General features: G+C 70.4%; 44 protein-coding genes and 1 pseudogene (2 of these 45 only partly in view). 24 read left to right on the top strand and 21 right to left on the bottom strand.

Annotated features, from left to right (window positions below):
• Both FCG67_RS06025 and FCG67_RS06020 read left to right on the top strand, forming a co-directional pair.
• Positions 1-591: the 3' portion of an acyl-CoA dehydrogenase gene (locus tag FCG67_RS06025; RefSeq protein ID WP_136907983.1), read on the top strand. It extends 1,245 nt beyond the left edge of the window; only the last 591 of its 1,836 coding nucleotides appear in the window; its start codon lies off the left edge, out of view; the stop codon is at positions 589-591.
• Between the two features lie 215 nt (positions 592-806).
• Positions 807-2,039 carry an oxygenase MpaB family protein gene (locus FCG67_RS06020; RefSeq protein ID WP_246044882.1) on the top strand — a complete coding sequence of 411 codons (1,233 nt, stop codon included), beginning with the start codon at positions 807-809 and terminating at the stop codon, positions 2,037-2,039.
• Between the two features lie 17 nt (positions 2,040-2,056).
• Here FCG67_RS06020 and FCG67_RS06015 read toward each other — a convergent pair whose 3' ends face one another.
• From FCG67_RS06015 to FCG67_RS06000, 4 genes are all read right to left on the bottom strand, one after another.
• A complete protein-coding gene (locus tag FCG67_RS06015) occupies positions 2,057-4,126 on the bottom strand; it encodes a VanW family protein (RefSeq protein WP_425467800.1) in 2,070 nt (689 codons plus the stop codon).
• Between the two features lie 615 nt (positions 4,127-4,741).
• Entirely contained in the window at positions 4,742-5,533 is a 792-nt protein-coding gene (locus tag FCG67_RS06010) for a glycoside hydrolase family 19 protein (RefSeq protein ID WP_136907981.1), read from the bottom strand.
• A gap of 613 nt (positions 5,534-6,146) precedes the next feature.
• The gene (locus tag FCG67_RS06005; protein WP_136907978.1) at positions 6,147-7,142 is read right to left on the bottom strand and encodes an aldo/keto reductase; all 996 of its coding nucleotides are present in this window, start codon (positions 7,140-7,142) and stop codon (positions 6,147-6,149) included.
• 108 nt (positions 7,143-7,250) lie between these two features.
• Positions 7,251-8,603, bottom strand: coding sequence for an acetyl-CoA C-acetyltransferase (locus tag FCG67_RS06000; RefSeq protein ID WP_136907976.1), 1,353 nt, complete (start codon positions 8,601-8,603; stop codon positions 7,251-7,253).
• Positions 8,604-8,719: 116 nt separating this feature from the next.
• Between FCG67_RS06000 and FCG67_RS05995 the strand changes: the two genes are divergently transcribed.
• Positions 8,720-10,066, top strand: a complete 1,347-nt coding sequence (locus tag FCG67_RS05995; protein WP_077040208.1) for a 3-oxoacyl-ACP reductase — start codon at positions 8,720-8,722, stop codon at positions 10,064-10,066.
• Entirely contained in the window at positions 10,066-10,953 is an 888-nt protein-coding gene (locus FCG67_RS05990; protein ID WP_136907974.1) for a MaoC/PaaZ C-terminal domain-containing protein, read from the top strand. The genes FCG67_RS05995 and FCG67_RS05990 overlap by 1 nt, the downstream gene beginning before the upstream one ends.
• Before the next feature lie 72 nt (positions 10,954-11,025).
• On the opposite strand, the gene FCG67_RS05985 is transcribed toward FCG67_RS05990, so the two are convergent.
• Both FCG67_RS05985 and FCG67_RS05980 read right to left on the bottom strand, forming a co-directional pair.
• Positions 11,026-11,619, bottom strand: a complete 594-nt coding sequence (locus FCG67_RS05985; protein ID WP_077040206.1) for a TetR/AcrR family transcriptional regulator — start codon at positions 11,617-11,619, stop codon at positions 11,026-11,028.
• A gap of 126 nt (positions 11,620-11,745) precedes the next feature.
• Positions 11,746-12,876, bottom strand: coding sequence for a glycoside hydrolase family 3 N-terminal domain-containing protein (locus tag FCG67_RS05980; RefSeq protein ID WP_136908153.1), 1,131 nt, complete (start codon positions 12,874-12,876; stop codon positions 11,746-11,748).
• 139 nt (positions 12,877-13,015) lie between these two features.
• On the opposite strand from FCG67_RS05980, the gene FCG67_RS05975 reads away from it, so the two are divergent.
• The 4 genes from FCG67_RS05975 to FCG67_RS05960 all read left to right on the top strand — a co-directional run bounded on the left by FCG67_RS05975 (position 13,016) and on the right by FCG67_RS05960 (position 19,403).
• Positions 13,016-13,483 carry a universal stress protein gene (locus FCG67_RS05975; protein ID WP_077043410.1) on the top strand — a complete coding sequence of 156 codons (468 nt, stop codon included), beginning with the start codon at positions 13,016-13,018 and terminating at the stop codon, positions 13,481-13,483.
• Between the two features lie 67 nt (positions 13,484-13,550).
• A complete protein-coding gene (locus tag FCG67_RS05970) occupies positions 13,551-14,657 on the top strand; it encodes an isochorismate synthase (protein WP_136907972.1) in 1,107 nt (368 codons plus the stop codon).
• 83 nt (positions 14,658-14,740) lie between these two features.
• Complete coding sequence (locus FCG67_RS05965; RefSeq protein WP_077040203.1) at positions 14,741-14,911, top strand: DUF2613 domain-containing protein; 171 nt, start codon at positions 14,741-14,743, stop codon at positions 14,909-14,911.
• Between the two features lie 37 nt (positions 14,912-14,948).
• The gene (locus FCG67_RS05960; RefSeq protein WP_136907970.1) at positions 14,949-19,403 is read left to right on the top strand and encodes an alpha-(1->3)-arabinofuranosyltransferase; all 4,455 of its coding nucleotides are present in this window, start codon (positions 14,949-14,951) and stop codon (positions 19,401-19,403) included.
• 23 nt (positions 19,404-19,426) lie between these two features.
• Here FCG67_RS05960 and FCG67_RS05955 read toward each other — a convergent pair.
• Positions 19,427-20,476, bottom strand: a pseudogene (locus FCG67_RS05955) (acyltransferase family protein); the annotation flags it as partial.
• Positions 20,477-20,678: 202 nt separating this feature from the next.
• Here FCG67_RS05955 and pgfA point away from each other — a divergent pair.
• Together pgfA and FCG67_RS05945 are read left to right on the top strand one after the other, a co-directional pair.
• Positions 20,679-21,854 (top strand): cell envelope lipid trafficking protein PgfA, encoded by a 1,176-nt coding sequence (gene pgfA / locus FCG67_RS05950; RefSeq protein ID WP_136907968.1) that lies wholly within the window; start codon positions 20,679-20,681, stop codon positions 21,852-21,854.
• A gap of 101 nt (positions 21,855-21,955) precedes the next feature.
• Positions 21,956-22,711, top strand: a complete 756-nt coding sequence (locus FCG67_RS05945) for a Mut7-C RNAse domain-containing protein (protein WP_136907966.1) — start codon at positions 21,956-21,958, stop codon at positions 22,709-22,711.
• Here the strand turns inward: FCG67_RS05945 and FCG67_RS05940 are convergent.
• The gene (locus tag FCG67_RS05940) at positions 22,708-23,910 is read right to left on the bottom strand and encodes a polysaccharide biosynthesis protein (RefSeq protein ID WP_136907964.1); all 1,203 of its coding nucleotides are present in this window, start codon (positions 23,908-23,910) and stop codon (positions 22,708-22,710) included. The genes FCG67_RS05945 and FCG67_RS05940 overlap by 4 nt on opposite strands.
• A gap of 6 nt (positions 23,911-23,916) precedes the next feature.
• Between FCG67_RS05940 and FCG67_RS05935 the strand changes: the two genes are divergently transcribed.
• Positions 23,917-25,740, top strand: a complete 1,824-nt coding sequence (locus tag FCG67_RS05935) for an MmpA family trehalose lipid delivery protein (protein ID WP_425467796.1) — start codon at positions 23,917-23,919, stop codon at positions 25,738-25,740.
• Here the strand turns inward: FCG67_RS05935 and FCG67_RS05930 are convergent.
• Positions 25,663-26,901, bottom strand: a complete 1,239-nt coding sequence (locus tag FCG67_RS05930; RefSeq protein WP_136907962.1) for a glycosyltransferase family 4 protein — start codon at positions 26,899-26,901, stop codon at positions 25,663-25,665. The two genes, FCG67_RS05935 and FCG67_RS05930, sit on opposite strands and share 78 nt — an antisense overlap.
• A 155-nt stretch (positions 26,902-27,056) precedes the next feature.
• Here FCG67_RS05930 and FCG67_RS05925 point away from each other — a divergent pair, with 155 nt between their 5' ends.
• The 4 genes from FCG67_RS05925 (at position 27,057) to FCG67_RS05910 (ending at position 31,637) form a co-directional block, all read left to right on the top strand.
• Positions 27,057-27,812 (top strand): class I SAM-dependent methyltransferase, encoded by a 756-nt coding sequence (locus tag FCG67_RS05925; RefSeq protein WP_136908149.1) that lies wholly within the window; start codon positions 27,057-27,059, stop codon positions 27,810-27,812.
• An 84-nt stretch (positions 27,813-27,896) separates the two neighbouring features.
• Positions 27,897-28,808 (top strand): ROK family protein, encoded by a 912-nt coding sequence (locus FCG67_RS05920; RefSeq protein WP_136907960.1) that lies wholly within the window; start codon positions 27,897-27,899, stop codon positions 28,806-28,808.
• Positions 28,809-28,897: 89 nt separating this feature from the next.
• Positions 28,898-30,100 carry a phosphotransferase family protein gene (locus tag FCG67_RS05915; RefSeq protein WP_136907958.1) on the top strand — a complete coding sequence of 401 codons (1,203 nt, stop codon included), beginning with the start codon at positions 28,898-28,900 and terminating at the stop codon, positions 30,098-30,100.
• An 88-nt stretch (positions 30,101-30,188) separates the two neighbouring features.
• Positions 30,189-31,637, top strand: coding sequence for an aldehyde dehydrogenase (locus tag FCG67_RS05910; RefSeq protein WP_136907956.1), 1,449 nt, complete (start codon positions 30,189-30,191; stop codon positions 31,635-31,637).
• A 67-nt stretch (positions 31,638-31,704) separates the two neighbouring features.
• On the opposite strand, the gene FCG67_RS05905 is transcribed toward FCG67_RS05910, so the two are convergent.
• The gene (locus FCG67_RS05905) at positions 31,705-32,217 is read right to left on the bottom strand and encodes a hypothetical protein (protein WP_136907954.1); all 513 of its coding nucleotides are present in this window, start codon (positions 32,215-32,217) and stop codon (positions 31,705-31,707) included.
• Between the two features lie 141 nt (positions 32,218-32,358).
• Between FCG67_RS05905 and FCG67_RS05900 the strand changes: the two genes are divergently transcribed.
• Both FCG67_RS05900 and eccA read left to right on the top strand, forming a co-directional pair.
• A complete protein-coding gene (locus FCG67_RS05900) occupies positions 32,359-33,336 on the top strand; it encodes a cation diffusion facilitator family transporter (protein WP_136907952.1) in 978 nt (325 codons plus the stop codon).
• Between the two features lie 48 nt (positions 33,337-33,384).
• Complete coding sequence (gene eccA, locus FCG67_RS05895) at positions 33,385-35,205, top strand: type VII secretion AAA-ATPase EccA (RefSeq protein ID WP_136907950.1); 1,821 nt, start codon at positions 33,385-33,387, stop codon at positions 35,203-35,205.
• A gap of 67 nt (positions 35,206-35,272) precedes the next feature.
• On the opposite strand, the gene FCG67_RS05890 is transcribed toward eccA, so the two are convergent.
• The 5 genes from FCG67_RS05890 to FCG67_RS05870 all read right to left on the bottom strand — a co-directional run bounded on the left by FCG67_RS05890 (position 35,273) and on the right by FCG67_RS05870 (position 40,919).
• Positions 35,273-37,102 carry a phosphoenolpyruvate carboxykinase (GTP) gene (locus FCG67_RS05890; RefSeq protein WP_136907948.1) on the bottom strand — a complete coding sequence of 610 codons (1,830 nt, stop codon included), beginning with the start codon at positions 37,100-37,102 and terminating at the stop codon, positions 35,273-35,275.
• A 402-nt stretch (positions 37,103-37,504) separates the two neighbouring features.
• Positions 37,505-38,221 (bottom strand): hypothetical protein, encoded by a 717-nt coding sequence (locus tag FCG67_RS05885; RefSeq protein ID WP_246044875.1) that lies wholly within the window; start codon positions 38,219-38,221, stop codon positions 37,505-37,507.
• 220 nt (positions 38,222-38,441) lie between these two features.
• On the bottom strand, positions 38,442-38,741 hold the full coding sequence (locus FCG67_RS05880; protein ID WP_246044873.1) for a DUF6802 family protein: 300 nt from the start codon (positions 38,739-38,741) through the stop codon (positions 38,442-38,444).
• A 73-nt stretch (positions 38,742-38,814) separates the two neighbouring features.
• On the bottom strand, positions 38,815-40,242 hold the full coding sequence (locus FCG67_RS05875) for a hypothetical protein (RefSeq protein ID WP_136907947.1): 1,428 nt from the start codon (positions 40,240-40,242) through the stop codon (positions 38,815-38,817).
• Positions 40,239-40,919 carry a hypothetical protein gene (locus FCG67_RS05870; RefSeq protein WP_136907945.1) on the bottom strand — a complete coding sequence of 227 codons (681 nt, stop codon included), beginning with the start codon at positions 40,917-40,919 and terminating at the stop codon, positions 40,239-40,241. The genes FCG67_RS05875 and FCG67_RS05870 overlap by 4 nt, the downstream gene beginning before the upstream one ends.
• Positions 40,920-41,273: 354 nt before the next feature.
• On the opposite strand from FCG67_RS05870, the gene trmB reads away from it, so the two are divergent.
• From trmB to FCG67_RS05855, 3 genes are read left to right on the top strand one after another with little or no spacing between them, the layout of a single operon-like run.
• Positions 41,274-42,035, top strand: a complete 762-nt coding sequence (trmB, locus tag FCG67_RS05865) for a tRNA (guanosine(46)-N7)-methyltransferase TrmB (protein WP_136907943.1) — start codon at positions 41,274-41,276, stop codon at positions 42,033-42,035.
• Positions 42,032-42,751, top strand: a complete 720-nt coding sequence (locus tag FCG67_RS05860) for an NYN domain-containing protein (protein WP_136907941.1) — start codon at positions 42,032-42,034, stop codon at positions 42,749-42,751. Before trmB ends, FCG67_RS05860 begins: the two co-directional genes overlap by 4 nt.
• Complete coding sequence (locus tag FCG67_RS05855; protein ID WP_136907939.1) at positions 42,751-45,384, top strand: MMPL family transporter; 2,634 nt, start codon at positions 42,751-42,753, stop codon at positions 45,382-45,384. The genes FCG67_RS05860 and FCG67_RS05855 overlap by 1 nt, the downstream gene beginning before the upstream one ends.
• A gap of 25 nt (positions 45,385-45,409) precedes the next feature.
• On the opposite strand, the gene FCG67_RS05850 is transcribed toward FCG67_RS05855, so the two are convergent.
• From FCG67_RS05850 to FCG67_RS05830, 5 genes are all read right to left on the bottom strand, one after another.
• Positions 45,410-47,326, bottom strand: a complete 1,917-nt coding sequence (locus tag FCG67_RS05850) for a DUF2339 domain-containing protein (RefSeq protein WP_136907937.1) — start codon at positions 47,324-47,326, stop codon at positions 45,410-45,412.
• 96 nt (positions 47,327-47,422) lie between these two features.
• Positions 47,423-48,094 (bottom strand): DUF1707 SHOCT-like domain-containing protein, encoded by a 672-nt coding sequence (locus FCG67_RS05845; RefSeq protein ID WP_136907935.1) that lies wholly within the window; start codon positions 48,092-48,094, stop codon positions 47,423-47,425.
• Between the two features lie 42 nt (positions 48,095-48,136).
• Positions 48,137-48,784 (bottom strand): response regulator, encoded by a 648-nt coding sequence (locus FCG67_RS05840; protein WP_097213828.1) that lies wholly within the window; start codon positions 48,782-48,784, stop codon positions 48,137-48,139.
• On the bottom strand, positions 48,784-49,977 hold the full coding sequence (macS, locus tag FCG67_RS05835; RefSeq protein ID WP_136908143.1) for a MacS family sensor histidine kinase: 1,194 nt from the start codon (positions 49,975-49,977) through the stop codon (positions 48,784-48,786). The genes FCG67_RS05840 and macS overlap by 1 nt, the downstream gene beginning before the upstream one ends.
• A 20-nt stretch (positions 49,978-49,997) precedes the next feature.
• Entirely contained in the window at positions 49,998-51,158 is a 1,161-nt protein-coding gene (locus FCG67_RS05830; RefSeq protein ID WP_246044871.1) for an AI-2E family transporter, read from the bottom strand.
• Between the two features lie 195 nt (positions 51,159-51,353).
• Here FCG67_RS05830 and FCG67_RS05825 point away from each other — a divergent pair, with 195 nt between their 5' ends.
• The 4 genes from FCG67_RS05825 (at position 51,354) to FCG67_RS05810 (ending at position 56,641) form a co-directional block, all read left to right on the top strand.
• Complete coding sequence (locus FCG67_RS05825; RefSeq protein WP_136908139.1) at positions 51,354-52,808, top strand: adenylate/guanylate cyclase domain-containing protein; 1,455 nt, start codon at positions 51,354-51,356, stop codon at positions 52,806-52,808.
• Between the two features lie 30 nt (positions 52,809-52,838).
• Complete coding sequence (locus FCG67_RS05820) at positions 52,839-54,020, top strand: lysylphosphatidylglycerol synthase transmembrane domain-containing protein (RefSeq protein WP_246044869.1); 1,182 nt, start codon at positions 52,839-52,841, stop codon at positions 54,018-54,020.
• 209 nt (positions 54,021-54,229) lie between these two features.
• On the top strand, positions 54,230-55,927 hold the full coding sequence (locus FCG67_RS05815; RefSeq protein ID WP_136907931.1) for a 2-isopropylmalate synthase: 1,698 nt from the start codon (positions 54,230-54,232) through the stop codon (positions 55,925-55,927).
• Between the two features lie 162 nt (positions 55,928-56,089).
• Complete coding sequence (locus tag FCG67_RS05810; RefSeq protein WP_136907929.1) at positions 56,090-56,641, top strand: YceI family protein; 552 nt, start codon at positions 56,090-56,092, stop codon at positions 56,639-56,641.
• A gap of 70 nt (positions 56,642-56,711) precedes the next feature.
• Here the strand turns inward: FCG67_RS05810 and FCG67_RS05805 are convergent, their stop codons facing one another.
• A protein-coding gene (locus FCG67_RS05805; protein WP_136907927.1) for an FAD-binding protein crosses the window boundary here: on the bottom strand, positions 56,712-57,671 show its 3' portion. It continues 585 nt past the right edge of the window; the window shows 960 of its 1,545 coding nt (coding positions 586-1,545); its start codon lies off the right edge, out of view — the gene reads right to left on this strand; its stop codon occupies positions 56,712-56,714.

Genomic DNA, 57,671 nt, shown 5'->3' with positions numbered 1-57,671 from the left:
ACGGAGAGCCTGCAGACCCTCGGCGGCTCGGGCTTCCTGCAGGACTACCCGATCGAGCAGTACATCCGCGACGCGAAGATCGACTCGCTGTACGAGGGCACCACCGCGATCCAGGCGCAGGACTTCTTCTTCCGCAAGATCGCTCGCGACCGTGGTGTCGCCCTTGCCCACGTGGCGGGCGAGGTCAAGAAGTTCATCGAGCGCGAGGATGCCGACAACCGCCTCAAGTCGGAGCGTGCCCTGCTCGCCACCGCGCTCGAGGACGTCCAGACGATGGCCGCGACCCTGACCGGCTTCCTGATGGGCGCCCAGGAGCAGACCACCGAGCTGTACAAGGTCGGCCTCGGTTCGGTGCGCTTCCTGATGTCGGTCGGCGACCTGCTCATCGGCTGGCGTCTGCTGGAGCAGGCCGAGATCGCCATCAAGGCGCTCGACGCCGGTGCCGCCGACAAGGACAAGTCGTTCTACGAGGGCAAGGTCGCCACCGCGTCCTTCTTCGCGAAGAACGTGCTGCCCGAGCTGACCGCGAACCGCGCCATCATCGCGAACACCGACAACGACATCATGGAGCTCGACGAAGCCGCGTTCTAAACGGCACGAGCTCGACCGGGCCCGCGGGCCCGATCCGGATCAACGGCGATGCCGCACACCGACACGGTGTGCGGCATCGCCGTTTCCGTACCGGATGGATCGCGGGCGCCGGGGCCAGGACCAGGTATTGACAACATGCGTTGTCATCCTGCATGTTGACCATAGGCCCGCACGCAGATCCGCGGGCACCGGATCCCCCGAGCGAAGGGCGCACCGTGACCAAGAGCCTGTCGGATACGACCGGAGCAAGCGCGCCGCAGCGGTTCATGCGGGATCCGATCGCCGCGCGCCGGGTCGCGGCACCCCTGCGCCTGCTCGTCGGCGCGGCGCCGAACCCCACCGGCGACGAACGCGACCGGCTCGGCCGGGCGCTGATGGAACGCGACGAAGCGGGCGACGCCCTGGTCCGAGCCATCCGCGAGGACCACATCGTGTCCATGCCGATGTTCCGTCAGGCCCTCGAACACGGCATCGACTCGATCCCCGATCCGCCGGACCCGCTGCGGGAGTTCTTCGGGGAGCTGGCCCGGACCCCCGACTGGGTGGACGAGGCGAAATTGGCGCACGGCGCACGGGTGCTGCGCCGGGTGGGCATGGACGCCTCCCTGGTCCTCGGCTACGGCTCACTTCTCGGCGGCTACAACAATTCCGGGCCGTTGCCGGTGCTGATGGCCTCGGGCAAGCTCACCGGCGAGCAGACGCTGCGCCGGGTCTCCGAGACCAGCGTGTGGTGGCGCGCGGTCACCGCGCCGGGCGGACTCGAGCGCTTCGGCGAGGGCTGGAAACTCACGGTGCACGTGCGGGCGATGCACGCGTTCCTCAACTACCAGCACGAACACGACCCCGCCTGGCACAGCGACGTGCGCGGGCTGCCGATCAACCAGTTCGACCAGGCGGGCACCCTCGGACTGTTCTCGACCACCTTCCTGATCCACACCCGGGTCCTCGGCCTGCGCTACACCAGAGCGGACGCCGACGCCGCGATGCACCTGTGGTGCTACGTCGGCTGGCTGATGGGTGTGGACGAGCACTGGCTGCCGTTCACCGAGGCCGCCGGACGGCGGATGATCTACCACATCGGGACCGCGTCACCGGCGGCGGACGCGAACAGCCTCGCCCTGGCGAAGTCGCTGATCGAATCGCCGAAGCTGATCCACCACAAGAACTTCCAGCGGATCCGCCGCACCTACGACTACGAGCGCGGGCTGAGCCTGGCCACCACGCTGCTCGGTCCCGCGGGAGTGCGTGCGCTCCGGGTGCCGATGCGGCCGCCGTGGTACCCGGTGTGGCGGGCCGCCGCGAACACCGTCAAGCATCGCGTCATCGCCCGACTGCCCGGCGGGCAGCGCTGGGTCGATGCCCGCGCGGAACGACAGCTGGACGACGCCCACCGCCGCCTGCTCGGCGGCGAGCGACCCCCGATCGGACAGATCACCCACTCGGGCTGAGCCCGCTCCCGCGGCCGTTACTCACACTTGACGATGGGCACCGGGTCGTACTTGACCGTGCGGGTGTCGCGCGAGATCTCCTGCCCGGTGGCGTGATCGGTGATCACCCTGGTGTCACTGGTGGTGAAGCCCTTCGCGCCGCTGGAGGCGATGCAGCCCGGACCCTTGGGAAGGGTCACGGTGTTCGGGTCGGTTGGCGCGTACCGCTCCCCCGGGATGGACTCGACGTCCACCGTCTTGGTTCCCCAGAGCCGCACCGTCACATCGGATCCGGTTCCGACGGCCTGGATCAGCACACCGGTCGGCGAGTCGTTTTTGAACTTCAGGTCGATCGCACCCTCGAACACGGTCGCCTCCCTGGCCGCGGGGTACCGGGAGATGTAGTAGCTGTGCTCGGTGTGGCCCGCGTCTTCCATGCCCGCGAAGTAGGCGGCGTTGTAGAGCGTGGTGGCGAGCTGGCTGATGCCACCGCCGACCGCCTTCGCCGGGCGGCCGTTGTTGATCACCCCGGACTCGACGTAGCCCTCCGCCGATCCACGCGGACCGGTGTGTCCGTTGAGCGAGAACGTCTCCCCCGGCTTGACGACGGCGCCGTTGATCTCGCTGGCCGCCAGACGGATGTTGACCCCCGAGGCCGCCTCGAATCCGCCGCTGGTGAACTCGCCGATGACCTGCCGGATGCCGAGCTTGTCCGCGGCGGCCGTGGTCAACGCGGGCTGCTTCTGCTCGTAGACCGCGGCCGTGGTGCGCGGTCCCGTCAGCGCCATCAGCGTCGGCAGCTGCTCGAGGGTCTTGCGCCACTCGATCATGTCGCCGGTCACCGCGGGCACCACCGTTGGCGCGCCCCCGGACAGGCTGAACGTCGCGTCCTTGGGCTGGACCTCGGTGGCGGCGAGTTGCGGCGCGAGCACTCCGATCGCCGCGTCGACGTTGTACTGCGGGGTGAGTCCACCGTTCCCGTCTGGCACAAAGGTGAGAACGCCGCCGACCTGGTCCCGGCGCAACACCGCGGACTTGTTGTCCCGGCCGGTCACCACGAGATCCGTCGCCACGGCGGGGACCGCGACCTCGTTCATCGCCCGGTCCACGCCGTCCTGCCCCACCGAGACGGGTACCACGCTCACGGGCAGGTCCACGCTCTCCCCGTTCGCCCAGTTCTCGGCGAAGGCGGTCTCCGCGGCCTGTCCGTCGAGATTCTGGCCCTGCCGGGGCGTGACGGCGATCGGCGTCGCCCCCTCGAACACGACGTTGCCCTCGAGCGGTGCGCGGTCGGTCTGCAGCCGGATCCCGTCGATCGCCTCGGTCAGCTTCACCGGGTCCGTGGTGGTGACGACGCCGATCTCGCGCTCGGAGAACAGCGACGTCAGCCGCGTGACGGGGTTCAACGGCTGGGAGCCGGCCCGGTCAAGCGTGGCCGACCAGTCGACGGCGAGGCCCGCCTCGCTCGGCACGATCTCGGTCTGCACCTCACCGGCCTGCACCGGGACGGGCTGGTCGGCCCTCGGCCCGATCTGTGCGCGCAGCTTCGCCTCCGCATCGGCGGTACTCAACCCACCGACGTCGACACCGGCCACCGTGACGCCCCGCGGGACCGAATCGCCGGACAGGACGTAGTCCGCCCCGTAGGCGACGAGCCCCACCGCGGCCAGCGCGGCGGCGCCGATCGCGATCTTGGCGAGCGGGGATCGGCCCGACGACCCGGGCTGCGGCGACCCGGGGCCGTCCTGCGGGCCCATCGGCGGGCCGACCGGAGGGACGGGCGGAGGTCCGGATGCGGCGGGTTCCGGCCGTGGTTCGGCGGGCGGGCCGGACCGTGGCGCGGCGCCCTCTCCGGCCATGAGCACGGTGTCGGGGTCGGCCGGATCCGACGGTCCGGCGGCCGCCCCCGGTATGTCGCTGTATGCCTGCACAGGCGCCTGGAAGGCCTCGGACGGCGCATCAGCCTGCCGATCGGGGCGCACGACCGGGATGATCGTTGTCTCGGCCTCATCCGGCGTGGCCTCGTCACCCTGGTCTAGCTGCGGCTGCTCCGGGCGCTCGATCCGCGCGGTCGGGGCCTCTGCCTCCTGGTCTTGATCGAGGACGATGCGAACCGTCTTGGCGCCGTCGGCGTCGCCGACGGAATGGCCGGGCACCTTCCCGCCATCCTCGGTCGGGGGTGCGACATGCCCGTTCGCATGCCTACCGCTCCCGCCGTTACCGTCCGTCACCCTGGCCCCTCCTACCGAATTGCCGCTGGGCCAACCGCCTGTTTTCCGAGGTCCAGCGTAACGCGACGCTCATGGGGCTGCAGATTCGTAGCGTCGCCAGACCGGGGAACCGTCGGATTCCATCTCTGGTCACCGCCGGACAGCGAGGCGGCGTCATCACGAATGACTCAGCCCCTCCGGAACTTTGGCGAAGAATGTTGGTCGGGCGTCCAGTCAGGCGGACGCCAACACGCGGATATGGGTAGTCCCGCATTGCAACCGGGTCGGGGGTCAGGCTGCAACGCGGGACTACACGGGTATCGACCGACGTCGAGATCCCGTTACACACCGGGATCAGAATCCTTCTCGGCCGTCCCAGAACTCGGGATGAAGCCGCGTCACCTGCGCAAACACTCGCGAGACTGTGCCACCCGCCACACAGGAGCAGATCGGGACGGCCGGATCCCTTCTCCGCGAACATCTTTGCCGACGAAACTGCCCGGCCGCCGGGAACTACGGGCGGATCAGCACGTCCAGACCACGCTGGAAGTCCGCCACCCGCCGCTCGAGAGCGTGGTGACCACCGTTGACGAGCTCGGACACCCGGACGATTCCCGCGGAATCGGCAACCTGGTTGAGGTCCCTCGACTGCCAGTACCAGACCGCGGTGGTGAACGCGTTCTCCGGCGCTTCGACGAGCTCGGGGTGCGCGACGAAGTCGACGCCCGTGAACTGGCTCAGACTCTCGTAGTTGTGGCGGCCGGTGATCTGGATGGCGCCGCGACCCTTGTAACGCTCACCGTCGCCCGCCTGGGTGTTCCCGAGGTCAGCCCGCCCCTCGTAGGCGCGGCCGGATGCGTACTCCTCGAAGGTCCGGAACGAGTCGGATTCGACGGCGAGCTGCGCGATGAACGCCGCCTGGCGGACGGGGTTGTCGATTCCGCCGCGCTCCATAGCCGCGTTCAGGGGAGCGACATACTCTGCGATCTTCTCCGCGGGCATACCGGGCACGATGCGTGCCAGCTCGTCGGGGGTGACGCCTGCCGGCGCCGGTGCGGGCGGCTGAGGCGCGGGCTCGGCCGCGGCAGCCGGCTCGGCAGGAGCCGGATCCACGGGAGCCTGCTCGGCCGCACGAAGCGTCTCGACCCGAGGGGGCGCGGAGGCGTCGAGGGGACCGTAGAACCCGGCGGGCACTGCGTTGGCGGCGTTGGCGACACCACCGGGTCCGATGACTGCCGCCCCGGTGGCGATCAGGGTGGCTGCGGCGAGGGCTACACCGAAATGACGCGAGCGTGAAACATTCAAGGGTCGGGCTCCAAGATTCGACCGAATGATGTCTCGGCCTCCGAACGGTGCCGCGGGCGCTTGGTCGAGGATGTCGCCATCCCTGTCAAGTCACCGTCAAGCAGCAATTAGGTCACAACCAGGTAACGTCGCCGGCGACCCAGATTTCAACCAATTGCGATGAGCGTCACAAATAGTGCTTTGGCGTGTCGGGTTGACATTCGGTTCCCAGAGGGAGTGGTCGGCCTGCCCAGCGCGGCAGTCCTCCACCACGGCCACCACGGCAGGACTCGCCCCCGAACGGACGGGCCGATGCGCCACCGGTTACCAGTGACGTTGTACTCCAACGAGATTCACCCGCCGCATCGCGATGAACCGGCACGGCGGGGCCGGGTCGGTATCGCGATCGGCGACGTCGTTTCCGGAGCGCTCCGGTGACCGGCAGGCATCGCCTCACGACCTCGCAAGCCAAACAGGGCGGTCGGTTGGTGTCCTACGCAACACCCGCAACGGGCCTGGTCGGACCTCGATTCAACACAGAACGGAGCACTCGAGCCCTCACCGTGACATATCCGAGACCGGACTCCGGACGGGCGGCTCGCGCCATCGAGCGGGCTCCCTCGGCGGGGTGGTCCTACTCCCGGCCGAAGGACACCCAGGTCGGATCAGCCGACCGCGCCCCGACCGTGATCGCGGCCAGCTCGTCGAGCCGGGCGATCAGGTCGGCGGGCAGCTCGAGCGCCGCCGCCTCCGCGTTCTCGGTGACCCGCGCGGCGAAACGCGTCCCCGGGATCGGCACCACCGGCAACGAGAACTCGCGACCCTTGGCGTACAGCCAGGCCAGCGCGACCTGGGCCGCCGTCGCATCGGACTCGCGAGCGACCCCTTCGATCACCTCGATCACCTTCGCGTTGCCGGGCAGCGACTCGGCATCGAACCGGGGGAACCGGCGGCGCAGATCGGACTCGCCGAGCGCGGCCGGGTCGTAGGTGCCGGTGAGGAAACCCCGACCGACCGGCGAGTACGGCACGAAACCGACACCGAGCTCGGCGGCGGTGGGGACGACGCTGCGCTCGACGTCGCGGCTCCACACGCTCCACTCGCTCTGGATCGCGGCGATCGGGTGGACCGCGTTGGCACGGCGCAGCTCGTCGCCGGTGGCCTCGGAAAGCCCGAGGTGTCGCACCTTCCCCGCGGTCACCAGCTCGGCCATCGCGCCGACCGTCTCCTCGATCGGGACGTTCGGATCGACCCGGTGCAGGTAGTAGAGGTCGACGCTGTCGACGCCGAGGCGGCCGAGCGACGCCTCCAGAAAGCCCGCGACATGCTCGGGTCGGCCGTCGATGCCCCGCTGTCCCGCGGCGATGTTGCCGACGAGACCGAACTTGGTGGCCAGCTGCACCTCGCCGCGTCGGGTGCGCAGCACCTCGCCGACGGCCTTCTCACTGTCGCCGTTCCCGTACACGTTGGCCGTGTCGAGGAAGGTGACGCCGATGTCGATCGAGTGGTGCAGGGTGGCGAGGGCCTCGGCCGGGTCGACCGGTCCGTAGACGGGGGCCACCGACATGGCCCCGTACCCCAGGGCACTGACGTCGAGTCCTTCGGCGAGCGCAACGGTGCGAACAGTCATGGCTCGTATCCTCACGCACCACAAAGAGAAACGCACGGTCTGGGATCATCGTGATTCCAGACCGTGCGTCGACAGCAGCGACAGGCTCGGCGGCCTGCCCGTTCGGTTTTACCGCTCGATGATCGCCGTGACGCCCTGGCCGCCCGCCGCACAGATGGAGATCAGGCCGCGTCCGGATCCCTTCTCCGCGAGCATCTTTGCCAACGAGGCCACGATGCGGCCGCCGGTCGCCGCGAACGGATGCCCGGCCGCGAGCGAGGAACCGTTGACGTTGAGCTTGCTGCGGTCGATGGAGCCGAGCGCGCCGTCGAGGCCGAGCCGCTCCTTGCAGTACTCGTCCGACTCGAAGGCCTGCAACGTCGCGAGGACCACCGAGGCGAACGCCTCGTGGATCTCGTAGTAGTCGAAGTCCTGCAGGGTGAGCCCGTTGCGGGCCAGCAGGCGCGGGATCGCGTAGGTCGGCGCCATCAGCAGCCCGTCTGCGCTATGCCCGCTGGGCGCATGCACGTAGCTGACCGCCGCGGTCTCCGAGTCGACCAGGTGCGCGAGCACCGGCAGGTTCCGCTCGGCCGCCCACTCGTCGGTGGACAGCAGCGCCGCCGAGGCACCGTCGGTGAGCGGGGTGGAGTTGCCCGCGGTCATCGTCGCGTCGCCGAGCTTGGTGCCGAACACCGGCTTGAGGGTGGCCAGCTTCTCCACCGTCGAGCCGGGCCGAAGGTTGTCGTCGCGGGTCAGCCCGAGGAACGGGGTGACCAGGTCGTCGAAGAACCCGCGGTCGTAGGCCGCCGCCATGTTCTTGTGGCTGGCCGCGGCGAGCTCGTCCTGGTCCTCCCGGCGGACGCCGAACTCCTTGGCGGTGATCGCCGCGTGGTCGCCCATCGACATCCCGGTGCGGGGCTCGCCGTTGCGCGGGATCTCGAGGCCCAGCATGGAGGGGCGCACGTTGCCGAGCAGCTTGATCCGGTCACCGGTGGTCTTGGCCCGGTTGATCGAGAGCAGGAACTCGCGCAGCGCGTCGTTGACGCCGATCGGGGCGTCGGAGGTGGTGTCGACGCCGCCGCCGATGCCGGCCTCGATCCGGCCGGAGGCGATCGCATCGCCGACCGCGATGATCGACTGCAGGCCGGTGCCGCAGGCCTGCTGCAGGTCGTAGGCCGGGGTGTACGGGCTCAGCGCGCTGCCGAGGACGCTCTCGCGCATCAGGTTGAAGTCGCGGCTGTGCTTGAGCACAGCGCCGCCGACCACCATGCCGAGCTGCTCACCCTGCAGATTGAAGCGGCTCACCAGGCCGTCCAGCGTCGAGGTGAACATGTCCTGGTTCGATGCCTGCGCGTACGCCTTGTCGGAGCGCGCGAAGGGGATGCGGTTGCCGCCGACGATGGCGACGGGGCGAAGCTGCTTGCCGCCCGCGCTCGGGGCTGCTGCGGCCGGCTTCTTGGCGGTTCGGGCTCTGGTGGTCACGTCGGTCTCCATGTATGTGGGATCCTGCCTCGACATCGAACTTACTCCAGAGTAAGTTCAATGTCGACACCGCACCCGAAATCCGGGTGCCCCGATTGCGACAAAGAAGGTGGACCGTGGCAGCCAGCAAGGGCGCTCCCGACCTCTACTCCCAGTTCCTCTCCTCCGCGCCGGGCGCGTTCATCGCCAAGCAGGCCGGACTGCCGCAGCCCGAGAAGCTACGCCGGTACAAGGCAGGCGAGCCTGCGCTGGCAGGCCCAGTGCTGATCGGCGGCAAGGGCCGCCTGGTCGAGCCGCTGCGGAACCTGCTCTCCGACTACCCCGCCGCCGCACCCCACGACGACCGCCTCGGCGCGCTCGTCTTCGACGCCACCGGCATCGGCCAGGTCAGCGAGCTGGTCCAGCTCTTCGAGTTCTTCCAGCCGGTGATCCGCAACCTCGCGCCCAGCGCCCGGGTCGTGGTCCTCGGCACCACCCCCGAGGAGACCTCGGGCGTCGACGAGCAGATCGCCCAGCGTGCGCTCGAGGGCTTCACCCGCAGCGTCGGCAAGGAGGTCAAGCGCGGCGCGACGGCGCAGCTGGTCTACGTCTCGCCGAACGCCTCGACCGGGCTGTCCGGCGTCGAGTCCACCCTGCGTTTCCTGCTCTCCGCCAAGTCCGCGTTCGTCGACGGCCAGGTCATCCGCGTCGGCGCCGCCGACTCCGTGGCCCCGGCCTCCTGGGACCGCCCGCTCGAGGGCAAGGTCGCCGTGGTGACCGGTGCCGCCCGCGGCATCGGCGCGACCATCGCCGAGGTGCTCTCGCGCGACGGCGCGAAGGTCATCTGCGCCGACATCCCGGCCGCGGGCGAGGCGCTGTCGGAGACGGCGAACAAGGTCGGCGGCACCGCGCTTGCCCTCGATGTCACCGCCGACGACGCGGGCGAGAAGCTGGCCGAGCACCTGCTCGAGCGCCACGGCGGCGCCGACATCATCGTGCACAACGCCGGCATCACCCGCGACAAGACGCTCGCGAACATGGACGACGCCCGCTGGAACATGGTGATCGCCGTGAACCTGGCTGCCCCGCAGCGGATCACCGACACCCTGCTCGCCAAGGGCGCGCTCCGCAGCGGTGGCCGCGTGGTGGACGTGTCCTCCATCGCCGGCATCGCGGGCAACCGCGGCCAGACCAACTACGGCACCTCCAAGGCAGGCGTCATCGGCCTGGTCCAGGCCACCGCCCCGGTGCTGGCCGAGAAGGACATCACCATCAACGCCGTCGCGCCCGGCTTCATCGAGACCGCGATGACCGCGGCCATCCCGTTCGCCACCCGCGAGGCCGGCCGTCGGATGAGCTCGCTGTTGCAGGGCGGCCAGACCGTCGACGTCGCGGAGCTGGTCTCGTACTTCGCCAGCCCCGCGTCCAATGCCGTGACCGGCCAGGTCGTCCGGGTGTGTGGCCAGTCCCTGATCGGCGCCTGATGTCCGCGCGCAAGGGCGATCTCGTGCAGCTCACGGAACAGCCCAAGACACTCGAGATCTACGCCCGCGCGGCGCTCGGCGCGCTGCCCGTGGTCGGCAAGTCGGGCACCAGGCGCAGCCTGCCGAAGCAGACCATCGCCCTCGAGGGGCTGCGGGTGAACCCGGACAACCTCGCCGCGTACGCACGGGTGTGCGGGCTGCGGTTCGGCGACACCCTGCCGATCACCTACCCCTTCACCCTGGTCTTCCCGACCGTGATGAAGCTGATGGTCTCGGCCGAGTTCCCGTTCCCGGCAATCGGTTCCGTCCACACGGACAACGTGATCGAGCAGCTGCGCCCGATCTCCGTCAGCGAGCCGCTGGACCTGAAGGTGCACGCGGAGAACATCCGCAGGCACCCCAAGGGCACCCAGGTGGACCTCGTCAGCGAGGTGTCCGTCGGCCGCGAGCTGGTCTGGCGGCAGGTCAGCAGCTTCCTGAAGATGCACCCGACCGGCGAGCCGAAGGAACCGAAGCAGGTGCACGCGGACGAGGTGCCGCCGCGCCCGATGCGGACGCTGCGGGTCGATCAGTCGACCATCAGCCGCTACGCCGCGGTGTCCGGGGACCGGAACCCGATCCACGTCTCCTCCCTCGGCGCCAAGGCGTTCGGGTTCCCGCGCACCATCGCGCACGGGATGTGGAGCGCGGCCGCGGTGCTCGGCGCGGTCGAGGGCCGGATCCCGGACCGGGCCACCTACAGCGTCAAGTTCGGCAAGCCGATCGTGCTGCCCGCCACGGTGAACGTCTACGCCGATCAGGTGCCCGGACCGGACGGCACCGGCTGGGACCTGGCGCTGCGCCACCCGAAGAAGGGCTATCCGCACCTGACCGCGACCCTGCGGTAAGGCGGCTCCGCCGCCTGTGCGCGGTTGACGAGTCCAGGGACTCGTCAACCGCGCACGGGCGCGCAGCGCCTACTACTTCTTCTTGCCCGACAGACCGCGCCAGGCCAGCCGCTCGAGCAGGTCGGCCGCGGCGTCCACGGCGATCTCCCCGCCCGCGATCCGGTCCGCGACGGCCTCGCCCGCGCCGACCAGCGCGACGGCCATGATGGAGAAGTCGGTCCCCTCATCAGGATCCTTGGTGCTCGATTCGAGGAGCTTGGCGGTGAGCTCGATCAGCCGGTCGCGGGAGCCGCGCACCTGGCCTGCGAACGCCTGCTGCCCGATCGCCTGCCGATAGAGCACCATCCAGGACGAGCGATTCTGATCGACGAAGCCGAGGAACCCGACCAGGGCGGCCCGCAGCTGCTCGCGTGGGGACAGGCTCGGGTCGCCCGCGGGCGTGATCGCCTCGACGAACCGCAGGCCCTCGCGGTGGATGCAGGCCGCGAACAGCTCCTCCTTGGAGCCGTAGTACAGGTAGAGCATCGGCTTGGAGATCTGCGCGGCAGCGGCGATGGCGTCCATCGACGTGTCGTGAAACCCGTTGACGGAAAACACCTCGACCGCGGCGTCGAGCATCTGCTGCTCGCGAACCGCCCGAGGTAGGCGTTTGGTCCCGCCAGCCATGTGCCCTCCAGAGGTAAGACCCTTTATCTTACTCTAGAGTAAGTAGATCGATTGACGTCCTACATTCTGCCGGATCCGCCCGTTGCGCCCGCACGCGGCCGGTTTGTGCGCCGGAAAAAGCCGCCGCTAGCAGGTGACGACGCCCTTGGCCCGCGCCACCCGCAACACGGAATCGTCCACCTGCTGCTGGCTGAGCTTGCCGGAGGCCACCAGCGCCTCGAGGTGGTCGAGGACCTCGGGCACCTCGTCGGTGGTCAGCCACAGCGCGACATCGGCGCCCGCCGTCAGGGCCGCCGCCACCGCCTGCGGGGTGTCGAGCTTGTCGGTGATCGCACGCATGCCGCTGAGGTCGTCGGTGAAGATCGGTCCGTCGAAGGCGGGCGCGCCGTACCCGGTCCCCGTCCGCAGCAGGGTCATCGCGGCGGGACTGATGCTCGCGGGCACGCCTGGCGCGGTCAGCCCGGGGACCTCCAGATGCCCGACCATCACCCCGACGCCGGTGTCCACCAGCTCTCGGAACGGCACCAGGTCGCGGGACTGCAGCTGGTCCAGCGGCGGCGTGGTGACGGCACCGGTGTGCGAATCACCCGACGCCGCACCATGTCCCGGGAAATGCTTGATCACCGGCAGCACACCCGCGTCGCGCAGGCCGCGGGCGTACTCCCCGGCGTACTCGGTGACGACGTCCGGGTCGTCGCTGAACGAACGGTCCCCGATCACCGAGTTCGCGGGCTGGCTGCTGACGTCCACGACGGGGGCGTAGTTGACGGTGATGCCGAGACCCCGCAGGCCCCGCCCGCGTTCCAGCGCCATCTCGTAGGTCTGCTCGGGCGTCATCGTCTCGGCAACGGTGCGCGGCGGCGGATCCTCACCGAGCAGGTCCGCGACCCGCGACACCCGGCCGCCCTCCTCGTCGATGGTGACCATCAGCGGCACCTTCGCCACCGCCTCGACCTGCGGCACCTGTTTGCCCGCCAGCATCGACTCGTCGGTCCAGCTGCCGATGAAGATGCCGCCGATCTGCTCCTTCCGCACCACGTCCACCGCGTCGGCGGTCCCGGTCACACCCACGTTGAGCAGCTGCGCCAGCTTCTGCCGGCCCGTCAGGGAGGCGAGGAAGTCCGCACCGCAGTGCGCAGGCAGCGTCTGGTCCCTGGCGCCGGTGACGAGGTCGTGCTCGGGCACCGCCGAGGGGGAAGGCGAGGCGGGGGGCGACGGCGTGGTGTCGGTCGCGTTGTTGCCGCAGGACACGAGCATCCCGAGACCGAGGACGAGGGCAACGGCGCGGGGCACTCGAGTGATCTTCACAGTTCGAGGGTAGGACAGATCGCCCGGCCGCCACACCCTCCAACGGGTAGCGTGAGATGTGGATCGCCCCCGAAACGAGGAGGTCTCGATGCCTGCAGATCTGATGCTCATCGCCTACGACGGCTCCGACAATGCCAAGCGCGCAATCGAATACGCCGGCCGCTTTCTCAGCGCCGAACGGGCAGTGGTGATGACCGCCTGGGAGCCGATGGTCCGCCAGGCCGCCCGGATGTCCGGGCTGTCCGGCGTGATGCAGCCGGAATGGGTTCCGGACGAGGAGTCCGAGGACATCGCGCTGACCGACGCCAAGGCCATCAACATCGAGGGCCTGGATCTGGCGCGGGACGCGGGCCTCAACGCCGAGGGCCGGACCGTGGAGTGCGTCACCACCATCTGGACCACCATCGTCGAAGCCGCAGACGAACTGAACGCGGACATCATCGTCACCGGCACCCGCGGCACCACCGGGCTGCGGTCCCTGCTGCAGTCCTCGGTCGCCGACCACGTCCTGCGGCACAGTCACCGCCCCGTACTGATCGTCCCGCCGGGCGCATAGGCCACCGGGCACCGAGCCACCGGCCGGGCAGGCCGCCGCGCGGGCGCGGGACTATCGTCGTGAACCGATGGACGGTTTCCTGCTCTCCCGCGCCGACCGGACCCTGCGCACCTCCGGGAGCCGGGAACGGTTCCACGAGATCGACGCCGCCGCCGAGGCTCTCGCGCGGCGTGACGTACCGCTGGTGGTCGGCGCGCTGCCGTTCGACCCCGCCGAGCCCGCCGCGCTGACCGCGCCGGAGACCGCGCGTTTCACCGACGGCCCGTGGCGGCCGGAATCGCTGCCCGCCCTGCCCACCGTGCGCTTGACCGAGGAACTGCCCGCGCCCGCGGAGCACCTGCGCCGGGTGGCCCGCCTGATCGACCGGCTCCGCGACGGCGACCTGCAGAAGGTGGTCGCGGCGCGCTCGGTGGTGCTCTCGGCCGCCGCGCCCATCGACCCGTGGTCGCTGCTGGCCCGGCTGGTGTCGCGGGACCACGCGGGCAACGGCTTCGGCGTCGACCTGTCGCCCGCGGGCGACGGCTACGCCGGGCACGCTCTCGTCGGGGCCAGCCCCGAGCTGCTGCTGCGCCGCACCGGCCGCGAGGTCGAGTGCTTCCCGCTGGCAGGCACCGCCCCGCGACACCCCGACCCCGACGAGGACCGCGCCGAGGGACAGCGGCTGCTGGCCTCGGCGAAGAACCTGTCCGAACACGCCTTCGTGACCGAATGGATCCGCTCCGTCCTCGCCCCGGTCTGCACCGAACTGACGGTGCCGCAGTCGCCCCGACTGATCGGCACCCCCGCGGTGTGGCACCTCGGCACCCCGATCGCGGGTGTGCTGCGCGACCCGGGTCCGTCGGCGCTGGAGCTGGCCCGCCTGCTGCACCCGACGCCGGCCGTCGGCGGCACCCCCACCGACGGTGCGATCGTCGCGATCCGCGAGTGCGAGGAGCCGCGCCGGTTCTACGGCGGCGCGGCGGGCTGGTGCGACCACGACGGGGACGGCGAGTGGGTGGTGGCCATCCGGTGCGCCGAGATCGACGCGGACGGGCTGCGCGCGCGGGCGTGGGCGGGCGGGGGCATCGTGGCCGCCTCCGACCCCGATTCCGAGCTGGCGGAGACGTCCGCGAAGCTCCGCACGCTGCTCGGGGCGCTCGGCGTCGACCCCGAGCCGGTCGGCCGCGGCGCGTAACCGGTAAGCGAACCCGACCGTCGGGTCCCAGGTGATACCTTGACGCGAGACGTTTCCGGTCAGTAGCAAATGGGAGATCCGAGATGAAGTTCCTTGTCCCCGGTGTGGCAAGCGCAGTGATCGGTGCGGTGCTCGGTCTGGGCGCCGTCTTCGGGGTTACTGCGGCCGCGTCGGACAACACTCGTCCGGACATCGATCGCAGCGGCAACGCCGATTCCTCCCTGCTGAACCAGGTTGAGTACGGCAGCCGTTAAGAACGCTGGAAGCGCGAGTTCCCGCACTCCTTCTGTCTTGGCGTCCGAGGCGCCGAACAACGCCCCACTGACCCGTCGGTGGCTGTTCGGCGCCTCCGCCATAGCGTTTCTTCTGGCGTTCCTGCAGGCCCCCGGCCAGCTGGTCGCCGACACCAAGTTCGACCTCACCCAGAACCCGCTCGGGTTCCTCGAGCGCGCGTCGCACCAGTGGAGTAGCCAGGCACCTCTGGGCCAGGTGCAGAACCAGGCCTACGGCTACTTCTTCCCGCACGGCGCCTTCTTCAGCCTCGGCGAACTCGCGCACATCCCGCCGTGGATCACCCAGCGCATCTGGTGGGCGCTGCTACTCATCGCCGGGTTCTGGGGCATCATCCGGGTCGCCGAGGCCCTCGGCATCGGCAGTCGCAGCTCCCGGATCATCGCGGCCGTGGCGTTCGCGCTGTCGCCGCGGGTCCTGACCACCCTCGGGTCGATCTCCTCCGAGACCCTGCCGATGATGCTGGCGCCCTGGGTGCTGCTGCCGGTCATCCTGGCGACGTCGTCGCTCGTGAGTACGTCCGGCCCCCAGGGGGACCAGAAGTACTCACCGGCGCGGCTCGCCGCCCAGTCGGCGCTCGCGGTCGCGCTGATGGGCTCGGTGAACGCCGTCGCCACCGCGGCCGCGTGCCTGGTCGCCGCCCTGTGGTGGGCCGCGCACCGCCCGAACCGGCGCTGGTGGATCTTCACCGCGTGGTGGATCCCGCTCTGCCTGGTCGCGACGGCGTGGTGGATGGTGCCGCTGCTGCTGCTCGGCAAGGTCAGTCCCCCGTTCCTTGACTACATCGAGTCGTCCGGGGTCACCACCCAGTGGACGAACCTGGCGGAGGTGCTGCGCGGCACCGACAGCTGGACGCCGTTCGTCTCGCCCGAGCGGATCGCGGGCGCGGTGCTGGTCACCCAGCCCGCCGCGGTCCTCGCGACCGGACTGATCGCCGCCGCAGGCATGGCCGGGCTGGCGATGCGCTCGATGCCTGCCAAGGGCAGGCTGGCGCTGATCCTGTTCGTCGGGCTGGCGGGCCTGGCCGCGGGCTACGTCGGCGACCTCGGCTCCCCCATCGCCGAGCAGGTCCGGGTGTTCCTCGACTCCGGCGGCGCCCCGCTGCGCAATGTGCACAAGCTCGAGCCGCTGGTCCGGCTGCCGCTGGTCCTCGGTCTCGCGCACCTGCTCGGGAAGGTCCCGCTGCCGGGGTCGGTCCCCCGCGCCCGCTGGCGGACCGCGCTCGCGCACCCCGAACGCGAGCCGATGGTCGCCCTCACCAGCCTGATCCTGGTCGCGCTCACTTTGGCGACCTCGCTGGCCTGGACCGGCAAGCTCGCGCCCCGCGGCGCCTATCCGGAGGTGCCGGCGTACTGGCACGAGGCCGCGGACTGGCTCGGCGAGCACGCGGCGGGCACCTCCCCCGACGGATCCGACGCGCAGCGCGCGCTGGTGGTGCCCGGCGCCCCGTTCGCCACCCAGTTCTGGGGGCTGACCCGCGACGAGCCGATGCAGGCACTGGCGGACACCCCATGGGCGGTGCGCGACGCGGTGCCGCTCGTGCCGCCAGGCGCCATCCGCGCCCTGGATTCCGTTCAGCGCCTCATCGCGGACGGCAGCCCGTCGGCCGGTCTGGCGGAAACCCTGCTGGGACAGGGCATCGGCTACGTCGTGGTGCGCAACGACCTGGACCCGGAGACGTCCCGCTCGACCCGTCCGGCGCTGGTCCACCAGGCCATCGACGGGTCGCCCGGGCTGGAGAAGGTCGCGCAGTTCGGTGAGGACATCGGCGCGGGCGAGGCCGACGGGCTGGTCACCGACAGCGACCTGCGGCCCAGGTACCCGGCCGTCGAGATCTACCGGGTCACCGTCCCCCGCGAGCGGGAGGTACCCCCACCAACCCTGCCCGGCGCCGCAGGCTCCGGCCCGTACACCGTGGACCTGAACGGGGCTCCGAGGGTGCAGGGCGGACCGGAATCGTTGCAGCGCTTGGCCGCACGGCGCGACCTGGGCGACGCCGGCCTGGACCTGCCCGCCGGCCCGGTGCTGCTGGCCGCCGACGCCGAGCGCGCCGGACTGCCGGTGGACTCGGTGGTCGTGACGGACACCCCGACCGACCGCGAGACCGACTACGGCCAGGTCGACAACCACAGCTCGGCGCTGCGCACCCCCGACGACCCGCGGCGCACCCACAACCTGGTGCCGGACTACCCGGTGTCGGGAGCGCCGCTCGTCACCGGCGAATGGGACGGCGCGCGGATCACGGTGTCCAGCTCGGCCTCCGACGCCACCCAGCTCGGCGGCACCTCGCCCGGCAGCGGTCCGGCGGCAACCGTGGACGGCGACCCGGCGACCGGCTGGTTCAGCAACGGCCTGGAAAGCGCTCTCGGACAGTGGATCCGATTGGACTTCGATGCGCCCGTGACCAGCGGCCTGCTGAAACTGCGGACCAGTCCCGGGTCGCTCGGTGTGCCCGTCAAGCAGCTCGAGGTGACCACACCCAACGGCAGCACCGCCGTCCGCGTCGGCAAGCCGGGCGAGGTGATCACGGTGTCCCTGCCGACCGGTAAGACGGACTGGCTCAAGATCACCGCGACCAAGACCGAGGACGGCTCGGTGGGCACCCAGTTCGGTGTCAGCGAGATCTCCGTCGAGGACTTCTCCGATCGCGACGCCCCGGTACCGGTGCCGATCCGGTTCCGCACCGTGCTGCCGCCCACCCCGGCGGACGCGACCGTCGCCGGCTGGGACCTCGGCCAGGAACTGCCCGGCCGGACCGGCTGCGTCGAGGCCCCGGACCGGGTGCGGTGCAGCCGGGGACTCGGCCTCGCCCCGGAGGAGCCGGGTACCTTCCAGCGCACCCTGTCCGCACCTGCCGCCACCGCGGTGACACCGCAGCTGGTCCTCCGCTCCCGGCAGGGCCCGGCGCTCGACGCACTGCTCGCCGAGCCCGGCCGCGCGCAGGCCGTCGGGCAGGCCGCCGTGGGCGACCTGCGCGGGTCCGCCTTCGCCGCCACCGATGGTGACCCCCGCACGGCATGGACCGCATCCGAGGACACCACCAGCGGCAAGGATGCGAAACCGACTCTGACGGTGAATCTTCCGGAGCCGACACTGGTGACGGGACTGAACCTGACACCGAGCCTCGGCGCCCTCCCCGCGGCCCCGACCACCGTCGCGGTCGACCTCGGCACCGGACCCCAGGTCCGGGATCTGACCGGTGACGAACCGATCCGCCTCGAACCCGCCGTCACCGACCGCATCGTGCTCAGCCTGGTCGACTGGGAGGATGTCCTCGACCAGACCGCCCTCGGCTTCGCGAAGGTGCAGCCGGCCGGGCTCGCGGAGATCGGCGTCCTCACCACCACCGAGGACGGAACCGACCTGGTGGTGGCAGGCACCGGGGTGGAGGAACAGCCCACCGACCGGACCGTCACCGTCGGTTGCGCCGACGGGCCGACGCTCTCGCTCGCCGGGCGGACGCTGCGCGCCTCCGTCACCGCGACCGTGGGGCAGTTGCGATCCGGCGCGCCGGTGCCCGCAACCGTGTGCGCGGGCGACACCGCCGGCGTCGACGAAACCGAGAGCACCGCAGTCGATCCCGATGTGCTCGCGGCAACCGCGATCTCGCTGCCCGCCGGACGTCAGGACGTCACCGTCGCGCCCGGCGCCGCATTCTTCGTCGACGGACTGCAGCTCGCCGCCACCCCCTCGGCCGGAACCACCGCTGCGACGGCGGCGCAGGACGCCGTCCGCGTGGCCACCGACGGATGGACCCCCAACCAGCGGGCACTGCGGGTGGCCGCCCCCGACGGCGACCGGCTGCTGGTGGTGCCGGAGTCCCACAACATCGGCTGGGTCGCCACGGCACCCGACGGCGCCGAGCTGACGCCGGTCGTCGTCAACGGCTGGCAGCAGGGCTGGATCGTGCCCGCGGGCACCGACGGCACCGTCGTCCTCGAGTTCCCGACCGACCGCTGGTACCGGCTCGGCATCTTCGGCGGCCTCCTGCTGCTGATCCCGCTGCTGCTGCTCGCGGTTCTCCCCGCCCGTCGATGCGTGGCCGCGGGCCCGGCGCCGCGGACCTGGCACGCCGTCACCGTCGGCTACCTCGGGCTACTCGCGCTCGCGACGGTGATCGCCGGACTGCCGGGCACGATCGTCGCGGCGCTGGTCACCGGCCTGGCACTGGCGCTTCGCGTCCGACGCGGGCCTGCGAGCGCCGCGCGCATCCTGGTCGGAATCGCCGGGGCGGGCAGCATGCTCAGCGCCGCCCTGCTGTCCACCGGTCCGTGGCGGGCGCTCGACGGCTACGTCGGCCACTCGGTGCTCGTTCAGCTCCCGGCGCTGATCGCGGTGGTCGCGGTGGGGCTGGCCGCGTTGCCGCTGGCTTCCTCGGCCCGCGCCGCCCGGGCCTTGCGGTGTCTCTCCCAGTTATTCACCGCGAGGCGGGTCGGCTCCTCGACCAGCGCGTAGCTCGCGGAGGCGACGGCCAGGCTCAGGCAGGTCGTCACCACGAGCACGAACACGAAACTCCCGCTGAACGGCACGATGCCGAACACCGGGAAGATGATCGACAGCACCGCGAGGTGCCAGATGAACAGCCCGTAGGACCAGCGCCCGATCGTCAGCGAGAGCGGGCTCGCCAGGATCCGGTGCTTCTCGGTGTCGCCGAGCACCAGCGGCGCCAACAGCGCGAACGCGAGCACCGCGCCCAACGCGATCTTCACCGAGTACTGCCACGGCTCGGCGCGCGTGAGCCCTTCCGGCCCAGCGAGATCCGTGCACGAGAGCGCGAACGCGGCCACCGCGATCGCCGCCATCAGCACGCGCCTCCGCGCCAGCCGGTGCACCGGGCTGTCGACCTGCAGCGCGAGTTCGGCCAGCACCATGCCCGCCGCGAACCACGGCAGGTATCCGGGCAGCCAGTTGTCGGAGTGGATGGCGTCCGGGGTCGGCACCGGCAGGAACACCCAGCCCAGGCTGAGCGCCGCCGCGCCGAGCAGCACCGGGACCCGCAGTCGCGCGGTCACACCGCGCAGGCCGACGAACGCCAGCGCGATCAGCGGGAGCAGCGCGTAGAACGCCACCTCCACCGACAGGCTCCACATCTGGGTCAGTCCGCCGGTCAGCGTCAGCGGTACGAACACCTGGGCAAGGCCGAGGTTCGCCAGCCACACCTGCAGCCCGCCGCCGGCCTCCGGGAGGAACAGCAGGATCAGCACGACCGCCACCCAGTAGGCGGGCAGGATGCGGGCGGCGCGGTGCAGCAGGTACCGCCCGACCGGCGGGGACGTGCCCAGTCCGCGGGCAGCCGCCGCGTGCGGGCGCCACAGCAGGAACCCGGACAGCGCGAAGAACAACGCCACCGCCATGTCGAATCGGCCCCAGATGCGGCCGAGCACCGGATCACCCGTCGCGCCTGTCTGAAATGCGACGTGGGTGACCAGCACACCGAGCGCGGCGAATCCCCGCATGCCCTCCAACGCGGGGATGAACCCGCGCGGTGCTGACACGACCTGCTGCGGGTGGAAAGCCTCGGTACTCATTTGCCGACCAGTCTGCCCCAGCCTCGGCGTGTCCGAGGAGGACACCCGGATGCCATGACACGGAAATACGGCGTGCCAGCGCAATCGGACACTGGACACTGTTACTGTCTGGCTCACTGAGTGTCGCAACCCGGACGCTCTGCGATCGGTGCCGCCCACGGCAGCACCTCGGGCTGACAATGATTGACGAAGGAGATTCAGCATGGCGGGACGCTCAGGGCCGAGCAGGACACTTGCCTGCATCCTGGTGGGGCTCGGCGCTTTCCTATTGGCGGCCGCTCTCCTCATCCCGACGTACACCGTCGGCAAGCTGAAGAAGACACCGCTCGATCTCGAGGTCACCACGGTGGCCGAGGGCATCGGCGACGTCCTCGACTCGAAGTCCCTCACCGCGGGCAAGGCCGTCGTCAACAACAACGTGCCGCTGGTCGCCCAGCGTTACGTCACCGTCGTCGACCCGTCCGACGCCGAGAAGATCACCGTCCAGGCCGGCCAGACGCTGCGCCGCACCGACAAGCAGGGCGACACCGGCCTGCTGACCGCGAGCGTCGACACCGTCACCCTTGACCGGGTCAGCTCGATGCCGATCCAGGATCCGATCGGGTCGATCCAGACGCAGCCCGACAAGCCGGCCGAGGAGGTCGAGCACACCGGCCTGCAGTACAAGTGGCCGTTCGACGCCGAGCAGCAGGCGTACCCGTACTTCGACCTGAACGCCCGTTCCACCCAGGACATCAACTTCGTCGAGGAGACGGAGATCAACGGGATGAAGGTGTACCACTACAACCAGACGGTGGAGCCGGTCGACCTGTCCAAGGTCGTCGCATCGCCGACGAACAAGCTGACCCTGCCCGCCGCCGTCTGGGGCGTCGAGGGCGGCGACGCGCCGGTCACCATGACCCGCTGGTACGCCAACGAGCGCGACATCTGGGCCGACCCGGTCACCGGCGTCGTCGTCAAGGGCCAGGAGAAGCTGTACCAGTACTACGCCCGCACGGCCGACAAGCCCGAGGTCACGGTCATCAAGGCCACGCTGCCGTTCAACGAGGACACCATCGAGTACCAGATCGGCCAGGCCAAGGACGGCGCGGACAAGCTGTCCATGTTCGGCCGCACCCTGCCGATCATCCTGGGCATCCTCGGCCTGATCTCCCTGATCGCGGGCATCTTCCTCGGAGTCCGCGGAGGCAGCGGACCGAAGACCCCCGCCACCGCGAACGGCGCGGACACCACCCCGAGCGGCCCCGCGCACGAGTCGTACGACTCCGGCAACGCGGAGACCGAGCAGTTCCCGCGTCACGACTGGACCTCGGACAAGACGGAGGAGTTCCCGGCCGTCGACACCCGCGACCAGGAACCGCCGACCACCCGCCTGTAGGCACCACGCCTCAGCACGCAACGCGAAGGGCCCGCACTCATCTCGAGTGCGGGCCCTTCGCGTTGCCGGGCGTAGGTTGGGCGGTAGTCGAGAGCGCGCACATGAGTCCGTCCCGTCACCGCTGCGAGTTCCGCTTCTACGAGGAGCTGAACGACTTCCTGCCGCCCGCGCTGCGCAAGGCCGACGTCCCGCACGACTTCGACGGCACCCCGACGGTGAAGGACCGGATCGAGTCGCTGGGGGTGCCGCACACCGAGGTCGACCTGATCCTGGTCGACGGCGACTCCGTCGGATTCGGGCACCGGCTGCGCGGCGGCGAACGGGTCGCGGTCTACCCCGTGTTCGAGCGCTTCGCTCTCGACGGCCTCACCCGACTGCGCCCGCTGCCGCTGCGGGAGCCGCTGTTCGCGGCCGATGTGCACCTGGGCCGGCTCGCCTCCTACCTCCGCCTGCTCGGCTTCGACTGCCTGTACCGCAACGACTTCGCGGACGAGGAGTTGCTCGCGCTCTCGCTGAGTGAGCACCGGACGGTACTGACCCGCGACATCGGTCTGCTCAAACGCGCGGCCCTGCGCCGCGGCGCCTTCCTGCACGAGACCGACCCGCGTCGGCAGCTCCGAGAGGTGCTGGACCGGTTCCAGCTGGATGCGCGGATCGCGCCGCTGACCCGGTGCGCCCGCTGCAACGGGCCCATCGCCCCGGTGCCGAGACGGTTCGCGGCGGGACTGGTACCGGCAGGCGTCGCCCGCGAACAGCGCGAGTTCAGCCGCTGCGGTTCCTGCGGCCGGATGTACTGGCCGGGCAGTCACCTGGTGCGGCTGCGTCGGCGCCTGGCCGCGGTCGGGGTGCGGCTCTAGCTCTCCGCGGCGCGGTCGGCGCCGCGCAGGGCCGCGACGCTCACCACCGCCGCCGCCAGCGCGGCCGTGCCCACCGCGATGGTGATCAACTGCTCGATCGTCGATGCGAAGCCCAGGATCAGGACGACCTCCACCGCCAGCGCCGCCCATGCGGCCAGCGCCAGCCGGGTGCGCTCGCGGGCGATTGCCGACAGGAGCGCCCCCTGCAGCACCGCGAGGCACGCCCCGTCGAGCGCGAACAACCACAGCAGGCCCTGCACCGGGGCGTAGGCCTGCCCGACCAGCAGCGGCGCCAGCGGCGCGACCAGTGCGACGCCCGCGACCGTGACCGCGCCGAGCCCCACCAGCACGCCGAGCGCCGAGCGCACCGCCCGCGCCGAGTGCGTCGGGCTGGCCATCCGCGGGTACAGCACCACCCCGACCGCGGCGGGCAGCCAGAATGCCGCCTTCGTCGCCACCGCGCCAAGCGCGTACTGCCCGGCCTGCGACTCGTCGAGCACCACCCGGGTCAGCAGCAGGTCCGCCGAGGACAGTGCGATCAGCGCCAGCTGGACCTGAGAGGCGCGCAGCACCGCCGCGACCCCGACCGGGACGGCCCGCTCGGCACCGGCGATCGCGCCCTCGCGGCCGACCAGCACCCGGGCGCCCGCCGCCACCGCGCCGGTCCCGATCGCCGCCACCGTCAGCGCCGCGCCCGCCCCCCAGCCGATCGCCAGGGCCGCGACCGCGGGCACCACCTTCGCGATGCCCGTGGCGGCCAGGATCACGCTCAGCTCACCGAAGCGGCCGCGCCCCTGCAGGATTCCCTGTTCGGTGGCCAGCAGGACCAGCAGCGGCGCCGTGAGCAGCGCGGCGGCCGTCGCACCGACCCCGGTGTCCAGCACCGCCGCCACCGGGACCACCAGCGCAGCAGCGATCACTGCGACGATCACCGCGCACCGGCGGCCGAGTCCGCGCAGGGCGGCATCGCCGTCGCCGAGCACCACCTCGCGAGCGACCACCGTCTGCAGGGCCAGCGCGGGCACCGCGAGGACCAACTGGGCGGCGAGCAGGCTCGCGAACTCGCTGTAGCCGGCCGGCCCCAGCCAGCGGCTGGCGAGCAGGGCCAGCACGTACGAGGCCAGATTCGCGGTCATCGAGCCGACGGTCACCATCGTCATCCCGGCCACCGCGGAGGTGGCGGCGGGGCGAGGTGTCATCCGCCCATGATCGCACCCGTTATCGTCGGGACCATGATCGCGCGGCCCGCGGGGCTCACCCGGGCCGTTCCCGCGCTGTATTCGCTGGCGCTCGCGGCGCTCATCCTCGGGCCGCTGCTCGGCCCTGGTTACCTGTTGCTGCGCGACGCGGTGAGCACCCCGCGCTCGTACCTGACCGATTCGGCGTTGGGGCTGACGGACGCCGCCGCGCGCGCGGTCCCGCAGGACGCCTTGATCGCCGCGCTGACGTCGGTCGTGGACGGCGGCCTGGTGGTGAAGGCGATCCTGCTGTCGGCGCTGTGGCTCGCGGGGTGGGGTGCCGCCCGGATGGTCGCCGCGCTGCTCCCGACGACCGGACTCGGTCCGCAGCTGCTGGCCTCGACGGTGTTGCTATGGAACCCGTACGTGGCCGAGCGGCTGCTGCAGGGGCACTGGAGCCTGCTGACCGGGTACGCGGCGCTGCCGTGGACGGTGCTCGCCGCGCTGCGCCTGCGGCGCTCGCCCGTCCCGTGGTCGCCGCGGTCGTGGTGCCCGCTCGGGCTCACACTGGCGGCCGCCGGGCTCACCCCGACCGGCGCGCTGCTGGCCACCACGCTGGCCGCGGTGTTGCTGGCCCTTCCTGGCGGCGCGGGCGCGCGGTGGTCGCGGCTGGCGGTGACCGCCGCGCTGGCGGTGGCGGCGTCGGCGCCGTGGCTGACCGCGACGGCGCTCTCCGGCGCAGGCGCACAGGGATCGGACCCGGCCGGGGTGGCGGCGTTCGCCGCGCGCGCTGAGCCGGGACTGGGGACGCTCGGCAGCCTGGCCGGGCTCGGCGGGATCTGGAACTCCACGGCGGTCCCGGCGACCAGGACCGGGATCTTCGCCCTTGTCGGGACGGCGGTGCTGCTGGCGGTGGTCGCGTGCGGGCTGCCCGCGCTGTGGCGGCGCCGCGGCAACCCGGTGATCGTGGCGCTGGCCGTGGTCGCGGCCGCGGCGGTCCTGCTGCCCGCGCTGGCCGCCACCGGCTGGGGCCTGACCGCGGGCGAATGGGCGGCGACCCGGGTGCCCGGCGCCGGGCTGCTCCGCGACGCCCAGAAGTGGGTGGCGCTGGCGGTGCCGTTCTACGCTCTGGCCGCGGCGGCCGGGGCCGGCGCGCTGGCCCGGCTCGGCGGCCGGGTGTTCGGCACGGCGACAGCAGGACGGAATCGAACGGGGGCCGCCGCCGCGGTCGGGATCGTCGCGGTGCTGATCGCACTGCCCGACCTGGCCTGGGGGGTGGGCGGGGCGCTGCGGCCGGTGCACTATCCGGCGTCCTGGGAGCGCGTCGCCTCGCAGCTGCGGACCGCCGACGAGAGCGGCGACGTCGCGGTGCTGCCCGCCGGGATGTTCCGGCTCTTCCCCTACAGCGGCGACGCCCCTGTCCTCGACCCGGCGCCGCGGATGCTGCCCGAGGACGTGCTGCAGACCGGCGAACTGATCGTCGCGGAGGGCACCGTCGAGGGCGAGGGCAGCAGGGCCCGCGACGTCGAACGACTGCTGCTCGCAGGCGAAGACGCGGATGGCCTGGCGAACCTGGGGGTGCGGTGGGTGCTGCTCGAGCACAGCACCCCCGGCCCGCTGGGGCAGTCGCGCCGCACGCTCGATCAGCTCGACGAGGTGTACGCCGACGAGGAGTTGTCGCTGTACCGGATGGCCGGGCCCGTCGAGGTCACCGCCGCCGACCCCGTGCGCCGCGCGGCCTCCGTCGCGGCCCACCTGGTGTGGGCGGCGCTGCTAGCCGGCAGCGCGCTGGGACTTCTGGCCCACCGGGCCCGCGACCGCCGCGGCCGGGGCCGCGCCGATCAGGCCTGAAACGGACCGTCCGGCGGCCGACGCCGACAGCACGGTGCGCACCCCGGACGCGGTCTGCGCCCAGGAGAACTCCGCGGCCCGCGCGCGGGCCTTCTCACCGAGCTCGGCGCGTTGCTCGGCGTCCACCAGAAGGGATTCCACCGCCTCGGTCAGGTCCGCGACGTCGCTGTCCGCGACCTCGTCGCCGCCGACCAGCGACCCGGTGACCCCGTCGATGATCGAATCGGTCAGGCCCCGCGAGCTGCGGTAGCCGACGGTCGGGACGCCGTGCAGGGCGGCCTCGATCACGGCGAGACCCCAGCCCTCCTTGCGCGAGGGCATCACGTGCACCCAGGCCCGGGAGAGCAGCTCGTGCTTGCGATCCTCGGGGACGTGCCCGTGGAAGGTGACGGCGTCGGCGATGCCGAGTTCGTGCGCGCGGACCCGGAGGTTCTCCTCCCACCAGCCGCCGCCGATCACGTCCAGGTGCAGGCCGGGGGTGTCGCGGCGCAGCGTCGCGACGGCGGAGAGGGCGTCCTCGATCTGCTTGTGCGGCACCAGCCGCGAGAGCACGCACACGCTGGGGTGTTCGGTGCGGGTGTCGTCGGACCCGATCCGCACGGCGGGCGGGACCGAGTCGGCGCCGTTGCGCACCACCGCGATCCGTTCCCTGTCGACGCCGAGCGCGGTGAGCTCCTCCGCGGAGGGCAGCGACACCGTCAGGTACTGGTTGCGGCGGTGTACCCGCGGCGACAGGGTGGACTCGACCCACCAGCCGACGCGGGCCATCAGCCGTCCGGCCACCGGCCACTGCTCGCGGTGGCAGTGGTGCACGAGGACCGTGACCGGGGCGCCCGCGACCGCGCGCGCGAAGAAGGGGATGCCGTTCTGGGTGTCGATCACCGCGTCCGGGCGTACGCCCTTGAGCGGGCCGATGCCGAGGCGACCGAGCGCGATGGCGACCAGCGCCCGCGGGTAGACGGTCAGCCGCCCGCCGCCGCGACTGATCGCGATGCCGTCGAGGGTGTCCGTGCGCGGCGCGCCCCGGTAGCGGGCGGTGCGCAGCGTGACCTTGATGCCCTGCTCGGCGAGGCCGGCCCCGACCTGCTCCAGGTAACGCTCGCTGCCGCCGCCCTGCGGGTGCCCGCTGTCACGCCAGCACAACAGCAGAACCTCGCGCACGGTCACAACTCCTGTTTCGGATGGCTACGGCCGCGGGGTGGCGGTCAAGAGGACACAATAACCGCTGCGCAGCGCGATCGTGTCCGCTACGGTGATCCGTCGATCCGGGCGTCTCGGCGCGGCCGCTATGGTTCCTACCCGTGACCGCCCTTCCCGTGACCCGCATTTTCGCCCGCCGGGCCACCCTCCGCCGGTCCGTCGGACTGCTCGGCGACTTCCGCCACGAGCAGGACGACCCGGACCTCTTCTACGGCGCGTTGGCACGAGATTCGCTGGAGCTGATCGAGGACCTGTACGCCGGGATGACCGGTCAGGACCTGACCGGGCGGACCGTGCTCGACGTCGGCGGCGGTCCCGGCTACTTCGCGGAGGCCTTCCACCGGGCAGGCGCGCGCTACATCCCGGTCGAGCCGGATCCGACCGAGATGCACGCGGCTGGGCTGACGGTCGGCGGGGCGATCAGGGGTTCCGGGATGGCACTGCCGTTCCGCGACGACAGCGTCGACATCTGCTTCTCCTCCAACGTCGCCGAGCACGTGCCCGAGCCATGGACGATGGCCGACGAGATGCTGCGGGTCACCAAGCCGGGCGGGCTGATGGTGCTCTCGTACACCCTCTGGTGGGGACCGTTCGGCGGGCACGAGACCGGACCCTGGCACGTGTTCGGCGGCGAGTACGCCGCCCGCCGCTACGCGCGCAAGAACGGCCGCGAGCCCAAGAACCGGTTCGGGGTGTCGCTCTTCGACGTCGGTGCTGCCGACGGATTGCGGTGGGCGCGCACGACTGCGGACGGCGAACTGCTCGCGGCGTTCCCGCGGTACCACCCGCGCTGGGCCTGGTGGATGGTCCGCATCCCCGGCCTGCGCGAACTGCTGGTGAGCAACCTCGTCGTGGTGCTGCGCAAGAAATAGGCGCTGACGCGCCCGTGCGCGGTTGACGAGTGTCTGGACTCGTCAACCGCGCACGGGCGGCGCAGCCGCCTACGCTTCTTGGCCATGACGGGACTGGCCCTGGACATCGGCGGCACCAAGCTCGCGGCGGGACTGATCTCCCCCGACGGCGAGCTGCTCGCCGAGAAGCGCAGCCCGACCCCGGCCACCGGGGTGTGGGACGCCGCCGCGACGCTGCTGCGCGCGGTCGCCGACGGGCACACGATCACCGGTGTCGGGATCGCCTCCGCGGGACCGGTCGACATCGAGGCCGGCACGGTCAGCCCGCTGAACATCCCCGACTGGCGCGACTTCCCGATCGTCGACGCGGTCCGCGAGCTGTTCCCCGGGGTGCCGGTCCGGATGGCGATGGACGGGACCTGCACCGCGCTCGGCGAGTACCGCTTCGGCGCGGGCCGCGGGACCGGCAACATGCTGGGCATGATCGTCTCCACCGGGGTGGGCGGCGGGGTACTGCTCGACGGCAGGCCCGTCGGCGGCCGCACCGGGAACGCCGGGCACATCGGGCACGTCGTGGTGCCTGGCGCCGAGGACATCGCCTGCGCGTGCGGCGGCATCGGCTGCCTGGAGGCGGTGGCGAGCGGACCCTCGTCGGTGCGTTGGGCGAACGAACAGGGCTGGACGGGCACGACCGGGCTCGAGCTCTCGGAGTCCGCGCAGGCGGGCGACGCGATCGCGCTGGCCGCGCTGCGCCGGTCCGGGACCGCGGTCGGGGTGGCGATCGCCTCCGCCGCCGCGCTGCTGGACCTGGACCTTGCGGTGGTCGGGGGCGGTTTCGCGCAGTCCGGCCCGCCGATGTGGGAAGCGATGCGGCGGGCCGCCGCGGCCCGCGCAGGCCTGTCCTTCACCCGGGGGCTCCGGATCGTGCCCGCGGAGCTCGGCGGGCGCGCCACCCTGATCGGCGCGGGCGCCCTGACACTCGGCGATCAGCCGGATCCAGGTTTCGTTCAAGCCTGACACGAAAAGGGGGCTGATTTGCGCCCGGAAGTTCTGTAACGTGTTCTAGTGTGCTTCTCACCACACCTCTGACGACGAATGAGGGCACCGTGAGTACAGCCGACATCACCCAGGACAACGGCGAGAACTTTGCCGAGGTCGCCCGCCCCACCGGATCGCAGCGCGACACCGCCGAACTGGGCCGCGAGCTCCAGGAATGGCTGACGGGCAGGCTGCCCGACGGCGCCGACCCCGCGGTCTCCGACGTCCGACTCCCTGCCGCGAACGGCATGTCCAGCGAGACCATCCTGTTCGACGCGACCTGGACCGAATCCGCCACGGACCCGCTTGCCGATGCGGAGCCGGGTACCCGCCGCACGCACGAACTGGTCGCACGCGTCGAACCCGGCGCCTCCTCGATGCCGATCTTCCCGAGCTACGAGATGGGCACCCAGTTCGCGGTCATGAAGACCGTCCGCGAACTGTCCGACGTCCCCGTCCCCGCGGCCTACTGGAACGAGCCGGATGCCGGGCCACTCGGCGCCCCCTTCTTCGTCATGCAGCGGATCGACGGCGACGTGCCGCCCGACGTGATGCCCTACAACTTCGGTTCCTGGGTCACCGAGGCCACCGAGGAGCAGCGCCGCGCCCTGCAGGACTCGTCCGTCGAGATCCTGGCCGGGCTGCACGCGATCCCGGATCCGCTGGAGCACTTCCCGTTCCTGCGACTGCACGAGGCGGGATCCACCGCCGAGGAGTCGTTCCGGGCGCACCTGGCCCGTCAGCGCGGCTACTACGAGTGGGCGACGGCGGACGGGCCGCGCTCGCCGCTGATCGAGCGCTGCCTCGACCGGCTCGAGGCGACCGTGCCCGCCGACGACTCCCCCGCCGTGCTCTGCTGGGGCGATTCCCGGATCGGCAACGTCATGTACCGCGACTTCACGCCGGTTGCGGTGCTCGACTGGGAGATGGCCGCGATCGGCCCGCGCGAGATGGACCTCGCGTGGATGATCTTCCTGCACCGCTTCTTCGAGGATCTCACCACGATGGCGGGGCTGCCGGGCCTGCCCGACTTCATGCGCCGCGACGACATGGCCGCGCGGTACCGGGAACTCACCGAGCACCAGCCGGAGAACCTGGACTACTACAGCCTCTACGCCGCCCTGCGGCACGCCATCGTCATGTTCCGGGTGCAGAGCCGCGCGATCGCGTTCGGCCAGTCCGAGCGCCCGGCCGATCCGGACGACATGATCCTGCACCGCAAGGCACTCGAGGCCATGCTCGACGACACGTACTGGGCGCAGGTGCGCTGATGGACGACCTTCACCGAGGAGGACCCCCGACGTAACCCGCGTTGCCCCTTTCACGACGGACCCCGAACAGACCAGCAAGGAAGCACTCATGACTGATTACGACAAGCTCTACATCGGCGGGGAGTGGGTGGCACCCGCCACCGACGAGCGCCTCGAGGTGTTCTCGCCCGCGACCGAGGAGCGGGTTGGCAGCGTCCCGGTCGCCGCCCCGGCCGACATCGACGCCGCGATCGCCGCCGCGCGCACCGCACTCGAGACCGGCCCCTGGCCGCAGACCACCCCGGCGCAGCGCGCCGAGATCCTCGTCAAGGCGGCGAAGCTGATCGAGGAGCGTTCCGACGAGCTGTGCACCATGATCTCGGCCGAGATGGGCGCGCCGCGCGCGAGCGTCGAACTCATGCAGAAGACACCGACGCTGGCCACAATGAACAGCTTCGCGGCGCTGGCCGAGACGTTCTCCTGGGAGGAGGAGCGCACCGGACCGTTCGGCGTCTGCAAGGTCATGCGCGAGCCGGTCGGCGTCGTCGCCGCCGTCATCGCCTGGAACGTACCGCTGTTCCTGCTGGTCAACAAGCTGGCGCCCGCCATCATCTCCGGTTGCACCATGGTGCTCAAGCCCGCGCCGGAAACCCCGATGAGCGCCAACCTCGTCGCGGAGATCTTCGCCGAGGCCGGTCTGCCCGCAGGCGTGCTGTCCATCGTCCCCGGCGGCGCGGAGACCGGCGAGTACCTCGTCTCGCACCCCGACGTCGACAAGATCACCTTCACCGGCAGCAGCGCCGTCGGCCGCAAGATCGGCGCGATCGCCGCGCAGAACCTCAAGCGTTGTTCCCTCGAGCTCGGTGGCAAGTCCGCCGCGATCCTGCTCGAGGACATGGACGTGCCGGCAACCATGCCGATGCTGGTGCTGTCGGGCCTGATGAACTCCGGCCAGGCGTGCGTCGGCCAGACCCGTATCCTGGCGCCGCGCTCGCGTTACGACGAGATCGTCGAGGCCATGGCCGCTTTCGTCGGGTTCTTGCCGATGGGTATGCCGGACGATCCGGCCGCGCAGCTCGGCCCGATCATCACCGCCAAGCAGCGAGACAAGGTCCTCGGCTACATCGACAAGGGCAAGGAAGAGGGCGCCCGCCTCGTCGTCGGCGGTGGCGTGCCTGCCGGCCTGGAGAAGGGCTACTTCGTCGAGCCGACCATCTTCGCCGACGTCGACAACTCGATGACGATCGCTCGCGAGGAGATCTTCGGACCGGTCCTGTCGGTGATCCCCTATGACAGCGTCGAGGAGGCCATCAAGATCGCCAACGACTCCGACTACGGTCTGGCCGGCTCGGTCTACACCACCGACATCGAGAAGGGCCTCGAGGTCGCCAAGCAGATCCGCACCGGCACCTTCGGGATCAACTGGTACGCCTTCGATCCGGGTTCCCCGTTCGGCGGCTACAAGAACTCCGGCATCGGCCGCGAGAACGGACCCGAGGGCCTGGACGAGTACTGCGAGCTCAAGTCGGTGCTGATGCCCCCCGGCTACGGCGCCTGATCGACGACAGACACAGCAGAACGGCCCCGCGAACCATTCGGTTCGCGGGGCCGTTCTGGTGTGTGGACTAGCTGCCGAACGGGAGGGCGGAGCTGCCGTCCGAGCTACCGCCGGGCAGGAGCCCCACCTGCATGATCTTGGGGCTGTCGATGACGGGGTTCATCAGGTCGAGCAGGCTCACGCAACCGCCGATGACGCCGTACACCCCGGTCGGGATCTCGTTGGTGGTGCTGTTGACGGTCATGCCGGGGAGGGCGCCGAACAGCGTCAGCGGGTTCGCCACGTTCGGGTACACGACCACGCCCGGATCGAGGAGCTTGACCGGGTTCTCGACCACCGCGGGCACGTCCGCCGCGTTGACCACGAAGGCCTGGCAGCCGGTCAGGCTCAGGATGGGGTTCGGGTTCTTGATGGACATGGTGATGCTGTTGCCCGACGACGAGGCGTTGACCTCGGGCGGCAGGATCGACGCCGCGGATGCCGTGGCCGGCATGGTCATCGTGACGGTGGCGACGGTGGCGACGGCGATCGCCGCACCGCCGGCGAGACGCTTGAGACCGCTCCGGGTTGCTGCCTGCATTTTCGACCCTCTCAACTGAACGAATGTCCACATGAACACTGACAAACCGAAAGGGTAAGGCGTCCGGGGGGTCTCGCGTGGACGATCCGCGCAACGGTTGGACAATTCACACGGCTGGGGCGCGGCAACTATTGTTCGGGAGTGAGCCAGTCCGATACACAGCCAGACTCCGGTCCGGAGCAGAACGCGAATGCCGACGACGAGAGCACGCTCACCGTGCTCCTCGCGTTCGGCGCGAATCTCGCTATCGCAGTGGCGAAGTCGGTCGCCGCCGCAATGACGGGTTCCGCCTCCATGGTCGCCGAGGCGACCCATTCCTGGGCGGATACCGGCAACGAGGTGCTGCTGCTGATCGCCAACCGGCGGTCCCGGCACGCGGCCGACAAGGCACACCCGCTCGGGTTCGGCCGCGAGGCCTACATCTGGTCGATGTTCGCGGCACTCGGCCTGTTCGCCCTCGGCGCGGGCGTCTCGATCACCCACGGCGTCCAGGAGCTTTTCAATCCGGAACCGGCCAGCGACTTCGGGGTGGCGTACGCGGTCCTCGGGATCTCGTTCGTGCTGGAGGCGATCTCCTTCCGGCAGGCGTTCCGGCAGCTGCGCGCGGAGGCGTCCGACGCCGACCGGGATCTGCTCGAGCACGCGCTCAAGACGTCCGACCCGACGGTCCGCGCCGTGTTCGCGGAGGATGCCGCCGCGCTGATCGGTCTGGTGATCGCGTTCGCGGGTGTGCTGGCGCACCAGCTGACCGGCTCGCCGATCCCGGACGCCCTCGGGTCCATCGCGGTCGGCATTCTGCTCGGCGTGATCGCGCTGATCCTCATCGATCGCAACCGGCGGTTCCTGGTCGGCGAGGAGGCGTCGCCGCAGCTGCGCGGCGCGGGTCTCGAGACGCTGCTGTCGCTACCCGAGGTGAGCCGGGTGACGTTCCTGCGGATGGAGTACCTGGGCCCCCGGCAGGTGTACCTGGTCGCGGGCGTCGACCTGGTGGGCGACCTGGCCGAGCACACGGTCGCAGGCATCCTGCGCGACCTGGAGGGTCAGCTCGAGGCGCACCCGCACATCGTCAAGGCCGTACTCACGCCGTCGAACGAGGACGAGCCGAGCCTGCTCGTCTGAGACCCGGCCCCCGAGTCGCGGTAGCATCGATCCGCATATCGATGCACCGTGGTGCTGATCTTCTGGGGGGAAGTCGTGTTCGAGCACTCGCGTGCGCGCAATCTTTTCGACGCTGGCCTGTTGTCACTCGGATTCATGGTGAACGGCCGACGTGGGGTAACCGATTCCACTCGCGCGCGATCGCAGTTCCAACAGGCCCTCGAACTCGACCCCGATATGTGCGATGCCTGGCTCGGGCTTGCCGCCACCGGTCTCGTCGACTCACGGGTGATCGTCAACCTCTATCGCACGGCCCGGATCAGCCTGGGCCGTGAGCAGACCCGGATCGGCTTGCGGCCGGGCACTCTGTCGGCGCGTTTCGAAACCGGCTACCTGGTCAGCTACCCGCTGTCGAACGGCAACCAGATCTGGGTCGCGGCCGCGGCGAACATGATCGAATCCAGGCAGTACACAACCGCCCTCGGCATCCTCGACAGCCTGCCCGCAGGCAGCAACCTGCCAGTCGCCGACTATGTCCGTGCTGTGCTGTACCTGCGCACCCAGCGTTGGCCGGACCTGCTCGAGGCGTTGGCCGAGTCCGAGCGTTGGACCGACGACTTCCTCCGGGCCGGGGCGAACTCGATGGTCGGCCACGCGTGCGCACACCTCGGCCTGTTGGAGGAGGCGGACCGACGCCTGCGACTGGTGGACGCGGGGCCGATCGCCGCGGCGGCGCGACATGCCCAGTTCATGCGGGGCCTGATCGCCCGCGATCGGGACGACGAGCCGGGCGCGCGGGCGCTGTTCGAGCGGGTGTACGCATCCGAGCCGGGATTCGCCGATAACACTCGAGCCATGGGCGATACGGGATTTCGGCTCAATCGGACGAGCGCCGAACAGATCGCCTGCCGCCTCGATCCGTGGGATCCGGCGTCCGCGCCACCAGAGGAGGATCTTCAGGAAGCGGACCGGCGAGAGCGCGGCGAAGCCATCCTCGCCGAGTCCAGGCGCATGCTGGACGCGATGATCGGGCTCGGATCCGTCAAACGCGAGGTGGAGAAGCTCACCGCGGCAACCCTGTTGGCCCGATCCTCAGGCGAGGCCAATTCGTCCGCTCCCCGGTCGCGGCACCTGGTCTTCACCGGACCGCCCGGCGTCGGCAAGACCGAGGTCGCGAGGATTCTCGGAAAGATGTACCACGGACTCGGACTCCTCAAGACCGACACGGTGCTCGAGGTGGCCCCGAACGACTTCTTCGCACCCGGATATGGAACGCCCGAGCATCGCTCGCGCGAGATCTTCGAACGCGCCCTCGACGGGGTGCTGTTCATCGACGAGGCCTACTCGCTCTATCAGGATGGATTCACCGGCGGTGATGCCTTTGGCACAATTGTCATCAATGCACTGCTCGCGACCATGGAAAACCATCGCGACCGGCTGGTCGTGATCGTGGCCGGCTACGAGGACGCCATGGATGCCTTCCTCGAGCGGAACGCAGGTCTCAAGAGCCGGTTCGCCAAGCAGATCCGGTTCCCCTCGTACACCCCGTCGGAGCTTGCCGAGATCGCCGGCGCGATGGCCCGCAACAAATACGCGGCAACGCTGTCGGAAGAGGCCTCAGACGAGATCAGGCGAATAGTCGAGCACATGTGTACAGCCACCGAGTCGACCCCGAGCGGCGGTGTGCGCACTCTGATCGACCGCGAGGGAAACGGACGCTTCGTCCGGAACCTGCTCGAGGGCGCCACCGAGGAGCGGGACCTGCGGCTCGTCTCCACCACCTCGGACCTGCAGTCGCTCTCGGCGGCAGACCGCACCCGCATCGAACGGCAGGACGTGGTCCTCACCATCCGGGATCGCCATCCCGATTTCGCCGTCACTTCCCCCTGAACGACCCGATGCCACATCGGTTCACGCAAGGTGAACCGATGTGGCATCGGTGGAGAACTGGGTCGGACTAGCCCAGACGCTGCTTGAGCGCCTCGAACTCGTCGCGGATGCCGGAGGGCACCTTCTCGCCGAGGAACTCGAACCACTCGGTGATGAGCGGGATCTCCTGCTTCCACTCGTCGACGTTGACGGCGAGCGCCTCGTCGACGTCAGCGGCCACGACGTCGAGCCCGGTCAGCTCGAGGTCCGCCGCGGTCGGCACGTAGCCGATCGGGGTCGCCTGCGCGCCTGCCTTGTGCTCGATGCGGTCGATGATCCACTTGAGCACGCGGGAGTTCTCGCCGAACCCGGGCCACAGGAACCGGCCGTCGTCGCCGCGACGGAACCAGTTGACGTAGAAGATCTTCGGCAGCTTCTCCGAGTCGGCGTTCTTGCCGAGGGTGATCCAGTGGTTCAGGTAGTCACCGGCGTTGTATCCGATGAACGGGATCATCGCCATCGGGTCGCGGCGAACGGTGCCGACCGCACCCTCGGCCGCGGCGGTCTGCTCGGAGGAGAGCGTCGCGCCGAGGAAGGTGCCGTGCTGCCAGTCGAAGGACTCGCTGACCAGCGGGACGGTCGTCTTGCGACGGCCGCCGAACAGGATCGCCGAGATCGGCACGCCCTGCGGGTCGTCCCACTCGGGGGCCAGGATCGGGCACTGCGACATCGGGGTGCAGTAGCGCGAGTTCGGGTGGGCGGCCTTCTCGCCGGACTCGGGGGTCCAGTCGTTGCCCTTCCAGTCGACCAGGTGCTGCGGGTCGCCCTCGAGGCCCTCCCACCACACGTCACCGTCGTCGGTGAGTCCGACGTTCGTGTACAGCGAGTTGCCCGCCTCGAGCGTCTTCATCGCGTTGGGGTTCGAGCCGTAGTTGGTGCCCGGCGCGACGCCGAAGAAACCGAACTCCGGGTTGACGGCGTACAGGCGGCCGTCCTCACCGAAGCGCATCCACGCGATGTCGTCGCCAAGGGTCTCGGCACGCCACCCGGGGATGGTCGGCTGGATCATCGCGAGGTTGGTCTTGCCGCATGCGGACGGGAAGGCCGCCGCGACGTAGTACGCCTTGTCCTCGGGCGAGATCAGCTTGAGGATCAGCATGTGCTCGGCCAGCCAGCCCTCGTCGTGGGCCATGGCCGACGCGATGCGCAGCGAGTAGCACTTCTTACCCAGGAGGGCGTTGCCGCCGTAGCCGGAGCCGTAGCTCCAGATCTCGCGGTCCTCGGGGAAGTGGGTGATGTACTTGGTGTCGTTGCAGGGCCACGGCACGTCGGCCTGGCCATCGGCCAGCGGCGCGCCAACGGAATGCAGCGCCTTCACGAACGGCTTGTCGGAGCCCAGCTTGTCGAGCGCGGCCTGGCCCATCCGGGTCATGATGCGCATCGAGACGACGACGTACTCGGAGTCGGTGATCTCCACGCCCAGCTTCGGGTCGTCGGCACCGAGCGGGCCCATGCAGAACGGCACCACGTACATGGTGCGTCCGCGCATGCTGCCGCGGTAGAGGTCGGTCATCAGGCCGCGCATCTCGGCCGGGTCCATCCAGTTGTTGGTGGGGCCGGCGTCGATCTCCTCGCGGGAGCAGATGTAGGTCCGCGACTCGACGCGCGCCACATCGGAGGGATCCGAATTGCCGAGGAACGAGTTCGGCTTCTTCTCCGCGTTGAGCCGCGTGAAGGTGCCCGCCTCGACCAGCTTGTCGGTGAGCCGCTCCCACTCCTCGTCGGAGCCGTCGGCGAACACGACGCGGTCGGGCTGGGTGAGCTCGGCAACCTCTTGCACCCAGGCGAGCAGCTCGCTGTGCGAGGTGGGTGCGGTGCCGTCAGTTCCGTTCAGACCGGGAATGGTCGCTGAGGTCATCAAACTCTCCTGGGTGTGCCGGTACCGTCCAACCACCGCCAGCTGCACGAATGCACTTGACGATGTAGTCGGTTTTCCCCTCTCGGCGGGGCGCATCCCGCTGCTCCGTCGACGCATGCGTGCGAACGCAGACGGCAAACGGAGGACACGGGCGCCGGGTGTCCTGGTACGAGGTTAACGCTGAGTGTCCCCCCGTAGGGAATCGGGTCTTGTCCGATGAGTCACAAGACCGATTCAGTGATCCCACGCGGGGCGTTCTGGGCCGCGCGCAGGCCTGAGACGGCCCGAGACAGCCGAACACCCCCGGAGGCGACTGAGGACCGAGTGCTCGTCCTCGGAGGGGTCCCCGACGGCCCCCTCCTGTCATTCCGGAGGTGTTCGTGGTCTAGCTGTTCAGAAGGACTAGCTGCCGTTGTTGATGACGTTGGTGATGGTGTCACCGAGAACGTCGCTGATCGAGCCGGTGGAGCTGAGCTGGCCCTCGGCGGAACCGGTGCCGGTGCCGTCCGCGACGCTGAGCACGGCCTCACCCGGGTTAGGGATGCGCACGGTGAAGCAGGCGGTCAGGTTCGGCAATTCCGTGCCGACGCCGACGGTGCCTGCGACGCCGGTGCCCCGGCTGGTGATCTGCGAGCCGGGCGCGGCATTGGCCGGAACCTTGTAGGTCGTCTTCAGGGTGACCGGGTTGCCGGAGTTGACGAACCAACCGGTGCTGGTCACCTTCCAGCCGTCGCCGTTCGCCGAGGGGGTGACCTCGGCCTCGTGCTGGCCGGTCGGGATGCCAACCGAGAACGCCGTCACGGTCGCCTTGACGGGCGCGCCGAAGCCCACCGGCGGGATGTCGTTGATGGTGTTGACATACGGGTTACCGATGCCGGTGGTGGAGACGACCGTCGTGTACGTGACGAGGGTGCCCGGGGCGGCCTGGGTGGCCGAGACCGTCTTGGAGTAGTTGTGGGTGATCCCCCACGTCGAGATGTCGTTCTTGCTGGCCGTGCTGGACTGGTTGCACTCGGCGGCGCTGGCGGTGCCGGCGCCCAGGCCGACCGTCAGGCCGGTCGCAACCAGGGCGGCAGACGCGGCCACTGCCGCAGCGCGGCGCATCGGGGTGTGAGACATGTGGAGATCTCCATTCGATCAGTTACAGCGCCAACCACGTAGTGCCGGACTGTCACGGCCGACGGGCGCCGGATTTGCAAGGGGTGCGCGAGGTCATCGCACCGTGACCTTTATACGGACAAGTGTCCAACCCCACAGGCAATTGCGAATAATCGCCAACGGCACAGCCCTGCTCCCTCGCGATCCGCTCCACCCAGGCCGCGGATCCAACGCCTGGTGCCTACAGGCTGCCGTGGTCAGTCCTGGCCCACAGGACCTCGCCGTCGGCCCCGCGGTTGGCATGCCACGACTCGTACCCACCGTCGCCCTCGATGGCGGTGATGTGATCGGCGAACCCGTCTTCGTCCAGGTCAGAGGCCACGTACAGGGTCCCGCCCGTCGAGTAGGTCCTGGTGTCGAGGATCCCGTCACCGTCCAGGTCCGCGGTGGGAGCGTGCAGCTCCATCTCGCCGGCGTCGGGGCCCATCGGGTGCTGGGCGGGGCCGAGCGTGCCGAGCAGCAGCATGTCGTCGTGCATCATCACCACGACTCCTTCCGTTGGCTGGACTGGTCGCTACTGATTGGACGCAGCGCCGCCGCGGGCGGTTCCACCGTTACCGAACGGTGACGCTCGCGTACGCCTCCAACACGGCGAGGTCACGGTCGCAGGAGGCCAGTTTCCCTGCCCTGCTGCCCGCACGCTCACGCAGCTGCCGATCGAGCGCGGCCAGCCGGTCCTCGGACTCGCGCGTCCGCTCCCGATGCCTCGCCAGGACCGCCTCCGCACACCTGGCCTCGGTGTCGACCAGCCGGCCGAGCACCCGTTGCTCCAACACCGACCGCACCGCCGAAAGCGTCTCCACCACCCACTGACGGAGGTGCGCGCGATCGGCGAGGTGCCCGCGGGCCCGGGTGAGCCACCACGCGGCGCCGCCGCCCAGCAGCAGGGTCACCGGGATGCTGGCGAGGTCGAGCGCGGGCACTGTCGACAGCGGAGCCATCACCATCCGACCGAGGCCCAGGCCGGCGGACGCCCCGAACACGATCATCATCCGGTCCTCGAGCCCACGGTGCCGCGGCGCGGGCGGCTCGATCGCAGGCACCGTCGGCGTTCGGTTCTCGTCGGTCAGCGCCGCACCCAGCACCTGCGCGCTGACCTCGGCCAGGCGCGCATCCGCCGCCGCGTCGACCCTCGCGGTGAGCGCCGCGACCGCGTCACGCAGGTGTTGCGGGTATGCCGCCAGCGCGGTGCGGTCGGCTCGGTCGATGGCCTCCCGTGCCGCGGCGGACTCCGCCCGTACCTGGTCGCTCACCTCGTGCACCAGCTCCACCCTGGCCAGCGCGGTGAGCCTGCGCAGGACCGCGGCCCGATCGCCGCGCCACCCGTCCCGGTCTGCCACCAGCGCGGACCGCTCTGCTCGGAGCGCCGCGGTGTCGTCGGTCGCGCGCAGCGATTCGGCGGAGGCCCGGATCAGGGCCCCGGCCTGTTCCGCCGCGCCCGTGGCCCGCATGCGCAGCCGTGCCTGTCGTTCGGGGACGGCGGTGGTCGCCTCGAGGATCGCCGCACGCAGCTCCTCGATGCCGCGACCGCCCGGCACCGAGACCGGATGGATCACGGCACCCGCGAACCGGGGCAGGTACTCGGTGAGCAGCTCGGTGTTCCGCCGAGCGACCGCCGCCCAGTCGTGGTGCGCGTCGACCCCGGTGAGCGCGAAGATCACCGTGTGCGCGGACTCGGCGCCGTCCCGCAACAGTTCGAGTTCCTCCCGACCGAGCGGCGCCGCGGCGTCGAGCACCATCAGGGCCACGCCTGCCGCGGGATCTGGCGCCTCGGCGAACCGCAGCTCGCGGCTCCCGGCCCCTGCCTCCGCGAGCGCAGCGATCAGATCGCCGCGACCACTGCCGGGCACGCCGAGGACCAGCACCGTCACCGCGCCGCCCGGATCCGGCTCGGGTGGCGCGGGCCGCTCCAGACCGGCCAGCGCGCCGGGATTCCACCGGCGCAGGACGGCGGCCAACTCCGGCGGCACCGTGTCGTTCACCGGACCTCCCCGCGGGCCCACTGCCGAACCGCACTCCGGTGCAGCGTCAGGGCCGCCCTGGTGCTGCGCGCGTCGAAGCCGCCGTTCATCCGGCCGCGCCACGTCCGGGCCCGACGCAGCGCGAGAGCCGGATCGTCCGGCGGCGGCTCCGCCTGCATCTCCCCCTCTTGCGGGAGGATCGCCGCGACCGCGACCGTCAGCGCCTCGTCGCACGCCAGGTAGTCCTCCACCGCGTCGCGGACGCTCGCGGTCCCGATCAGCGCCCGCAGCTCCGCCGACAGCCCCGCTGCCCTGGCGGCCAGGCAGGCCCCGAGCCGCTCGGTGACCGCGATCCGCAGATCGGCCACGCCGAACTGCGACCGACTGTCCACGGGCAGACAGGGCACACCGAGGACCGCCGCGGCGCGCTCGGCGGCGACAGCGGAGTCGGCCAGCGTGTCCGCCTTGTTCAGGACGGCCAGCCCCCGATCCCCCGCGATGCCCGCCGCGGCCACGTCGGCGCGACGCGGCGGGTCGCACACCACGAGCAGGATCAGCTCCGCGGTCAATGCCGGGTCCTCGGCGCCCGGCACGTCCCAAGCGGGGGTCTCCGCGACCTCGGCCCCCTGCACCGGACCGAGCGCCGCGATGACCGCGGACCGACCGACCCCCGCGCGCCCGGTCACCTGTATCCGCACCGGAGCGCGATACCGCCGCACAGCCCGGCTCACCAGAGCCCCGGCCGCCGGATCCGCCTCCGTCGCCGATCGTCGTAACCCATCGACCGTCGCATCGAATTTCATCGACGCCATCGCGTCACCCCCCAAAGAAAAGAACGCGCCCCCCGGCGCGCACCGAATGATCGCAGCCTCTGCGGCGCGACGCACCACGAGGCCCGGAATTCGTCGATCCCATCACCGAAACGGCAGGTCGCGACCTGTCCACGGGCGGCGGCCGCGGTGGCGCGACCCGCTTCCGGACACCCGCACGACGGCACCCGCCCGGGAAAGTCTCAACTTTCACTTCAGACCCACCTGCCACAACCCTCCATCATGCGTGACAATGGTCGGGTGAATGACGCGAAATCCCGGGTGGCAGGGGCCACCGAACAGGGTTCCCGCCTGTACCCCCGGGTGACCAGTTTCCGCTCGCGCCGCGGCGCCCTGACCGACCCTCAGCAGCAGACCTGGGACCGGCTGTGGCCCACGATCGGCGCCGATGTCTCCGACGCTCCGCTGGACGTCGCCGGGTGGTTCGGCCGCGAGGCCCCGACCATCGTGGAGATCGGCAGCGGCACCGGCACTGCGACCGCGGCGATGGCCAAGGCCGAGCCGCACGCGAACCTGATCGCGATCGAGGTGTACCGGCCCGGTCTCGCCCAGTTGCTGCAGGCGATCGAGCGGGACTCGATCCCCAACATCCGGGTGCTGCGGGGCGACGCCGTCGACGTGCTCGAGAACATGCTCGGACCGGAATCACTGACCGGCGTCCGGGTGTTCTTCCCTGACCCCTGGCCCAAGGCCCGCCACCACAAGCGCAGGCTGCTGCAGGGGCCGACGTTCAAGCTGATCGCGGAGCGGCTGATGCCTGGCGGCGTGCTGCACGTCGCGACCGATCACGCCGAGTACGCCGAGTGGATCGCCGAAGCAGGCAATGCCGAACCGCTGCTGACGCCGCTCGACTGGGATGATCTCGCGCAGGGCCCGGCCGATTCGCCGATGACCCACGAACGTCCGGTCACCAAATTCGAGAACAAGGCGCAGCAGGTGGGCCGACCCATCACAGAGCTGATCTGGGGAAAGGTTCGAGCATGAGTGTGAGCGAGCGGTTACCGGACACGACACCGACCGACGCCGTGGGAGCAAACTCACTGGCGGACGAGCCTCGTGAGGTGCGGCACCAGAAGCGGGTGCTGCTGGTGTGGGACGCGCCGAACCTGGACATGGGCCTCGGCGCCATCCTCGGTGGCCGCCCCACCGCCGCCTACCGGCCACGATTCGACGCCCTCGGACGCTGGCTCCTCGGCCGGACCGCCGAGCTGTCCGGCACCAGCGCGGTGCGCCTCGAACCGGAGGCAACGGTGTTCACGAACATCGCCTCGGGCAGCGCCGATGTAGTCCGCCCGTGGGTCGAGGCCTTGCGTAATGTGGGTTTCGCGGTGTTCGCCAAGCCGAAGATCGATGAGGACAGCGATGTCGACGCCGACATGCTCGACCACATCGCCCTTCGCGCTCGGGACGGCGGGCTGGCCGGGATCATGGTCGCCTCCGCCGACGGTCAGGCCTTTCGCGAACCGTTGGAGGACATCGCTGCAACCGGTGTTCCGGTGCAGATTCTCGGCTTCCGCGAACACGCGAGCTGGGCGGTCGCCTCGGAGATCCTCGAGTTCGTAGACCTCGAGGACATCCCCGGGGTGTTCCGCGAGCCGCTGCCGCGGGTGAGCCTGGAGTCCCTGCCGGACGAGGGTGCCTGGTTGCAGCCGTTCAGACCGCTGTCGGCCCTGCTCATCGGGCGTCAAGGAGTTCAATAGTGTTCGCCACCTGGGGCCGACTCGTCTACCGCCTCCGATTCGCCGTGATCGGAGCGATGGTCGGGCTGATGCTCGCCCTCGGCGCGTACGGCCTCGGGTTGGAGAACAACCTCAGCCAGAGCGGCTGGGACGACCCCGGTTCCGAATCGGTGGCGGCGGCCAAGCTGGCCGACGGCACCTTCGGACGCGACACCGTCGCCGACGTGATCCCTGTCTACACCGCGCCCGAGGGCAAAACGGTCGACGACCCGGCGTTCGGCGCGAAGATCACCAAGAGCCTGGACGAGCTGGCGGCGAACAACCCGGACGAGATCCTCAAGATCAACGCCAGCTACTGGTCGACCAAGATCGCCCTGATGGCCGATGCCTCGAAGGAACACGCGTTCGCCAGCGTCGCCATCAAGGGCGACAACGACACCGAGGTCGCCGCGAACTTCAAGAAGGTCCGCGACGAGTTCTACATCGACGGGGTCGACGTCCAGCTCACCGGACTGCAGCCCGTCACCGGCACCCTCAACGACACCATGGCCAACGACGTGCACCGGATGGAGATCCTGGCGATCCCTGCGGTCGGCGTGCTGCTGTTCTTCATCTTCGGCGGCGTCGTCGCCGCGGCGCTGCCACTGATCGTCGGCGGCCTGACCATCATCGCTGCCAACGGCGTGGTCAAACTGATCACCCATTTCACCGAGGTCAACGCCTTCGTTGTGCCGGTGGTCTCGCTGATCGGCCTCGGCCTGGCGATCGACTACGGCCTGTTCATGGTCAGCCGCTTCCGCGAGGAGATCGCCGAGGGCTACAGCACCGGCGACGCCGTGCGGCGAACTGTGATGACCGCCGGGCGCACCGTGATCTTCTCGGCGACGATGATCGTCGCCAGCCTCGGCGGCCTGCTGATCTTCCCGCAGGGCTTCCTCAAGTCGGTCGCCTACGGCGCCATCGCGGCCGTCATCCTGGCCGCGGTGATCTCGGTGACGGTGCTGCCCGCGATCCTCGCCATTCTCGGGCGCCGGGTGGACGCGCTCGGACTGAAGTTCATGCGCAAGACCAAGACCACCGACGAGATCGAGAACAGCGTCTGGGGCCGGCTGACCCAGTGGGTGATGAAGCACCCGCTCAAGGTGACCATCCCGATCGTGATCGGCCTGCTGCTGCTCACCATCCCGATCTCGAACATCAAGTTCGGCGGCATCAACGAGACCTACCTGCCCCCGGACAACCCGACCCGCGTCGCGCAGGGCGAGTTCAACGAGCTGTTCCCCAACTCCCGGTCCGAGCCGGTCAAGCTGGTGCTCGACGGCGCTCAGGGCGCGCAGATCACCCAGATCGTCAAGGAGGCCAACGGGGCGCCCGGTCTTGTCGAGAAGTTCACGATCAACAACCCGACCAAGGACGGGGTGACGGTCTTCAAGGCCGGCCTGGTCGACCGCAACGACTCCGAGGCGACGATCGACTACCTCCGGGCCATGGACGTGCCCGACGGGGTGACCATGCTGGTTGGCGGCACCCCCGCGATCGAGCAGGACTCGATCGCCGCGCTGCTGGACAACCTGCCGCTGATGATCACCATGGTGGTGCTGCTGACCACCCTGCTGATGTTCCTGGCGTTCGGATCGCTGGTACTGCCGATCAAGGCGGTGCTGATGACCGCGCTGGGCCTCGGCGCCACCCTCGGCATCCTGACCTGGATCTTCATCGACGGAAACGGAGCCGGACTGCTCAACTTCACGCCTGGACCGATCATGTCGCCGGTCCTGGTGCTGATCATGGCGATCATCTACGGCCTGTCCACCGACTACGAGGTGTTCCTGCTCTCGCGGATGGTGGAGGCCAGGGCGCAGGGCGCCAGCACCACCGAGTCGGTTCGGGTCGGCACCGCGCACACCGGCCGCATCATCTCCGCGGCCGCGCTGATCCTCATCGTCGTCACCGGCGCGTTCGCGTTCTCCGAGCTGGTGATGATGAAGTACATCGCCTACGGCATGATCGCCGCGCTCGTCATCGACGCCACCCTGATCCGGATGTTCCTGGTGCCCGCGACCATGAAGCTGCTCGGCGACGACTGCTGGTGGGCGCCCGCCTGGATGAAGCGGATCCAGGAGAAGCTGGGCCTGGGCGAGCCGGTCCTCGAGGACGAGCGGATGCCGTCCGACGTCCCGGTGATCGTGACGCCCCCGATGCCCGTCCCGGTCGAGCCGCGGCCCGCGAATCCCGTCCCGCTCACCAGGGCCGCGGTCGAGCAGGTCCTGCCCGCGCGCACCGCGGCTCCCACCGCGATCGCCGAGCACGAGGCGCCGCTGTCGGAACCGCTGACCGAGCCGATCCCCCGGGCACACCCGCCCGTCGTCGCACCGGAGCAGGCCCCGCGTCGGGCACCCGCCCCGCCACCGTCGAGCAGGGTTGCACCCGCCCCGGCGCAGACGGAGCGGGACTCCCGTCCGATCGAGAGCTGGTTGGCCGAGCTGAAGGTGCCGCGGCCGCCTCAGGCGGCTCCCCCGATGACGGCTCCGATGCAGACCAACGGCTCGGATCAGTCCGCGGACGCGGGCGAGGATCAGGGCAGGCACCGGCACTCGGCCGGCTCGCCGACGGTGAGCGTCAGCGAGCTGCTCGCCCGCCACCAGGAGGACTGAGGGCGAGCAGCCGCAGGCCGGGTGGCTATGTCTGCACCCGACCGCGCTGTGCGCCCTCGGCGAAGGCCCGGGCGTACCGGGTCCCCGCCGCCAGCAGCAACAGCCCGACCCCGATGAACGCGAGCACGCGGAACATCCCGTCCAGCGTCGCCAGGTCGAACAGGAAGAGCTTGGCAAGGGCCGCGAAGGTCAGGGTCAGGCCCGCGCCGAGCGCGAGATGCGCCCGTTCCGGGTGCGCGAGCCCCCACCGCAGCGACACCGTCGCGAGCACCATCGCGATCAGGGTGGCCGCGCAGTGCCCGGCGATGAAGCCTCGGTCGGCACCCAGCGCCGCGACACCGGTCGCCACCACTGCCGCGGTACCCGCGTAGAGGGCGCCGATTCCGGCCGCGACCCAGGCCACATCGGCCCACCGATCGTCGAGCAGACCCATCGAATGCGCCTGCCCGACAACGAGAACCACCAGAGCAGCCAGCATCGAGCCGGACGCGATGACGGCGAGCGAGCCGACCGCGTCGGCCTGGTTCACCAGTGCCTCCGGCGGGGCGGCGTCGAGGAACAGCAGCGCGCCGATCGACCCGAACCCGATCCCGGTGCAGTAGGCGATCCGGGAACGAGCCTGACCGGCGACCGCGACCAGTCCGAGCGCCAACGCGAGCAGCACCACCGGGAGTGCGTCCCGCGGGGTGGCACCGGCGCTCGCCTGCAGCACCGCCAGGGACGCGACCGCCGCCATCGCAACCCGGGTGTGCCCGGGCAGCGGGCGCACCACCGCCAGCACGGTGAGCAGCCCGGCCGCGAGCCCGCACTGCAGCAACACCTCCGTCCAGCGACCCGCGACGCCGCCCGAGAACAGCAGCGGCAACGTCGACAGCGCGAGCATGACCGTCGCGGTGACGTCAGAGGTGTTGCGACGCAGCAGCACCAGCGCCGATCCGACACCGACCACGGCGACCACCACCGCAAGGGCCAGCAGCGCCACCGCGACCGGGCGGTGCCCGCCGGACCACGGCGTGACCCCGTTCCCGGTGGCATCGGCGAGCGCGATCAGTAGTGCGAGCACCACCGGAATCGTCCGTGCCGCATGCAGATACGGCCAGTCCCTGCCTAGCTGGGGCGGGAACGCGGCGACCTGGAGCAGAACCAGGAAGACGAGCAGGGTGACGGTGAGTCCGTCCGCCAGGGCCGGGGCGAGCACCGCCACCGCGACCACGGTGAGCGCGGCCAGCGGTTGCGACTGCCAGCGCGTCGCCAGCGTCATTCCGCCCGCAGCGATCCCGAAGGCGACCGCGAGGCCGACGACGGGCGGCAGCCAGCCGTAGTACGAGGTCGCGGCGACCACGTCCAGGTACCCACCCGCGACGCCGGTGCCGACCAGGGCGAGGCCACCGACCCGTCCGCCTGGGAGCCCGAACACGCGGATGCCAGCCGCGACCAGGGCCACCGAGAACACGGCGCCGGCGCTCACCCGGGCCACCGGGCCGAAGAACCCGGCCTGCGCGGCCAGCACCAGCAGCATCAGCACGCCGATCAGGGTCACCGCCGCGCCCGCGACGGCGAGAACCCGGCTGACCATGCCGTCGCGCTGCCACCACGGCTCGCGAGGCTCTCGCCGGGGGACCGGCGGGCGAACCGGCGGCCACTGGGCGGGTTGCGCGAAAACCGGCGGAACGGCCTGCGGCGCAGGCGGAGCCGGTGTCATCGGCCACTGGACCTGCGGCTGCGGAGGCTGCGGAGGCTGCGCCGCGTGGACCGGCGGCGGCACGGGCGCCTGCGGCGCCGACTGGGGCGAGGGGATCTCGAGCTGCGACCGCAGTCGCGTCAGATCCGCAGCGACGCCGCGCATGTGCAGCCCGAGCGCGTCGAACTCACCGGACAGCCGCGCGACCAACTGCGGATCGATCTGGGGGCTCACGACAGAATTGCCTTCGAGATTGACCATGCGTCAACGATCGGCGCACGGGCCGTCGATCACATGAGTAGTCCTACCCAATCGGAATGGGGGTTTTGCGCGAGATCCACGCGGGCCCCCTCGGGGTCAGCCGAGCATCCGCTTCCAGGTGGTGCCGAACGGGTGCTTGGCGGTCAGCGAGCCGAACCGCACCTTCCCCCGCACCACGACGTGCAGCGGGCCGATCGGGGGGCCGGTGCGGACCTTGTTGGTGGCGCTGCCCGCGACCGTCTCGACGGCATTGAGGTCGACGGTGGCCTCCGGCGGGACGACGATCGAGATGGAGCTGAAGTAGTCCGACACGACGATCTCCACGACCTGGCTGGTCATGATCGCCTCCGTGAAGTCCAGGGTGACGTCGGACATCATGCTGTCCACGTGCAGCGTCGGGGACACCTGCCACGGTCCCTGGCGTTTCACCGTCGACATCCGTCCGCGCACCACGCCGCCCGGGTGCCCGACCGTTCCCCGGTACGGCTCGGCGGGGGCGAAGTGCGGCTGAGGCTGGGGATGCGGCTGCGCGTACGGGGCGGGCTGGGGGTAGGGCGCGGCCTGCGGCGCGTGCTCCCCCACGAGCTGTATCCCGGGCAGGTCGACGAGCACCGCGTTCAGTTCGCCCCGTGTCTTCGCGGCGAGCGTGGTGTCCATGCGCTCGGTGAACTCACCGAGCGAGAGCATCCCCTGCCCGACCGCACGCTGGAGCAGCTGCCCGACGTGCTCGCGTTCCGCATCGGATACCCGCAGATTCCTCGCATCCATGTCGCCAGGATATGCGGCTCCGCCGCCAGGCGTGAAGCGGCTCTACAGCCCGCGTTCGATGGCGTACCGGGTCAGCTCGACGCGGTTCGCGAGCTGGAGCTTGCGGAGCGTGGCCTGGACGTGGTTCTCGACCGTCCGGTGACTGAGCGTGAGCCGGGTGGCGATCTGCTTGGCGCTCAGGCCCTTTGCCACCAACCGCAACACCTCCGTCTCGCGCTCGGTGAGCCGGGGCACCTCGGGTGCGCGGTCATCGGAGGGGCCGGATGCGATGCGCCGGTACTCGCCGAGCACCAGCCCCGCCAGGCCAGGGGTGAACACTGCCTGGCCCGCGGCGGTGGCCCGCACGGCGTCCACCAATTCGGCGGCCGAGGCGCTCTTGACCAGATATCCGGTGGCACCGGCCTTGATCGCCTCGAGCACGTCCTCACGCTCCGCCGACGCCGACAACACCAGCACGGTCGAGTCCGGCGAGGCCGCCAGTACCGCTGCCGTGGCCTGCGCCCCGTTTCCGTCGGGCAGCTGCATGTCCATCAGGACCACGGCTGGCCGCACCGCCGCGGCGCGCGTGCGCGCCGCCGTCACACCGTCCGCGGTGGCCACCACCGCGAAGCCGGCCGCCTCGAGGTCGCGGGCCACCCCGTCCCGCCACATGGGGTGGTCATCGACCACCATGACCGTCAGCGGCTCCATCACGCTCTCCCCTTCCCCGACGCCTGCTTGCGCACCCTGATCTCCCATTCGACACCCTCGCCAGGGGCGTTTTCCAGCGTCGCGGTGCCGCCGAGGTCCGCGACCCGGCCGAGGATGGAGCGCGACACCCCCATTCGCCCCTCCGCCTCGGCCTCGGCAAGCCGACCGGGGGCGAACCCGACGCCGTCGTCGCGCACGGAGACGATCACCTCCTCGCCGATGTCCTCCAGCAGCACATAGGCTTTCGCGCCCCCGCCGGCGTGGAGCTCGACGTTCGACAGGGCCGTCCGCACCACGGCCGCGACCTCCGCTGCCCGCTCCCGCGCCATCAGGACGGGGACGGCAGGCGCCGACACCGACACCGTGGTGCTCGCCTCGCCGCGCAGCAGCGACCGCAGGTCCACGTCACCGTCGCCGCGCTGGGGGTACCTCCCGCTTGCGGGGGACGGTGCCGCCTGCTCCGAGATCAGCTCCCGCAGCGCCACCTCCTGCTCACCCGCCAGTGTCGCCAATTCCAGTGTCGGGCCACCGATCTCGGTGCCGCGACGGCGGACGTACGCCAGCACCTGCAACACACCGTCGTGAACCTCGCGTCCGAGCCGCTCCCGCTCCTCCGCGGCAGCGGTCAGCCGCGCGGCACGCTCGAGCTGCGCGTGCGAACGGCGCGCGGTGTTGGCGGCCAGCCCGAGCGCGAGCCCAACCGAGACCAGGATCGGTGCGGTGGCGTCGCGCCACAGGTCGAGATCGATCTGGCCCCGGACCAGCGCACTGGCCACCGAGATCGCAGCCCCGGATGCGACCCCGAGCCATGGCCCACCGAGGATCGCCGCGGAGATCACCGCGTTCGTGGCCCACAGCGTGGTGGGCAGGGTCTGATGCGTGGAGTACCAGTCCTGATCGGACACCAGCCGGGTCGAGGCCATCAGCGCCACGACCACCACCTGATCGGCGGCGACCAACCACCGACGCGCCGCCGTGTTCCTGGACAGCCCGACTGCCGCGAGGCCCGACCACACCGCCATCAGCGCGACCAGGACCCAGCTCAGCGTCGGCCGCGTGTAGTCCGACACCGACGCGACCTGATAGCTGACCGCATACACCAGCGTGGCCAACCGGAACACCTGCGCGGCCCGCCATAGCGGCTCGGTGGCCCGTGAGTCTTTGCGGTCCTCCTGCGGGCCGAGAAGACTCACGGCGGCGGTGCCGCCCCGACTCACGGCACCTCGTCCTGGGTCGCCGGGAAGAGCGGAATCCGCGGGTCGGCGACCTCCACCTCGTCCGGCACCTCCTCCTGATCGGAGGCGAGCAGCGACCGGATCGCGGTGTTGAGCACCGCGACGATCGGCACCGCGAGCAGGCCGCCGACGATCCCGGCGAGCACGATGCCGGTGGTGATCGCCAGCACCACCGCGAGCGGGTGCAGCCGGACCGCGCGCCCGAGCAGCAGCGGCTGCAGCACGTGACCCTCGAGCTGCATGATCCCGATGATGATGCCGAGGGTGATCAGGGCGGTGATCAGTCCCTTCGTGACCAGCGCGACGAGCACCGCGACGAAGCCCGTCACGAAGGCACCGACGATCGGGATGAACGCGCCGACGAAGACCAGTGAGGCCAGCGGCAGCGCCAGCGGCACCCCGAGGATCGCCAGCCCGACCCCGATCCCCACCGCGTCGGCCGCCGCGACCACGACGGTGGCCCGGACGTACCCGACGAGGGAGCCGAAGCCCTGGCTGCCCGCCAGCCGGACCCGCTCGCGCGAGGCCGTAGGGACCACCCGGGTGACGAACTCCCAGATCTGTTCGCCGCCGTACAGGAAGAAGATGACCGTGAACAGGGTCAGCGCGGCGCCGGTGAACAGCTCCCCGATCACCTTGCCGGTGGTCAGCGCGCCGCTGGTCACCGCCTCCTTGTTGTCCTGGATCGACTTGACCACCGAATCGCCGGCCTGCCGGATCTGGTCCTCGGAGAAGTGGAACGGGCCCGCGGTCAGCCAATCCTGGATCTGATCGATGGACTGGGTGAACTGGTCGGTCAGCTCCGGCAGGCCTGCGATGAACTGCTCGACGACGAAGGTCATGATCCCGGCGACGACGCCGATCGCGACGACGAGCACCACCACCACGCCAGCCGATCGCGGCACTCCCCTGCGCTGCATCCAGTCCACCAGCGGGTAGAGCAGGGCGGCGGCCAGCAGCGCCAGGCCGACGGGGATGAGCACCGTGTCCAGTTTGCTGATCAGGTAGCCGAGGGTGACCAGCCCGGCGAAGAGGACGAGCAGCCGCCACGTCCATTCGGCGCCCACCCGCACGATGGGGTGCACCGCCCGGGCGTCACCGTAGGGCGGCAGATCCGGTCGCGGCTCGTTCGCGCTCACCCCGGCGAGCCTATCGGCCGATCGGGCGTTGTGCGGGAGGCGGAGATCGGCGCGGCAGGGCGGGCGGTGAGGTCCAGGTCACGCCGCGTCGACGCGGTGCGCTCGGCACCGGCACCGCACGACTAAGTTGGTCCTGTGCTGGCATCCTCCTATCGAGCGGTCGCGCTGACCATGCGTAGTCGATGGCCGCTCTACATGGGCTCGATGATCCTGGCCAACTTCTTCGGCGCGGTCCTCGTGCTGGCCTTCATCCGGTACGGCCTGCCCATCTCGGAGTCCCAGGCGATCATCGCGGATCGGGTCCGCAACGTCGTCATCTTCGGTATCTACCTGTTCTTCGCCGGGATCGTCAGCCTCGGCGCGGCCGCGATGATGCTGCGGTCGGTGATCCGCTGGCAGCTTCGTGGGGGCCCGCCGACCCGCGGCGAGCAGATGTCCGCGCTGCACGCCCCGCTCCGGCAGGCGATCGTGCACCTGGTTCTCTGGGTCATCGGTGGCGTGCTGTTCGTCTTCCTCACCGTCTGGGAGATGCCGGAGCTCGCCGTCGCGGTGATCGTGACGGTGTGCATGGCGGCGACCACCACCTTCGGGTTCACCTACATGCTCGGCGAGCGGATCCTCCGGCCGGTCGCGGCAAAGGCCCTGAGCGAGGGGCAATTCGACCGCCTCCTCGCACCTGGCGTCGGGCCCCGGATGGCGATGACCTGGGGTCTGGGCACCCTGATGCCGGTGATCGGGATCATCCTGCTGTGCGCCACCCAGCTGAGCACCGACCTGCAGTTCTCGACCAACGCGCTGGCCATCGCGATCATCCTGCTGTCCGGGCTGGCCATCACCACCGCGTTCTCCCTCTCGATGCTCACCGCCAGCCAGATCTCGGATCCGATCCGGCAGCTCCGCAGGGCAATCGAGCGGGTGCAGCGCGGGGCCACCGATGTCCAGGTGGAGGTGTTCGACGGCAGCGAGATCGGTCGGCTGCAGGTCGGATTCAACCGGATGATGAAGGACGCGGGTGAGCGCAAGCTGCTTCGCGAACTGTTCGGCCAGCACGTCGGGGAGGACGTGGCACGCCGGGCGCTGCAGTTCGGTACGGAGCTGGGCGGCGAGACCCGGTTCGTGGCCGTGCTGTTCGTGGACATGGTCGGCTCGACGGGCGCGGCGGCCGAACAGCCCCCGGGCGAAGTCGTCCGGCTGCTCAACGAGTTCTTCCGGGTGGTCGTCGACGTCGTCGACCAGCACCACGGATTCGTCAACAAGTTCATGGGCGACGCCGCGCTTGCCATCTTCGGGGCGCCTCTTGACCGGCCGGACGCACCGTCCGCGGCGCTGGCCGCGGCGAGGGAGTTGCGGTTCGCACTCAACGACATCACCGGGCTCGACATCGGTATCGGCGTATCGGCCGGCCTGGCGGTGGCCGGGAACATCGGCGCCGCCGAGCGTTTCGAATACACCGTGATCGGCGACCCGGTCAACGAGGCGTCGCGGCTGACCGAGCTGGCCAAACTGCGGCCGAGCCGGGTATTGGCCTCGACCAGCGCACTGTATTTCGCCGATGACGAGGAACAGGCCGAGTGGGAGCTGGGCGATCAGGTGCAGCTGCGCGGGCGCAACCGGGTCACCCACCTCGCCTGGCCGGTCCAGTATCCCTAGATGAGCGCAGTGCTTGGTTACGCTGGGCAGGTGGTAACGCCGCAGCCCGACCGGAGCGAGGTCGTCCCCCACGCATCGGAGGGGTCGACACCCGATCGCCCGCGCGGGCGGTTCTGGTGGCTCAAGTGGGTGGCAGGCGTGCTGCTCGTCGCCCTGCTCGTCGCCGAGGGCGTGTACCTGTGGCCGCGGCTGCACGAATCCTGGATCGCGCTCTCCGAGATCCACTGGGGCTGGCTGGCCGCGTGCATCGTCGCGCAGGCCGTCTCCCTCAGCGGCTACGGACGCGTTCAGAAGCAGCTGCTCCGGGCCGGCGGGGTGGCCGTCAGCCAGCGCAAGTCGGTCTCGGTTGTCTACGCGTCCACGGCGATGGCGGTGACTCTGCCAGCCGGTCAGGTCTTCTCGACGGCGTTCACCTACCGGGAAACCCGGCGGTGGGGCGCCAGCCCCGTCGTGGCCTCCTGGCAACTGGCGATCTCCGGGGTGATCGCGGGGATCGGGCTGGCGCTGATCGGGGTCGGGGGCGCGCTGCTGGTCGGCGGGTCGGTCAGCCCCTTCACGCTGACCTTCTCCATCGCAGGCCTGATCGCCCTGATCTTCGCCGTCCACTACGTCTCCGCGCATCCGAACTCCATCGAGGCGGCAGTCCGCTGGGCGCTCGTGCGCGTGAACGCGATGCGCAACAAGCCGGCCGACACCGGGATGTCCACGGTGCGGGAGATGCTCCAACAACTCGAGTCGGTGCAGCTGGGCAAGCGGGACGGCGCGATCACCCTCGGCTGGTCCGCGGTGCACCGCGTCGCGGACATCGCCTGTCTCGCCGCTGCCTGCTACGCGATCGGTGCCGACCCCGCCCTGTCCGGACTGCTGATCGCCTTCGCGGCAGGCAAGGCCGTCGCGACCATCCCGCTCGCGCCGGGCGGCCTGGTGTTCGTCGACGCCACCCTGATCGCCACCCTCACCACCGCCGCCAGCATCAGCGCCTCGCAGGCCGTTGCGGCCGCCTTCGTGTACCGCGGGGTGAGCTTCATCCTGGTCGCGATCGTCGGCTGGATCGTCTTCCTCTTCCTCTTCCGCCGCCATCAGCACGAGGATCTGGAGTTCGATGTCGAGCTCGAACGCAGCGAACAGCGGGCGCTGCACGAGCCGCCTGCCGTCGAGATCGACGGCCTCGAGAGCCCGAAGGGCGAGCGGCAGCGCCGGGAAAACAGCTGATCAGCGGGTAGATCGAGCGCACTCATGCTGCGGGGGTGCCCATTACCCGAATCGGGCAATTGCCTTCTCCGCCGTGGCCGATCTCACATAGCCTAACTCTCATGCCATGTACGGGCGACACGCCGTGAGCCGCGGAGAGAATTGATCAGGCCCCTCTCCACCGCGGGATTCGAGTATGTCGACCGCCTCCTCTCACCCAAGGAGCCGACATGAAGTGGAATCGCCAAGTCCCGTCCGGGATGCCCTCGCACCGCTATCGGTCGCATTACGACCGGGTGCCGACGCCACCGGATGACGGCATCGGGCGTCAGTGGCCGTCCAACCGCCTCACCGAGGCCCCACTGTGGGCGCCTGTCGACCTACGCGACGGCAACCAGGCCCTCCCCGAACCGATGGATACCGCCCGCAAGCGGTTGATGTTCGAGCAGCTGGTCCGGATGGGATACAAGGAGATCGAGTGCGGCTACCCGGCGTCCAGCCAGGCCGAGTTCGACTTCACCCGCGACCTGGTGACCTTCGACCTGGTGCCAGACGATGTCACGGTCGTGGCGTTCACCGCCGCGCGGCCCGACCTGATCGATCGGACCTTCGAGTCGGTGCGCGGCCTCGCCAACGTGGTGCTCCACGTCTACGTCCCCACGGCCCCGATGTGGCGGTCCATGGTGCTGGGCCAGGACCGGAAGGAGTTGCTCGCCCACATCCTGAAGTCGGTGGAGTACGTGGCCCGCATCGGCGACACCATTCCGGGCATGCGGTACCAGTTCGCCCCCGAGGTGTTCAACCTGACCGAGCCGGACTTCGTCCTCGAGATCTGCAACAGCATCACCGAAGTCTGGGATGCCAGCCCGGACCGGCCGGTCTCCCACAACTTCCCGACCACCGTCGAGACGGCAACGCCGAACGTCTTCGCCGATCAGATCGAGTACATGCACCGGCACCTCGACCGTCGCGAGTCGGTGATCCTGTCGGTCCACACGCACAACGACCGGGGCACCGGCGTCGCGTCATCGGAGTTGGCGATGCTCGCGGGCGCACAGCGCGTGGAGGGCTGTCTGTTCGGCAACGGTGAGCGGACCGGGAACGTGGACCTCGTGACGCTCGGGCTGAACCTGCATTCGCAGGGCATCGACCCGATGATCGACTTCTCCGATCTCGACGCGGTGCGGCGAACGGCCGAGCACTGCAACAGGATCGATGTGCACCCGCGCCACCCGTACGTGGGCGACCTGGTGTTCACGGCGTTTTCGGGTACCCATCAGGACGCGATCAAGAAGGGGTTCACCAAGCACAACGCGACGGCGAAGGCGGCAGGCGTGGAGCCGGTGCAGCAGCCGTGGGAGATGCCTTACCTGCCAATCGATCCCGCCGACATCGGCCGCGACTACGAGGCGATCATCCGGGTGAACAGCCAGTCCGGCAAGGGCGGCGTCGCATACCTGCTGCAGACCGGCTACGGGCTCGACCTGCCGCGCGCCCTGCAGATCGACTTCGCGCGACGGGTGCAGCACACCACCGACGACGGCGGCGGTGAGGTGAACGCCGAGGAGCTGTGGAAGCTGCTGACGGCCGAGTACGCCCACCACGGCGCCCTCGACAAGTGGTCGCTCGAACACCTCGGGAACGGCGACCACCTGACGGTCCGCGCGACGCTCGGCGATGTGCAGGTCAACGGAGAGGCCTCGGCAAGTGGGCCGGTCGAGGCGCTCACCCTGATCCTGGCCGACCACGGCTGCCCGGTGGAGGTGCTCGCGATGTCGCTGCAGTCGGTCGCCGAGGGCGCGGGCGGGCAGGCCATCACCTTCGCCCAGTGCCGGATGAACGGCAAGACGCAGTGGGGCATGGGCATCGAGTCGTCGGTCACGGCGTCGGCACTGCGGGCGGTGCTGGCCGCGGCGACGCTCGACTGATCCCTGGTGCTCATCGGGTGATCCCAGGAGGACCGCCGGCCGATTCCCTCGGCCGGCGGTTCTGTGTGTTGGAGGTCACATCACCTCGAGGAAATTTTCGCGGCCGGGGCGCAGTTGGACGGAGCACATGCTTGAAATTTGAACTACTTACGAGGAGTCCACATGACCACCGCCATCGCCCTCCCCACCCTGACCACCGGCACCTGGGCCATCGACCCGAGCCACTCCACCGTCGGCTTCTCCGTCCGGCACCTGATGGTCAGCAAGGTCCGCGGACGCTTCCAGGAGTTCTCGGGCGCCATCACCGTCGCCGAGGACGGCACCCCGTCGGTCACCGCCGAGATCCAGGTCGCCTCCATCACCACCGACAACGAGCAGCGCGACAACCACCTGCGCGCGGCTGACTTCTTCGACGCCGAGCAGTTCCCCACCGCCACCTTCACCTCCACCGGCGTGCGCGCCAAGGGCGAGGACTTCGTGGTCGACGGCGATTTCACCCTGCACGGCGTGACCCGCCCGGTCGAGCTCAAGCTCGAGTTCAACGGCGTCAACCCGGGCATGGGCCACGGCCCGGTCGCCGGCTTCGAGGCCAGCACCGTGATCAACCGCAAGGATTTCGGCATCAGCATCGACATGCCGCTCGAGGGCGGCGGCGCCGTGGTGGGCGACAAGATCACCATCACCCTGGAGATCGAGGCCGGCCTGCAGGCCTGATCCCCCACACGCAACAACGCCCCCGTCGCGACCCACCTCCAAGGATCGCGACGGGGGCGTTCTCGCGTCGCTAGCTGCCCGCTGCCATGTCGAGCACGGCGAGGTGGCTGAACAGCATGCTGGTACCGATCGGGTTACCGCCGCCGGGGTAGACGGTGCCGCTCGGCGCGGCCATCGTGTTGCCCGCGGCGTACAGGCCGGCGATCGGGTTGCCCGACTGGTCGAGCACCCGCGCCGCGGTGTCGGTGCGCAGACCGCCCTTGGTGCCGAGGTCGGAGATGCCGAACGCGGCCGCGTGGAACGGGCCCTGATCGATCGTGACCAGCGGCGGCTCGCCGCCCGAGAACGCCCGGTCGTAGGCCTCGTCGCCGCGGCCGAAGTCCTCGTCGACGCCCTTGGGTACGAACTCGTTGAACCGCGCGACGGTGGCGGCCAGGTTCTCGGCCGGGACGCCGATCTTCTCGGCGAGCTCCTCGAGGGTGTCCGCGGAGTGCCACAGGCCCGCCGCCTGGTACTTCTCCGTCTCGACCATGGAGACGTTGGTGGCCTTGACCGGCGGCACCTCACCCTCCTTGTTGTCGTAGATCATCCAGTACGGGAGGGTGGCGGTGCCCTCCTCGAGCTGGCGGATCACCTCGCGACCGAGGCGGTCGTACGGCGCGGACTCGTTGACGAACCGCTGGCCGTCCTGGTTGACGAAGATGCCGCCGGTGAACCACAGCGCGAACGCGGAGCGGCCGTCCGGGTGGGTCATGCCCGGCGACCACCAGGCCTCGCCCATCAGGTCGATGTCGGCGCCTGCCGCGATGCCCGCTTCGTGCGCCTTGCCGAGGTTGGCCCACGGGCCCATGGTGTCGCGGGCCTCGCCCGGCACGCCGAACTTCTGCCGCAGCTCGTCGTTGCCCTCGAAGCCGCCCGCCGCGAGCACCACGCCCTTACGGGCGCGGATCGCGATGCGCTCGCCGTCCCGCTCGACAATTCCGCCGACCACGGTGCCGTCCTCGACCACCAGCTCGACCAGCGTGGTGCT

It is taken from the genome of Rhodococcus oryzae (assembly GCF_005049235.1).
Lineage (GTDB): Bacteria > Actinomycetota > Actinomycetes > Mycobacteriales > Mycobacteriaceae > Rhodococcus_G > Rhodococcus_G oryzae.
Note: the sequence above shows the minus strand (reverse complement) of the source record. Positions and strands in the feature narration are given on the sequence as shown.

Excerpts from the sequence above, each read along its gene's own strand:
- FCG67_RS05815 (WP_136907931.1), top strand. The coding sequence starts at position 54,230 with ATGAAGTGGAATCGCCAAGTCCCGTCCGGGATGCCCTCGCACCGCTAT.
- FCG67_RS05905 (WP_136907954.1), bottom strand. The coding sequence starts at position 32,217 with ATGCAGGCAGCAACCCGGAGCGGTCTCAAGCGTCTCGCCGGCGGTGCG.
- FCG67_RS05940 (WP_136907964.1), bottom strand. The coding sequence starts at position 23,910 with ATGACACCTCGCCCCGCCGCCACCTCCGCGGTGGCCGGGATGACGATG.
- FCG67_RS05975 (WP_077043410.1), top strand. The coding sequence starts at position 13,016 with ATGCCTGCAGATCTGATGCTCATCGCCTACGACGGCTCCGACAATGCC.
- FCG67_RS05945 (WP_136907966.1), top strand. The coding sequence starts at position 21,956 with ATGAGTCCGTCCCGTCACCGCTGCGAGTTCCGCTTCTACGAGGAGCTG.
- FCG67_RS05825 (WP_136908139.1), top strand. The coding sequence starts at position 51,354 with ATGGGCTCGATGATCCTGGCCAACTTCTTCGGCGCGGTCCTCGTGCTG.
- FCG67_RS05890 (WP_136907948.1), bottom strand. The coding sequence starts at position 37,102 with ATGACCTCAGCGACCATTCCCGGTCTGAACGGAACTGACGGCACCGCA.
- FCG67_RS05840 (WP_097213828.1), bottom strand. The coding sequence starts at position 48,784 with ATGGAGCCGCTGACGGTCATGGTGGTCGATGACCACCCCATGTGGCGG.
- pgfA (WP_136907968.1), top strand. The coding sequence starts at position 20,679 with ATGGCGGGACGCTCAGGGCCGAGCAGGACACTTGCCTGCATCCTGGTG.
- FCG67_RS05990 (WP_136907974.1), top strand. The coding sequence starts at position 10,066 with ATGTCCGCGCGCAAGGGCGATCTCGTGCAGCTCACGGAACAGCCCAAG.
- FCG67_RS05845 (WP_136907935.1), bottom strand. The coding sequence starts at position 48,094 with ATGGATGCGAGGAATCTGCGGGTATCCGATGCGGAACGCGAGCACGTC.
- FCG67_RS05810 (WP_136907929.1), top strand. The coding sequence starts at position 56,090 with ATGACCACCGCCATCGCCCTCCCCACCCTGACCACCGGCACCTGGGCC.
- FCG67_RS05920 (WP_136907960.1), top strand. The coding sequence starts at position 27,897 with ATGACGGGACTGGCCCTGGACATCGGCGGCACCAAGCTCGCGGCGGGA.
- FCG67_RS05965 (WP_077040203.1), top strand. The coding sequence starts at position 14,741 with ATGAAGTTCCTTGTCCCCGGTGTGGCAAGCGCAGTGATCGGTGCGGTG.
- FCG67_RS05980 (WP_136908153.1), bottom strand. The coding sequence starts at position 12,876 with ATGCTCGTGTCCTGCGGCAACAACGCGACCGACACCACGCCGTCGCCC.
- FCG67_RS05880 (WP_246044873.1), bottom strand. The coding sequence starts at position 38,741 with ATGATGCACGACGACATGCTGCTGCTCGGCACGCTCGGCCCCGCCCAG.
- FCG67_RS05850 (WP_136907937.1), bottom strand. The coding sequence starts at position 47,326 with ATGGTCAATCTCGAAGGCAATTCTGTCGTGAGCCCCCAGATCGATCCG.
- FCG67_RS05860 (WP_136907941.1), top strand. The coding sequence starts at position 42,032 with ATGAGTGTGAGCGAGCGGTTACCGGACACGACACCGACCGACGCCGTG.
- FCG67_RS05885 (WP_246044875.1), bottom strand. The coding sequence starts at position 38,221 with ATGTCTCACACCCCGATGCGCCGCGCTGCGGCAGTGGCCGCGTCTGCC.
- FCG67_RS06005 (WP_136907978.1), bottom strand. The coding sequence starts at position 7,142 with ATGACTGTTCGCACCGTTGCGCTCGCCGAAGGACTCGACGTCAGTGCC.
- FCG67_RS05935 (WP_425467796.1), top strand. The coding sequence starts at position 23,917 with ATGATCGCACCCGTTATCGTCGGGACCATGATCGCGCGGCCCGCGGGG.
- FCG67_RS05985 (WP_077040206.1), bottom strand. The coding sequence starts at position 11,619 with ATGGCTGGCGGGACCAAACGCCTACCTCGGGCGGTTCGCGAGCAGCAG.
- trmB (WP_136907943.1), top strand. The coding sequence starts at position 41,274 with ATGCGTGACAATGGTCGGGTGAATGACGCGAAATCCCGGGTGGCAGGG.
- FCG67_RS05970 (WP_136907972.1), top strand. The coding sequence starts at position 13,551 with ATGGACGGTTTCCTGCTCTCCCGCGCCGACCGGACCCTGCGCACCTCC.
- FCG67_RS05910 (WP_136907956.1), top strand. The coding sequence starts at position 30,189 with ATGACTGATTACGACAAGCTCTACATCGGCGGGGAGTGGGTGGCACCC.